Source organism: Micromonospora sp. NPDC048898, assembly GCF_043198035.1.
In the GTDB taxonomy this organism is placed as follows: Bacteria; Actinomycetota; Actinomycetes; order Mycobacteriales; family Micromonosporaceae; genus Micromonospora.
The window spans coordinates 863278-920401 of the sequence record NZ_JBICUF010000001.1; the positions used below are offsets into that span (position 1 = coordinate 863278).

52 protein-coding genes, 1 tRNA gene and 1 other RNA gene (2 of these 54 running past the window's edge) are annotated in these 57124 nt (G+C 71.0%); 23 read left to right on the plus strand and 31 right to left on the minus strand.

Annotation, left to right across the window (positions count from 1 at the left end):
• The 4 genes from ACGFIQ_RS04040 to ACGFIQ_RS04055 all read right to left on the minus strand — a co-directional run.
• On the minus strand, nt 1-18 hold the 5' portion of the coding sequence (locus ACGFIQ_RS04040; protein ID WP_393238829.1) for an SRPBCC family protein. It extends 852 nt beyond the left edge of the window; 18 of the gene's 870 nt are visible here — the first part of the coding sequence; it begins with the start codon at nt 16-18; the stop codon falls past the left edge of the window.
• Nucleotides 11-568, minus strand: coding sequence for a helix-turn-helix domain-containing protein (locus ACGFIQ_RS04045; RefSeq protein ID WP_357071882.1), 558 nt, complete (start codon nt 566-568; stop codon nt 11-13). The genes ACGFIQ_RS04040 and ACGFIQ_RS04045 overlap by 8 nt, the downstream gene beginning before the upstream one ends.
• A gap of 101 nt (nt 569-669) precedes the next feature.
• The gene (locus ACGFIQ_RS04050; RefSeq protein WP_393238831.1) at nt 670-2013 is read right to left on the minus strand and encodes a class I SAM-dependent methyltransferase; all 1344 of its coding nucleotides are present in this window, start codon (nt 2011-2013) and stop codon (nt 670-672) included.
• Complete coding sequence (locus tag ACGFIQ_RS04055) at nt 2010-3410, minus strand: FAD-binding oxidoreductase (RefSeq protein WP_393238834.1); 1401 nt, start codon at nt 3408-3410, stop codon at nt 2010-2012. The genes ACGFIQ_RS04050 and ACGFIQ_RS04055 overlap by 4 nt, the downstream gene beginning before the upstream one ends.
• A 93-nt stretch (nt 3411-3503) precedes the next feature.
• On the opposite strand from ACGFIQ_RS04055, the gene ACGFIQ_RS04060 reads away from it, so the two are divergent.
• Entirely contained in the window at nt 3504-3974 is a 471-nt protein-coding gene (locus tag ACGFIQ_RS04060; protein ID WP_393238837.1) for an aminoacyl-tRNA deacylase, read from the plus strand.
• A 79-nt stretch (nt 3975-4053) separates the two neighbouring features.
• Nucleotides 4054-4761, plus strand: coding sequence for an RICIN domain-containing protein (locus ACGFIQ_RS04065; protein WP_393238840.1), 708 nt, complete (start codon nt 4054-4056; stop codon nt 4759-4761).
• Between the two features lie 19 nt (nt 4762-4780).
• Here the strand turns inward: ACGFIQ_RS04065 and ACGFIQ_RS04070 are convergent, their stop codons facing one another.
• Nucleotides 4781-6085 carry an MFS transporter gene (locus ACGFIQ_RS04070; RefSeq protein WP_393238843.1) on the minus strand — a complete coding sequence of 435 codons (1305 nt, stop codon included), beginning with the start codon at nt 6083-6085 and terminating at the stop codon, nt 4781-4783.
• A gap of 52 nt (nt 6086-6137) precedes the next feature.
• On the opposite strand from ACGFIQ_RS04070, the gene ACGFIQ_RS04075 reads away from it, so the two are divergent.
• The gene (locus tag ACGFIQ_RS04075) at nt 6138-7145 is read left to right on the plus strand and encodes a GlxA family transcriptional regulator (protein WP_393238846.1); all 1008 of its coding nucleotides are present in this window, start codon (nt 6138-6140) and stop codon (nt 7143-7145) included.
• Between the two features lie 124 nt (nt 7146-7269).
• Here ACGFIQ_RS04075 and ACGFIQ_RS04080 read toward each other — a convergent pair whose 3' ends face one another.
• From ACGFIQ_RS04080 to ACGFIQ_RS04105, 6 genes are read right to left on the minus strand one after another with little or no spacing between them, the layout of a single operon-like run.
• Nucleotides 7270-7734, minus strand: a complete 465-nt coding sequence (locus ACGFIQ_RS04080) for a hypothetical protein (protein ID WP_393238849.1) — start codon at nt 7732-7734, stop codon at nt 7270-7272.
• A 28-nt stretch (nt 7735-7762) separates the two neighbouring features.
• Nucleotides 7763-9715, minus strand: coding sequence for a VWA domain-containing protein (locus ACGFIQ_RS04085; protein WP_393238852.1), 1953 nt, complete (start codon nt 9713-9715; stop codon nt 7763-7765).
• Between the two features lie 2 nt (nt 9716-9717).
• Nucleotides 9718-11178: a sigma 54-interacting transcriptional regulator gene (locus ACGFIQ_RS04090; protein ID WP_393238855.1), complete on the minus strand. Its 1461-nt coding sequence runs from the start codon at nt 11176-11178 to the stop codon at nt 9718-9720.
• 49 nt (nt 11179-11227) lie between these two features.
• Nucleotides 11228-11878 carry a response regulator transcription factor gene (locus tag ACGFIQ_RS04095; protein ID WP_393238858.1) on the minus strand — a complete coding sequence of 217 codons (651 nt, stop codon included), beginning with the start codon at nt 11876-11878 and terminating at the stop codon, nt 11228-11230.
• Nucleotides 11875-13119 carry a sensor histidine kinase gene (locus tag ACGFIQ_RS04100; protein WP_393238860.1) on the minus strand — a complete coding sequence of 415 codons (1245 nt, stop codon included), beginning with the start codon at nt 13117-13119 and terminating at the stop codon, nt 11875-11877. Before ACGFIQ_RS04100 ends, ACGFIQ_RS04095 begins: the two co-directional genes overlap by 4 nt.
• Before the next feature lie 55 nt (nt 13120-13174).
• Nucleotides 13175-13672 carry a hemerythrin domain-containing protein gene (locus ACGFIQ_RS04105; protein ID WP_393238863.1) on the minus strand — a complete coding sequence of 166 codons (498 nt, stop codon included), beginning with the start codon at nt 13670-13672 and terminating at the stop codon, nt 13175-13177.
• A gap of 104 nt (nt 13673-13776) precedes the next feature.
• Between ACGFIQ_RS04105 and mgrA the strand changes: the two genes are divergently transcribed.
• Nucleotides 13777-14772, plus strand: coding sequence for an L-glyceraldehyde 3-phosphate reductase (gene mgrA, locus ACGFIQ_RS04110; protein WP_393238866.1), 996 nt, complete (start codon nt 13777-13779; stop codon nt 14770-14772).
• 19 nt (nt 14773-14791) lie between these two features.
• On the opposite strand, the gene ACGFIQ_RS04115 is transcribed toward mgrA, so the two are convergent.
• Nucleotides 14792-15694: a lytic polysaccharide monooxygenase gene (locus tag ACGFIQ_RS04115; RefSeq protein ID WP_393238869.1), complete on the minus strand. Its 903-nt coding sequence runs from the start codon at nt 15692-15694 to the stop codon at nt 14792-14794.
• A 144-nt stretch (nt 15695-15838) separates the two neighbouring features.
• Here ACGFIQ_RS04115 and ACGFIQ_RS04120 point away from each other — a divergent pair, with 144 nt between their 5' ends.
• A complete protein-coding gene (locus ACGFIQ_RS04120) occupies nt 15839-15961 on the plus strand; it encodes a 50S ribosomal protein L36 (protein WP_357071839.1) in 123 nt (40 codons plus the stop codon).
• A gap of 91 nt (nt 15962-16052) precedes the next feature.
• On the opposite strand, the gene ACGFIQ_RS04125 is transcribed toward ACGFIQ_RS04120, so the two are convergent.
• Together ACGFIQ_RS04125 and ACGFIQ_RS04130 are read right to left on the minus strand one after the other, a co-directional pair.
• Nucleotides 16053-17444: a class I adenylate-forming enzyme family protein gene (locus ACGFIQ_RS04125; protein ID WP_393238872.1), complete on the minus strand. Its 1392-nt coding sequence runs from the start codon at nt 17442-17444 to the stop codon at nt 16053-16055.
• Entirely contained in the window at nt 17434-18972 is a 1539-nt protein-coding gene (locus ACGFIQ_RS04130; protein ID WP_393238875.1) for an NAD(P)-binding domain-containing protein, read from the minus strand. The genes ACGFIQ_RS04125 and ACGFIQ_RS04130 overlap by 11 nt, the downstream gene beginning before the upstream one ends.
• A 61-nt stretch (nt 18973-19033) precedes the next feature.
• Here ACGFIQ_RS04130 and ACGFIQ_RS04135 point away from each other — a divergent pair, with 61 nt between their 5' ends.
• The 11 genes from ACGFIQ_RS04135 (at nt 19034) to ACGFIQ_RS04185 (ending at nt 34189) form a co-directional block, all read left to right on the plus strand.
• A complete protein-coding gene (locus tag ACGFIQ_RS04135; protein WP_393238878.1) occupies nt 19034-20548 on the plus strand; it encodes an aromatic amino acid ammonia-lyase in 1515 nt (504 codons plus the stop codon).
• A complete protein-coding gene (locus ACGFIQ_RS04140; protein WP_393238881.1) occupies nt 20538-22103 on the plus strand; it encodes an NAD(P)-binding domain-containing protein in 1566 nt (521 codons plus the stop codon). The genes ACGFIQ_RS04135 and ACGFIQ_RS04140 overlap by 11 nt, the downstream gene beginning before the upstream one ends.
• Before the next feature lies 1 nt (nt 22104).
• Entirely contained in the window at nt 22105-23094 is a 990-nt protein-coding gene (locus ACGFIQ_RS04145) for an alpha-hydroxy acid oxidase (RefSeq protein ID WP_393238884.1), read from the plus strand.
• Entirely contained in the window at nt 23091-24344 is a 1254-nt protein-coding gene (locus ACGFIQ_RS04150; RefSeq protein WP_393238887.1) for a cytochrome P450, read from the plus strand. The genes ACGFIQ_RS04145 and ACGFIQ_RS04150 overlap by 4 nt, the downstream gene beginning before the upstream one ends.
• On the plus strand, nt 24341-25600 hold the full coding sequence (locus ACGFIQ_RS04155; RefSeq protein ID WP_393238890.1) for a cation:proton antiporter: 1260 nt from the start codon (nt 24341-24343) through the stop codon (nt 25598-25600). The genes ACGFIQ_RS04150 and ACGFIQ_RS04155 overlap by 4 nt, the downstream gene beginning before the upstream one ends.
• A gap of 64 nt (nt 25601-25664) precedes the next feature.
• Complete coding sequence (locus tag ACGFIQ_RS04160) at nt 25665-26321, plus strand: response regulator transcription factor (RefSeq protein WP_357071816.1); 657 nt, start codon at nt 25665-25667, stop codon at nt 26319-26321.
• Nucleotides 26318-27529, plus strand: coding sequence for a sensor histidine kinase (locus tag ACGFIQ_RS04165; RefSeq protein ID WP_393238893.1), 1212 nt, complete (start codon nt 26318-26320; stop codon nt 27527-27529). Before ACGFIQ_RS04160 ends, ACGFIQ_RS04165 begins: the two co-directional genes overlap by 4 nt.
• A gap of 202 nt (nt 27530-27731) precedes the next feature.
• Nucleotides 27732-27992, plus strand: coding sequence for a YciI family protein (locus ACGFIQ_RS04170; protein WP_393238896.1), 261 nt, complete (start codon nt 27732-27734; stop codon nt 27990-27992).
• A gap of 635 nt (nt 27993-28627) precedes the next feature.
• On the plus strand, nt 28628-30064 hold the full coding sequence (locus ACGFIQ_RS04175; protein WP_393238899.1) for a serine/threonine protein kinase: 1437 nt from the start codon (nt 28628-28630) through the stop codon (nt 30062-30064).
• Nucleotides 30061-32985, plus strand: a complete 2925-nt coding sequence (locus tag ACGFIQ_RS04180; protein WP_393238902.1) for an AAA domain-containing protein — start codon at nt 30061-30063, stop codon at nt 32983-32985. The genes ACGFIQ_RS04175 and ACGFIQ_RS04180 overlap by 4 nt, the downstream gene beginning before the upstream one ends.
• Nucleotides 32978-34189, plus strand: coding sequence for a hypothetical protein (locus tag ACGFIQ_RS04185; RefSeq protein ID WP_393238905.1), 1212 nt, complete (start codon nt 32978-32980; stop codon nt 34187-34189). The genes ACGFIQ_RS04180 and ACGFIQ_RS04185 overlap by 8 nt, the downstream gene beginning before the upstream one ends.
• 213 nt (nt 34190-34402) lie before the next feature.
• Here ACGFIQ_RS04185 and ACGFIQ_RS04190 read toward each other — a convergent pair whose 3' ends face one another.
• On the minus strand, nt 34403-35170 hold the full coding sequence (locus ACGFIQ_RS04190; RefSeq protein ID WP_357079034.1) for an SDR family oxidoreductase: 768 nt from the start codon (nt 35168-35170) through the stop codon (nt 34403-34405).
• Nucleotides 35171-35247: 77 nt separating this feature from the next.
• On the opposite strand from ACGFIQ_RS04190, the gene ACGFIQ_RS04195 reads away from it, so the two are divergent.
• Nucleotides 35248-35868 carry a TetR/AcrR family transcriptional regulator gene (locus ACGFIQ_RS04195; RefSeq protein WP_393238908.1) on the plus strand — a complete coding sequence of 207 codons (621 nt, stop codon included), beginning with the start codon at nt 35248-35250 and terminating at the stop codon, nt 35866-35868.
• Between the two features lie 135 nt (nt 35869-36003).
• On the opposite strand, the gene ACGFIQ_RS04200 is transcribed toward ACGFIQ_RS04195, so the two are convergent.
• The 3 genes from ACGFIQ_RS04200 to ACGFIQ_RS04210 all read right to left on the minus strand — a co-directional run bounded on the left by ACGFIQ_RS04200 (nt 36004) and on the right by ACGFIQ_RS04210 (nt 37410).
• The gene (locus ACGFIQ_RS04200) at nt 36004-36414 is read right to left on the minus strand and encodes a hypothetical protein (RefSeq protein WP_393238911.1); all 411 of its coding nucleotides are present in this window, start codon (nt 36412-36414) and stop codon (nt 36004-36006) included.
• 243 nt (nt 36415-36657) lie between these two features.
• A tRNA-Ala gene (locus ACGFIQ_RS04205) sits at nt 36658-36730 on the minus strand.
• Between the two features lie 89 nt (nt 36731-36819).
• On the minus strand, nt 36820-37410 hold the full coding sequence (locus tag ACGFIQ_RS04210) for a YqgE/AlgH family protein (protein WP_357071810.1): 591 nt from the start codon (nt 37408-37410) through the stop codon (nt 36820-36822).
• 320 nt (nt 37411-37730) lie between these two features.
• On the opposite strand from ACGFIQ_RS04210, the gene mdlC reads away from it, so the two are divergent.
• The gene (mdlC, locus tag ACGFIQ_RS04215) at nt 37731-39326 is read left to right on the plus strand and encodes a benzoylformate decarboxylase (RefSeq protein ID WP_393238914.1); all 1596 of its coding nucleotides are present in this window, start codon (nt 37731-37733) and stop codon (nt 39324-39326) included.
• Nucleotides 39327-39356: 30 nt separating this feature from the next.
• Here the strand turns inward: mdlC and ACGFIQ_RS04220 are convergent, their stop codons facing one another.
• The 10 genes from ACGFIQ_RS04220 to pruA form a co-directional block, all read right to left on the minus strand.
• Nucleotides 39357-40310 carry a hypothetical protein gene (locus tag ACGFIQ_RS04220; protein WP_393238917.1) on the minus strand — a complete coding sequence of 318 codons (954 nt, stop codon included), beginning with the start codon at nt 40308-40310 and terminating at the stop codon, nt 39357-39359.
• A 46-nt stretch (nt 40311-40356) separates the two neighbouring features.
• Entirely contained in the window at nt 40357-40845 is a 489-nt protein-coding gene (locus tag ACGFIQ_RS04225) for a hypothetical protein (protein WP_393238920.1), read from the minus strand.
• Between the two features lie 143 nt (nt 40846-40988).
• Complete coding sequence (locus ACGFIQ_RS04230) at nt 40989-41663, minus strand: hypothetical protein (RefSeq protein ID WP_393238923.1); 675 nt, start codon at nt 41661-41663, stop codon at nt 40989-40991.
• Between the two features lie 72 nt (nt 41664-41735).
• Nucleotides 41736-42111, minus strand: a transfer-messenger RNA (tmRNA) gene (ssrA, locus tag ACGFIQ_RS04235).
• 104 nt (nt 42112-42215) lie between these two features.
• Nucleotides 42216-42695 (minus strand): SsrA-binding protein SmpB, encoded by a 480-nt coding sequence (gene smpB, locus ACGFIQ_RS04240; protein WP_393238927.1) that lies wholly within the window; start codon nt 42693-42695, stop codon nt 42216-42218.
• Between the two features lie 139 nt (nt 42696-42834).
• On the minus strand, nt 42835-43710 hold the full coding sequence (gene ftsX / locus ACGFIQ_RS04245) for a permease-like cell division protein FtsX (RefSeq protein ID WP_357522981.1): 876 nt from the start codon (nt 43708-43710) through the stop codon (nt 42835-42837).
• Nucleotides 43711-43777: 67 nt separating this feature from the next.
• Entirely contained in the window at nt 43778-44458 is a 681-nt protein-coding gene (ftsE, locus tag ACGFIQ_RS04250) for a cell division ATP-binding protein FtsE (RefSeq protein ID WP_030331491.1), read from the minus strand.
• Nucleotides 44459-44576: 118 nt separating this feature from the next.
• Complete coding sequence (prfB, locus tag ACGFIQ_RS04255) at nt 44577-45698, minus strand: peptide chain release factor 2 (RefSeq protein WP_357071789.1); 1122 nt, start codon at nt 45696-45698, stop codon at nt 44577-44579.
• Nucleotides 45699-45819: 121 nt separating this feature from the next.
• Complete coding sequence (locus tag ACGFIQ_RS04260; protein ID WP_354941392.1) at nt 45820-46335, minus strand: PadR family transcriptional regulator; 516 nt, start codon at nt 46333-46335, stop codon at nt 45820-45822.
• A gap of 177 nt (nt 46336-46512) precedes the next feature.
• On the minus strand, nt 46513-48141 hold the full coding sequence (gene pruA / locus ACGFIQ_RS04265) for an L-glutamate gamma-semialdehyde dehydrogenase (protein ID WP_393238931.1): 1629 nt from the start codon (nt 48139-48141) through the stop codon (nt 46513-46515).
• Between the two features lie 337 nt (nt 48142-48478).
• Here pruA and ACGFIQ_RS04270 point away from each other — a divergent pair, with 337 nt between their 5' ends.
• On the plus strand, nt 48479-49567 hold the full coding sequence (locus tag ACGFIQ_RS04270) for a hypothetical protein (RefSeq protein WP_393238934.1): 1089 nt from the start codon (nt 48479-48481) through the stop codon (nt 49565-49567).
• A gap of 74 nt (nt 49568-49641) precedes the next feature.
• Here the strand turns inward: ACGFIQ_RS04270 and ACGFIQ_RS04275 are convergent, their stop codons facing one another.
• Nucleotides 49642-50151, minus strand: a complete 510-nt coding sequence (locus ACGFIQ_RS04275) for a DUF6912 family protein (protein ID WP_357522984.1) — start codon at nt 50149-50151, stop codon at nt 49642-49644.
• Between the two features lie 215 nt (nt 50152-50366).
• On the opposite strand from ACGFIQ_RS04275, the gene ACGFIQ_RS04280 reads away from it, so the two are divergent.
• Complete coding sequence (locus tag ACGFIQ_RS04280; RefSeq protein ID WP_357071774.1) at nt 50367-50594, plus strand: helix-turn-helix domain-containing protein; 228 nt, start codon at nt 50367-50369, stop codon at nt 50592-50594.
• Nucleotides 50595-50821: 227 nt separating this feature from the next.
• Nucleotides 50822-51418 (plus strand): Rv3235 family protein, encoded by a 597-nt coding sequence (locus tag ACGFIQ_RS04285; protein WP_393238937.1) that lies wholly within the window; start codon nt 50822-50824, stop codon nt 51416-51418.
• 73 nt (nt 51419-51491) lie between these two features.
• Here ACGFIQ_RS04285 and secA read toward each other — a convergent pair whose 3' ends face one another.
• Entirely contained in the window at nt 51492-54419 is a 2928-nt protein-coding gene (secA, locus tag ACGFIQ_RS04290; RefSeq protein ID WP_393238940.1) for a preprotein translocase subunit SecA, read from the minus strand.
• Between the two features lie 177 nt (nt 54420-54596).
• Between secA and ACGFIQ_RS04295 the strand changes: the two genes are divergently transcribed.
• Nucleotides 54597-55739 carry a GNAT family N-acetyltransferase gene (locus ACGFIQ_RS04295; RefSeq protein WP_393238943.1) on the plus strand — a complete coding sequence of 381 codons (1143 nt, stop codon included), beginning with the start codon at nt 54597-54599 and terminating at the stop codon, nt 55737-55739.
• Nucleotides 55736-56848, plus strand: a complete 1113-nt coding sequence (locus ACGFIQ_RS04300) for a GNAT family N-acetyltransferase (RefSeq protein ID WP_393238946.1) — start codon at nt 55736-55738, stop codon at nt 56846-56848. The genes ACGFIQ_RS04295 and ACGFIQ_RS04300 overlap by 4 nt, the downstream gene beginning before the upstream one ends.
• A 59-nt stretch (nt 56849-56907) precedes the next feature.
• Here ACGFIQ_RS04300 and hpf read toward each other — a convergent pair whose 3' ends face one another.
• Nucleotides 56908-57124, minus strand: partial view of a ribosome hibernation-promoting factor, HPF/YfiA family gene (hpf, locus tag ACGFIQ_RS04305; protein WP_357071759.1) — the end only. It continues 425 nt past the right edge of the window; 217 of the gene's 642 nt are visible here — the last part of the coding sequence; its start codon lies beyond the right edge, outside the window — the gene reads right to left on this strand; it ends in the stop codon at nt 56908-56910.

The window sequence follows — 57124 nt, forward strand, 5'->3', positions numbered from 1 at the left end:
CTTCAGTGGTTCAGTCATGGTCGTTCCCTTTCGGATAGCAGGCCACGGCGAGCTTGAAGGCATCTCCCTCGCTGCCGCCGTAGCGGGTGAACAAGTCCTGAAGTGCGGTTTGCAGGTCGTGCAGGAACTGCTGGCGCTGCTCCGCGGGCACCCGGATCGCGCCGGAGACCCCGATCGAGGGCAGCTCGGGCGCCGCCCGGTCCAGGGCGGCGATGTCGGCCTGGACCTCTTCCATCAGGTCGAGCAGGTAGCCGAGGCTCAGCTCGTCGCCGACCCGGCGCAGCCCGATCCGGCCGACGAGCCGGGGGGACAGCCAGTACGACCGGGCGGCCGCCTGGTAGATGCCCTCGGTGATGCCGCGGACCTTGCGTTCGTTGACCAGCTCGACGAGGCCAGCCGCGACGAGCTGCTTGACGTGGTAGTAGACGCGCTGTGGCGTCTGGTCGAGTCGAGCCGCGACCTCGGTGCAGGTGCGCGGTTCGGCCAGTTGCCGCAGCACCTCGACGCGCTGCGGCTTGAGCAGGACTTCGGCCTGCTCGATCTGCTCCAGGTACAGGACGTCTCTCATGGCAAAATCAGTTTGTACGTACAAAATCTGTTTGTCAATCGGTTCGCGAGAAGCCGTGCCGACTTTCCTCGGCACGGCTTCAGGCGACGCTCAGCAGATGGTCAGGGCAACCAGTCGGGCCGCAACGGGTAGCCGTTCACGCCGTCCGGGCCGTTGTGCGTGGCCAGCACCTGGTGCAGCTGGATGCCGTTGCGTTCGAACGCCATCCGGGACCCGGCCATGTACAACCCCCACACCCGGGCCGTGCCCGCACCCACCTCGGAGACGCAGAAGTCCCAGTGCTCCACCAGGTTGCGGCACCAGGCGGCAAGCGTCAGCGCGTAGTGCTGGCGCAGATTCTCCTCGTGGTGCACCTCCAACCCGGCGTCGTGCACCTCGCTGATCAGCCGGCCCGGGCCGGCCAACTCGCCGTCCGGGAAGACGTACCTGTCGATGAACGCGCCGGAGCGGTGCGGCGCCCGATTGTCCGCACGCGTGATGGTGTGGTTGAGCAGCCGACCCCCGGTCCGCAGCCGGGACCGCAACGCCCCGAAGTAGGTCGGGTAGTTGCGCACCCCGATGTGCTCGGTCAGACCGATCGAGGAGATGGCGTCGAACTGCTCCGCCGGCGCGTCCCGGTAGTCCAGGTGCCGCACCTCGGCCAGCCCGGTCAGCCCCTCCCGCTCGATCGCCGCCTGCGCCCACTGCGCCTGCGCCTTCGACAGGGTCACCCCGAGCGCCTTCACGCCGTACTCGCGGGCGGCGTGCCGGACCATGCCGCCCCAACCGCAACCCACGTCCAGCAGCCGCATCCCCTTCTTGAGCGCCAGCTTGCCGGCGACCAGGTCGTACTTCGCAGCCTGGGCCTGCTCCAGCGTGTCGTCCGGAGACCGGTAGACCGCGCAGGTGTACGTCATCGACGGGCCGAGCACCTTCTCGTAGAAGGCGTTGGAGACGTCGTAGTGGTGCGAGATCGCCGTGCTGTCGCGCACCCGCGAGTGCCGCAGCCCGTTCATCACCCGCTTCCACCGCGGCAACGCCTCCTGCGGTGGTGCCGGTGGCGGCATCAGCCGCTCCCAGCCCAGCCCACGGACCAGCGCCAACCCGTCGGCAAGCGACGGTGGGCGCAGGCGCAACTCGTCCTTGAGCACCCGCAACGCCTCGTACGGGTCACCCGGGTGCACCCCCTGCAACGCCAGGTCACCACTGACGTAGGCCCGGGCCATGCCCAGGTCGCCGGGGGCGGTGAGCAGGTAGGACAAACCCCGCTCGGAACGGATCGCCAGGGTGATGCCGGCGTCGGACGGGCCGACGGAACTGCCGTCGTACCCGGTGATCCGCACCGGCAACGGCCCGGCGGTGACCGCGCGGATGACATCCGCCACGGTCGGACCCGTCTGCCGGCCCCCCGCCGGCGGGGTGGCGGGGACGCTCGCCGCCCCCTGATCTCTGTCGGTCAGGCTCATGCTCGTGCTACCGCCTTTTCGTACAGTCCCGTCAGCCGGTGGTCCGGGTCGTAGCGGTCTTTCACCGCCCGCCACGCGTCGCCGCCGTACAGGCGATCGAAGGCGTCCCGGTCGTAGTACGCGTCGGAGTAGAGCGACTTGTGCCCGCCCAACTCCGACACCCTGCGTTCGATCGTGCGGTTGACGTCGCCGTCGGCGGCGCCCGGCGCGATCGGCACGGTCCCCCAGAACCCAATGTTGAGGTAGTCCTGCCCCGGCCGGAGTGGATACAGCGGCCAGGCCCGCGCCGATCCGGCGCCCGCCGGCTCGCGCAGTCGCAGCGGACACAACCACACCGGGGTCATCCCCACCGCGCCGGCGAACCAGCGCAGGAATTCGGCCGCCTGGCCCAGCGGGATCTCCACGTCCTGCACGACCCGCTCCCGGGCCGGCTGCCCACGCAGCCGGTCGATCCGGGCCGCCACGTGATGCCGGTGCTCGAGGCGGACCAGTCGGTGGTAGACGTCGCTGCGCCGGTACCGCGCCGGCCAGAGCCTGCGCACGACCGGGTGCTGCGCACCGAACGCCGCCGAGCACCAGAACCAGTCGGTGTCCCAGCGCCAGAGATAGTCGTACGCGGTGAGCACGTCCCGGGTGCGCTGGCGCAGCGACCGGTAGTAGATCGCCTGACCGGTGTAGTCGCTGGGCGGGTCGGCCGTGTCGGTGAACCTGGCGAACACCAGGTACGCCTCGCCGGGGCTGAACATCACCCCGTCCATCGCGTCGACCGTCTCGCCGGCCCAGGACCGGGTCGCGGTGACCTCGGCGATGGCGTCGGTGAGCGCCTCCAGTCGGGTGAACCGGACGTTGCGCAACGACACGTACCGGCCGATCGGTTGCAGCTCGATGCGCAACCGGGTGGCATAGCCGAGGCTGCCCAGCGAGTTGGGGAACGCGGTGAACAGGTCGGCGTGCTCGCCGTCGGGTCGGACGGTGACGATCTCACCGGAGCCGGTGAGGATGTCCATCTCCCGGACCGACTCGTGCGGCAGGCCGTTGCGGAACGTGGTCGACTCGATCCCGAGGCCCGTCACCGCGCCACCCAGCGTGATGGTGCGCAACTGCGGCACCACGAGCGGCATCAGCCCGTGCGGCAGCGTCGCGTCGACCAGGTCCTCGTAGGTGCACATGCCCTGCACGTCGGCGGTACGCCCGGCCGGGTCGACCGACAGCACGCCGTTCAGGCCACTCACGTCGAGCCCCGGAGCCCGGGGTGCGGACCGGGGGCGGAACAGGTTGGAGGTGCGTTTGGCCAGCCGGACAGGCTCGCCCGTGGGCACTGCGGCGTACGACCGCCGCAACGTGTCCACCGCTTGATCATGGTCAATGGGGTGGTGATCCACACGCTCAGCGCGCATGTGATCACCTTACGCGCGTACTCGCGAAACCGTGGGATGTCGGCCGGGGCAGTTTCCCGTCCGAGCGGGGGCCGGACGGTTACCGTGGCGGGCATGCCATCGCCCGCGATCACCGCCCTGAACGCCGCCGGATTGTCATATCGGCTGGTCAGCCACGGTGCGGTCGGCAGTCTCGCGGAGGCCGCCGCAGCCCGGGGAGTCGCGATCCCCGACGTGGTGAAGACAATCGTGGTCCGCCGCAGTGCCGATGATCACGTGTTCGTCCTCACCCCCGGCGACCGGGTCGTGTCCTGGCCCAAGCTGCGCACCCTGCTCGGGGTGCACCGACTCTCCATGCCGGACGCTGCCGGCGCCCTGGCCGCGACCGGCTACGAGCGCGGCACCATCACCCCGTTCGGCGCGAGCACGGCCTGGCCGGTGATCGCCGACGAACGGCTGCGCGGCCGGGAGATCACGCTGGGCGCCGGGGAACGTGGCCTGGCCATCGCGCTCGACGCCGACGCCGCCATCGCCGCCCTCGACGCCACCGTGGCCGACGTCACCGACCCGCAGCCCACCCGCTGACCGCTGTCCGCGCCGGTCCGGGTTGTCGGCCGACCCACCGATTGGCCGTCGCCGCCGGCCGTGGGTGAGGATGGCGGCTATGTCCGCGCCCGAGGAACGCCGCCCCGACCCCACCGGCGAGGAACGCCGCCCAACCCCTACCGGCACCGTCTACGGCGGCAGCCGACGGGCGGCACGATCCGGTCCACTGGCCGATCCGCTGTTGCGGTTGGCGCTGGCGGTCGGGCTGGTCGGCATAGTCCTCGGGGTGGTCTTCGCCACCGGGCTCCTCGACGGTGACGAGCCGAGCGTGCCGGCGACGGTCGGGGCCTCGTCCTCCGCCGGGGCGCCCACCGCCGCGGCGGGCGAGCCGAGCCCGAGCGCACCCACCGAGCCGCTGACCGGGGCCCGGGTGTTCAAGGCCGACTCGGGCCTCTGCCTGGGGCTCTATGGCGAAGGCCAGCAGGCGAAGGCCCACCTGGCGGTCTGCACCGGCGACCCGGCGCAGGATTGGGTGATCACCCCGGTCGGCCCGGAGGTGTCGACGGTGGCCAACGCCGCGTCCGGGCAGTGTCTCGACGTCGAGGGTGGCAGCCAGGACGACGGCGCGCCGCTGATGCAGTTTCCCTGCCACGGTGGGGCCAACCAGCAGTGGCGGCTGAACTCCACAGGCGCCGGCCCGGTGCTGATGGTCGCGGTGCACAGCGGCAAGTGCGCCCAGGCCGACGACGAGGGCACCCAGGCCGGCGACGACATCCGGCAGCGGCCCTGCGACAGCGGGCCAGCCCAGCAGTGGACCCTGGGCTGACCGCCCGACCCGTGCCGTCTCAGCCCTGGAACCGCCACGCCTTCGGTGCGGTCGCGGCGGCCAGCACGGCCTCCGGAACCCCTTGGCCCGGCCTCCGACGCAGCAGCAGCGACAGCCCGGCGGCGCCGATCGACAGCGCTCCGGCCACGTACCAGGCCACCGCGTAGTCGCCGAGGCGGTCCCGCACCAGCCCCGCAGCTGTCGCGGCGAGGGCCGCGCCGAACTGGTGGGCGGCGAACACCCAACCGAACACCACCGCCCCGGCGCCACCGAAGTACTCCCGGCACAGCGCCACCGTCGGCGGCACGGTGGCCACCCAGTCCAGCCCGTAGAAGACGATGAACACCAGCATGCTCGGCTCGGTGGTGCCGGTGAACAGGCTCGGCAGGACCAGCAGCGACGCCCCCCGCAGCGCGTAGTACATGCCGAGCAGCAACCGGCTGTCCACCCGGTCGGTGAGCCAGCCGGAGGCGATGGTCCCGACGATGTCGAACAGCCCCACCAGGGCGAGCAGCCCCGCGGCCGTGGTCTGGGGCATGCCGTGGTCGTGCGCGGCCGGCACGAAGTGCGTACCGACCAGGCCGTTGGTGGTCGCCCCGCAGATCGCGAACCCGCCGGCCAGCAGCCAGAACGGCCGGGTCCGGGCCGCGGTCGTCAGCGCGCCCAGCGCCCGGCTCGCCGCGCCGCCGGTCGCCGGCGGCGCCGCGACGACCTCGGTCGCCCCGTAGGCGGGCAGGCCGAGATCCGCCGGGTGCTCGCGCAGCAACCACACCACCAGGGGTACGACCGCCAGTGCGGCTCCGGCCACGACGAGCGCGGCGGTACGCCAGCCGTGGTCGCGGACCAGGATGGCGATCAGTGGCAGGAACACCAGTTGGCCGGCCGCCCCACCGGCGGTCAGCACTCCGGTGACGAGGCCCCTGCGGTGCACGAACCAGCGCCCGGTGATGGTGGCCACGAACGCCAGCGCCATCGAGCCGGTGCCCAGCCCGACCAGCACACCCCAGCAGAGCAGCAGTTGCCAGCTGGCGTTCATGAAGACGGTCAGCCCACTGCCGGCGGCGACCAGCAGCAGCGCCACCGAGACCACCCGGCGGATGCCGAACCGGTCCATCAGGGCGGCGGCGAACGGCGCGGTGAGCCCGTAGAGCAGCAGGTTGACCGACACGGCGGCGGAGATGGTGGCCAGCGGCCAGCCGAACTCCTCGTGCAGCGGGTGCAGCAGCACCGACGGGGTGGCGCGGAAGCCGGCCGCGCCGACCAGCGCCACGAAGGCGACGGCGGCGACCAGCCAGGCGGGATGCAGAAGGCGGTTCTTGGTCACGGAACAAGTCTGGGTCCGGTCGCTCACCTCGACGAGTGGCCGGAAAGCCATCATGCGCAATAATCGGGCCATGAGCGCTCGCCCGCACCGGATCGCCGTACTCGCCCTGGACCACGTGGTCGGCCTGGACCTGGGCACCCCGTCCCAGGTCTTCAGCACCGCCCGGGCCGCCGACGACACGCACTTCTACGACGTCCGGGTGTGCACACCGGGCGGCCGGCCGGTCCGCAGCACCGGCGGGTTCCAGGTGCTCCCCGACCATGGTCTGGAGCTGCTCGACACCGCCGACACGGTGATCGTCCCGGGCATCCACGACAGCTCCACGTTGGCCTCGGGCACCGTCGAGCCGGAGGTGATCGAGGCGCTGCGGGCGGCGTACGAGCGAGGTGCCCGAATCATGTCGATCTGCACCGGCGCGTTCGTGCTCGCGGCCGCCGGGCTCCTCGACGGGCGGCGGGCGACCACCCACTGGGCGTACGCCGAGCGGTTCCGCCACCTGCACGGCCAGGTGCACCTCGACCCGGATGTGCTCTTCATCGCCGACGACCGGGTGCTCACCTCGGCCGGAGTCGCCGCCGGCATCGACCTCTGCCTGCACGTCATCCGCCTCGACCACGGCAGCGAGGTGGCCAACCGGGCGGCCCGCCGCTGTGTGATGCCACCGTGGCGCGACGGCGGCCAGGCGCAGTACATCGAGCAGCCGGTGCCGAAGGCGACCGACACCAGCACGGCGGGCGCCCGGGAGTGGGCGCGGCAGCGGCTGCACGAACCGATCGCGCTCCGCGACCTGGCCGAACAGGCGCGGATGAGCGTGCGCACCTTCACCCGGCGCTTCCGCTCGGAGACCGGCCTGAGCCCGGCCCAGTGGCTGCTGCAACAGCGCACCGACCACGCGCGGCTGCTGCTGGAGACGACCGACCTCAGCGTCGACCAGATCGCCCACCGCTCGGGTTTCGGCACCACCGCCGCCCTACGCCAGCAACTCCACCAACGCATCGGCGTAGCGCCCTCGACCTACCGCCGCACCTTCCACCCGCGAAGCGAGCTGATCGGCGGCTGATCCCGCCCGGCACCCTCGCCACGCACCCCAGCCGCGCAGCCCCGCCACCGGGGCGGTCCTGCCGCCGGGGCCCGAAGCCACCGCCCAGGGCACCGCACTTTGAGCGCGATGCCCGACGCCCGCTTCAGGAGCGGAGCAGGTGCAGCTGGGACTGGTGTTTGGGGAGGTGCACCCGCATGTGCAGGTCCAGGGTGCGGGACCAGGGCAGCGGCTCGTCGACGACGAGGTCGAAGCCCTCGCGTAGGTGCGTCGCGACCGGGGTCTCGGCGGCGAGGCCGAGCCTGTCGACCAGCCCGCACAGCCGGCCGCTGGTGCCGTGCAGCAGCGCGGTCAGACCCCGCAGACCACCCTGCTCGGCGGCGAGCGCGTCGAGCTGCGGACGGTGCATGTCCTCCTCCAGCTCGTAGTAGGCGAACGGTGACCCGGCCAGCAGCGCCTCGGTGGCCTGGATCATCAGCTCGTCGTTGGCGACCAGGTGCGCGACGATCTGCTCGGCGCTGAGCTGCCCCTCCGGAGCCGGACCGAACCCGCCTGCGTCGACCTCCGCGAACAGGGCGCCGTAAGCCCGCCGCAATCCCCCGCTCTCCATTCCCCCAGTCAACAGGCCCCGCCGGGACTTAGCGGCGGGATTGGCGGGAGCGGAGGTAGTCGCTCACCACGTACTCGCCGAGGTCGCCGGCTTCCGGGGTGAACATGCGGCCACGGCTGCGGCGGGCCACCGCGTCGACGAAGCGTCGCAGGCCCGGGTCGTCGCCGAGCATGAACAGGTTGAGCGTGGCGCCGTAGCGACTCAGCCGGTCCACCTCGCGGACCGTCACCTCGATCGTCTCCGGCAGCGGTGGCCAGTGGAACAGCGCCTCCCCGTCGTCCGGGTCCAGGTGGGCCGTGGGCTCCCCGTCGGTGACCACCAACACCACGGGTTCGGCGTCCGGGTGCCGGCGCAGGTGCCGCCCCGCCAGCCGCAACGCGTGCTGGAGGTTGGTGCCCTGTTCCCCGTCCGGCTCGACGGCCGCCAACTCCTGCTGGGTGAGCGTCACCGCCTCCCGGCCGAAGCCCACGATCTGTAGGGCGTCCTGTGGGAAGCGCGTCTCCATCAGGTGCGCCAACGCCAGGGCGGTCTGCTTCATCGGCCCCCAACGACCCTGCGAGATCATCGAGTACGACAGGTCGACGCAGAGCACCACCGCGGCCGAGGCCCGCTTCTCGGTCTCCACCACCTCGAAGTCGTCCACCGCGAGCTGCACCGGAACCGTCGGCCCGGCCCGGCTGACCGCCCGGGTCAGCGTCCGGACCACGTCCAGTGGCTGCTCGTCGCCGTACTCCCAGGGCCTGGACGCACCACTGACCTCGCCGGCGGCTCCCGCCGAACGCAGGTCGTGCTGGCCGCGCGGCCCGGCGGTCAGATCGGAGAAGACCCGTCGCAGTGCGGTACCGCCGAGCCGGCGCAGCGCCTTCGGGCTCAGCGTGAGCCCTTCGGCGTCCCGGCTCACCCAGCCCTGCCGGCGCAGCTCCCGCTCCATATCGCGTAGTCGGCGGACGTCGTCGGCGGCGTCCCGCCCCAGCGTGCGGGCCACCGCGTCGACGTCGACGTCGTCCAGGGTCGCCCCCGGATGTTCCTGGTCGAGCTGGTCCAGCAGGTCGTCCAGCTCGCCGATCTCACCCAGCGCGCCGGCCGCGTCGGCGTAGCCCAGTGGTTGTTCACCCCGGACCCGCTCGCCGCGCCCCCAGCGCAGGTCGGGGCGCAGCGCCCGCAGGTTGGCGTCGAGCGCGGACAGCTCACCCGCGAGGCGGTCGCCGAGCGACTGCTGCATCAGACCGGCCAGCTCGGCGCGCTGCCGGTCGGAGAGCGAGTTCATCAACCGCTCACCGGCCGCCGAGCGGCGGGCCAGCACGTCGATCAGCTCGTCGACGGTCTCCGGCTGCTCCGGAAAGAAGTCGCCGTGGCGGCGCATGAACTCGGCGAACGCGTCGGTGGTGTCCTCCGCACGGCCGTGCCGGGCCAGCAGGTCGTTCAGGTCGCTCATCATCTCGGCGAGCCGCTGCTGGGCGGCCGGGTCGGCGGACGCGCGTACCGCGTCGCGCAACCCGGCGAAGCGCTGACCGAGCACGTCGTCACGCAGCTGGTCGAGGATCTGCTGGTACGACCGACGGGCGTCCTCGCTGGCCCACTGGTAGCCGGACAGCTCCTCCACCGCCCGCGCGGTCGAGCGGGGCAGGTTGTCCAGCACCGACTCGGCGAACCGCGCGGCGTCGTCGTCGCGACCGCGCAGCTCGTCCCGCTCGGCGGCGAGGGCCTGGTCGAGCAGTGCCCGAGCCCTGGTCACCGCGCCGTCCAGGTCGCCGCGCCGCAGTGCCTCCCGGCGCAGCCGCCGAGCACGGGCGGCCAGGTCGTCCAGCCCGCCCCGCCCCTGCGGGCCCCGGCGCAGCAGGTCGCGCAGCGCCTCCCGCAGGCTGCCGCCGGCCAGCACCTCGGCGCCGACCGCGTCCACCGCCTCACGCACGTCGTACGGGGGTGCCAGCGGGTCGGGCCCGCCGTTCCACTGCCCGTACCGGAACCGGTTGCCGGCCATGGTCAGCCCCGACCGCCGTAGACGGTGCGCCCCGAGTCGGTGACGTCCTTGCCGAGCCGCCGGGTCAGGTGCAGCCCCTCCAGCACGAACTCGACGGCGGCGGCCGCCTCCTCCGGGGTGGGCGCGTCGCCCAGGTCGAGCCGGTCGAGGACCTTCGCCAGGCCGGGCACGGTGCCGACCTGCCGCAGCAGCTCGGCGGCGCTGACCAGTTCACCGGTCTCGATCGCCGCGCCGTCCTCGACGAGCGCGGTGAAGCCGGACAGGTCCAGCCCGGCCAGGTGGGCGCGGAACGTCTCGGCGGTCGCGGTACGCAGCAGGTGGGCGAGGATCTCGATCTCCCGCCCCTCCTCGCCGCTCTCGAACTCCACCTTGCCGCGCAGCGTGCTGGTCACCGACACCGCGTCGCCGACCCGGGCCACCGCGGCCTCGGGGCGGCCCTGCGGGGTGCCGGCACCGGCGAGCAGGCCGGCGCGGCGCAGCGCGGCACCGGCGACCGTCTCGGCGGCGGCGATGGCGAACCGGGCGGAGACACCGGAGCGCGGGTCCACCGAGGGCGACTCGCGCACCGCGCGGGCGAAGCGGGCCAGCACCTCCAGCACGTGCTCCGGCACGGCGGCGACCAGGTCGGCCTCCTGCCGGATCAACGCCAGCTCCAACTCCAGGTCGACCGGGTAGTGGGTACGGATCTCCGCGCCGAACCGATCCTTGAGCGGGGTGATGATCCGGCCCCGGTTGGTGTAGTCGTCCGGGTTGGCGCTGGCCACCAGGAGCAGGTCCAGCGGCAGCCGCAGCTGGTAGCCGCGAACCTGGATGTCCCGCTCCTCCAACACGTTGAGCAGCGCAACCTGGATGCGTTCGGCCAGGTCGGGCAGCTCGTTGACGGCGAAGATGCCCCGGTTGGTACGCGGCACCAGCCCGAAGTGGATGGTCTCCGGGTCGCCGAGGGTGCGGCCCTGGGCGATCCGGATCGGGTCGACGTCACCGATCAGGTCGCCGACGCTGGTGTCCGGGGTAGCGAGCTTCTCGCCGTAGCGCATCGAGCGGTGCAGCCAGCCGATCGGCAGGTCGTCGCCGGCCTCGGCGGCCTGGGCGCGGGACGCGGGGGTGAGCGGGTGCAGGGGGTGCTCGTTGAGCACCGAGCCGGGGATGACCGGCGTCCACTCGTCGAGCAGTGCGCCGAGCGCGCGGATCAGTCGGGTCTTGCCCTGGCCGCGTTCGCCGAGCAACACCATGTCGTGCCCGGCGAGCAGGGCCCGCTCGACCTCGGGCAGCACGCTGTCGTCGTAACCGACGATGCCGGGGAAACGGGCCTCGCCGGAGCGCATCCGGGCGAGAAGGTTGTCGCGGAGTTCCTGCTTGACGGTGCGGTACTGGTGACCGGCTGCCCGAAGCGCGCCGAGCGTGCCGGGCAGGTCGGCCGGTGGAACCGGGATTACCGGGTTAGACGCAGTCACCAGACCCACGCTAGCTCACATCCGCACGGGTGCCCCGGGCATCAGGGGAGGGGATCGGTCAGCCGGACGGGGTGACGAAGCCGGACTCGTAGGCGGCGATGACCGCCTGGGTGCGGTCGCGGGCGCCCAGCTTGGCCAGCACGTTGCCGACGTGCGTCTTGACGGTCTCCACCCCGACCACCAGATGCGCGGCGATCTCCGGGTTGGACCGGCCGGTGGTCATCAACCGCAGCACCTCGGCCTCCCGTTCGGTGAGCCGGGCGCGGCTCAGCCGGTCGCCGCCCGCCGGCCCGTACGCCCCGACCAGTTGCCGGATCGCGGCCGGGAAGAGCAGCGACTCACCGGCCGCGACCACCCGGACCGCCTCCACCACCTCGGCGGGCCGGGCCCGTTTGAGCAGGAAACCGGAGGCTCCGGCGCGCAACGCCTCGTAGACGTACTCGTCGTTGGCGAACGTGGTGACCACCAGCACCCGGGGCGGGTTGGCGGAGGTGGCCAGCAGATGCCGGGTGGCCTGGATGCCGTCGATGCCGGGCATCCGCACGTCCATCAGCACCACGTCCGGCCGGTGCCGGGCGACAAGCGGTGGCACCTCGGCACCGTCGGCGGCCTCGGCGAGCACCCGCAGGTCGGGTTGGGCGTCGATGATGGCGCGCAGCCCGACCCGGATCAACTCGTCGTCGTCGACGATCAGCACCCCGGTCGTCATGTCGTCTCCTCGTACGGCAGGCGGGCCCGGATCAGCCAGCGGTCGCCGTCCGGCCCCACGGTGATCCGGCCGCCGAGCAGCAGCACCCGCTCCCGCATCCCGTCCAGCCCTCGGCCGGGCCGCCCCAGCTCAGCCCGGTCGGGCTTGCGTACGGCGTTGACCAGCTCCAACTCCAGCGCCCCCGGATGCAGGTCCAGCCGCAGCGTCACCGGCCCGTGGCCGTACCGGGCGGCGTTCGTCAGTCCTTCCTGGACGATCCGGTAGCCCTCGCGGGAGACCGCCGGGGGCAGCCGCGTCGGGTCGCCGACGCGATGCGCGTGCACGGTCAGGCCGGCGGCGCGGGTGTCGGTGACCAGCCGGTCCAGGTCGGCGAGGGTACGCTGCGGCGTCAGTGCCCGGGTCCCGCCGCCGGCGTCCCGGAGCAGCCCGAGCACGTGGTCCAGCTCGTCCATGGCCGTCCGCCCGACGTCTTCGATGGCGGTGAGCGCCCGCCGGACGAATTCCGGGTCGGTGTCGAGGACCTGGCGTGCCGCGCCGGCCTGGAGGGTGGCGACGGTCAGCGCGTGACCGACCGAGTCGTGCAGCTCCCGGGCCAGCCGATTGCGTTCGGCGAGCCGGGTGGCCCGCGCCTCCAGGGCGGCGATCCGTTCCGCCTGCGCGGGGCCGAGCAGCACCGGCGCCATCAGACCGGCGAGCGCGCCGAGCCCCGCGACGGCATAGCCGAGGCCGACGAGCATCGCCACCCCGGTCAGGGTCAGCCAGCCGCTGTCCCGCCCGTCCAGCGGACCGAACCGTTCCCGGCTGGTCAGCTCGGTGCCGATGCCGAACTGCTGGGCGATGAAGGCCAACGCCATCGGCAGGGCACTGACCAGCGCGAGCATCACCAGCGCGCCGACGATGAGGTGGGTGGCGATCCAGAGCGCGCTGCGCAGTCGGGTCTCCCGGTCGCCGCGGTGCCCCAGTGCCGGCTCGGGCAGGTCGACGCCGAGCAACGCCCGTACGGCGGCGATCTCCAGGGCCCGGCTGCCGTCCAGCAGCAGCGGCACCACGGCGATCAGCGCCGCGACGACCAGCAGCGCGTACACGAGTGAGCGGGGGATCTCCGGGGCGGTGAGCATCTGGGCGAAGGTCACCGCGAGCACCCCGTACGGCAGTGCCAGCACCCCGCCGAGCAGCAGGAACACGCCGCGTCGCCAGGTGGTGCCGGCGACCAGCGGGGCCAGTGCCGCGCGGAGGGTCACCCCGTCATTCTGCGGCCGGGATCGGCTGCGGCGACTCCCCCGTGCCGGGGAGATCTCAGCGGTGGTCAGCCACGTACCGCTGTGGGTCCTTGTCGCGGAACGGAAGGTTGCGCCCGTTCTTGTGCTCGCCGTAGAAGGTCAGCCAGCGCTGGCCCAGCTCGGCACGGAGCTCGGTGCTGGCGTGCCGGCGGAAGTCGGGCAGCGCCTCGTCCTCCTCCTCGGCCAGGTGTTCGCTGTTCTCCCGGCGGGCCGTGCCGACCGCCGCCCACCACTGGTCCGAGCCGACCGGGTGCAGCTTCGCCTCCGCGATGGCGTCCCGGATCTTGTTGTGGTCACCGATCGCGTCGGCGGTCTCGTCCTCGCCGTCGTCACCGTGCTTGACCAGGTGCGGGTAGAGGATCGCCTCCTCCGCCTCGGCGTGGATGTCCAGGTGCAGGGCGAGCGCGTCCCAGATGGCGAGCAGCTCCTGCTCGTCGCGGGCGTCGTCGAGGCGGGCGAAGCCGCGCCGGAAGGCGGCGTGGTCGTCCAGGATCAGTGCGGTGATGTCGTCCACGTAGCTCACTTTCCGCGGGGCCGGGGCCGGTCGTCGCGTCGAAACTACCCCGATGTTCGGCTTCCCACGCCCGATCTCGGGCACGTCGGACCGCGGCTAGGCTCATGATCGTGACCTACCTCGCCGCGGATGACCGCTACGACACCATGACCTACCGGCGCAGCGGACGCAGTGGCCTGCGACTGCCCGCCGTCTCCCTCGGGCTGTGGCACAACTTCGGCCCGGACCGCCCGTTCGATCGGCAGCGCGACATCGTCCGGCGTGCCTTCGACCTGGGGGTCACCCACTTCGACCTGGCCAACAACTACGGGCCGCCACCCGGCGCGGCGGAGGAGAACTTCGGTCGACTGCTCGCCACGGACCTGAAGCCGTACCGGGACGAGTTGGTCATCTCCAGCAAGGCCGGCTACCTGATGTGGCCCGGCCCGTACGGTGAGTGGGGCTCGCGCAAGAACCTGATCTCCTCGCTGGACCAGTCGCTGGGCCGGATGGGGCTCGACTACGTCGACATCTTCTACTCGCACCGGTTCGACCCGGAGACCCCGCTCGAGGAGACGATGGGCGCGCTGGACGCGATCGTCCGCTCCGGCAAGGCGCTCTACGTCGGCATCTCCAACTACGACTCGGAGCAGACCGCGCGCGCCGCGGCGATCCTGGGCGAGCTGGGTACGCCGTTGCTGATCAACCAGCCGTCGTACTCGATGCTCAACCGCTGGACCGAGTCCGACGGCCTGCTCGACACGCTGGAGCGGGTCGGCGCGGGGTGCATCGCGTACAGCCCACTGGCCCAGGGGCTGCTGACCGACCGCTACCTGGGTGGCATCCCGGCCGACTCGCGGGTGCGCACGAGTGTCTTCCTCAACGAGAGCGACCTCAGCGACGAGAAGATGACCACCATCCGGGGGCTCGGCGCGGTCGCCGAGCGGCGCGGCCAGTCCCTGGCCCAGCTCGCACTCGCGTGGGCGCTGCGCGACCCGCGGATGACCAGCCTGATCATCGGGGCGAGCAGCGTCGCGCAGTTGGAGACGAACATCGCCGCGTTGGACAACCTCGACTTCACCGCCGAGGAGTTGGCCGAGATCGACGGGCTGCTGGGCTGACCGGCGCGGGCGGGCCGGGTCACCAGATCCGGCGCCGCCCGACGCGGTGGTTGCGCACCTCGCACTGCCGGCCCGGCGGTGCGGTGCCGCCGCGGCGTCGCCGCCCCGCGCCGATCAGCAGCGCCAGGACCAGCACGGTGGCGGCACCGGCCAGCACCGGCCAGCGAGCGCCGAGGTCGGTCACCGACGCCACCGGCACGCCCGGGTCGGCCGCCGCCGCCACCTCCGCCGGGTCGGTGGCGGCCGGCCCACTCGCGGTGGTACGCGGCGCGGCCGCGGCGCTCTTCGCCGCACCGCTCTTCGCCGTGCGGAACACCACGTCCGAGCAGGAGTAGTAGGTGTCCTGGGTGTTCGAGTTCTGCCAGATCGTGTAGATCAGGTGTCGACCCTCGCGCTTCGCCGGCAGCCGCCCCGCCAACTGGTACGCCCCGGCCCGCACCGGCGGGTCGGTGAGTGTCAGAAACGGGCGTGCTTCGAGGTCCGCCCAGGTCAGTGGCGCTGTGGGGTCGTAGCCGGACGTGGTGACGTAGAGCCGGAAGGTGCCCCGGTGCGCGATGGTGCTCCGATACCGGAAGGTGAACTTCGCGCCCGCGCTCAGCTCGGTGGACGGCCAGTCGGTGCGGGGCAGGTCCAACCCCCGGTACGCGGACAACCCACCGCTGCACAGCTCGCCGTCCGGGATCCGCTCCCGGTCCCGCCCGTTGATCGCGGCGACCCGTACGTTGTCCCATTCCCGGACGGCGGCGCCCGCTTCGACAGCGGCCCGGCAGGCGGCGGTGGCCGCGTACCGGCCCTCGGGTCCGCAGGCCGCCGCCCGGCTGATCGGGTCGGTCGGGGCGCCGTGCGCGGCGGCGGGTGTGGCGGCCAGCGGCACGGTCGCGGCAGCGACCAGCACCGTGGCGAGGAGCCGGCGTACGGTCATGAGGTTGACCTCCCGCCCACTGGTACGGCCGGCGGAGGGCAAAGGTTCGACGTCGGCCGTTGGTGACCCCACGCAGGTCGCGGGAATCCCCGGGGTGGACGCGGCGTTTCGATACTCGGAACCGCTGAGACCGAGGAGGCAGACATGAAGGTACGTACCTCGTTGCGTGCACTGAAGCAGAAGCCGGGTTCGGTGGTGGTCCGCCGTCGTGGCCGGGTGGTCGTGGTCAACCGCGCCAACCCGCAGTGGAAGAGCCGCCAGGGCTGACCCCCGCCCTTACCGGACATACAGTCGACAACCGCCCTGACCGGGTCCTCCGGTCAGGGCGGTCGGCATGGACGCCGACGTCCGCCCGTGCTCACACCTCGTCATCGGGCCGTGGAAGTTGGCTCTTGTCCGGTTTGCCGCTGGGCGCGAGCGGGACGCGATCGATGATCGTGACGGTTCGCGGCACCGCGAGATCGTGCACCCGTACGGCCACCAACTTGCGCAACACGTCCGGATCGGGCGTTCTCCCGGCCACCGGCACCACGTAGGCGTGCACGGCCTCGCCGGTCATCTCGTCCGGACGCCCGACGACGTACGCCTCGGCGACGGCGGCATCGGCGGCGAGGGCCCGCTCCACCGGCCCGGCGTGGACCATCTGCGCGTTGACGATGATCACGTCCCGCACCCGCCCGAACAGCCGCAGGTATCCGTCGGCGCCCAACTCCCCCAGGTCACGGGTACGCACCCAGCCGTCCACGAACACCTCGGCCGACTCGTCCGGGTCCTGCCAGTACGAGGATGCCTGCGTGGGTGTGCGGACATAGATCTCCCCGCCGCGAACGGAGACGTCCACGGCCGGACGGCCGACCGTGGCGAGCGTGGCCGCGTCGGTCAGCATCTCGGCGGGCGTCACCATGGAGATCATCGACGTTTCGGTCTGCCCGTAGCCGTGGAAGAGCACCGGGCCGAGCACGTCGAGCGCCTCCGCCAGCCGGCCCGGCGCGAGTGGCGAGCCGGAGACCATGAGCGCCCGCAGGTGCCGCAGGTCCACCGGGTTGGCGCGCTGGTCCCGGATCAGCTGGTGCAGCTTGCCGACGGTGATCACGCTCGCGGTGGCGCGGTGTTCGACGAGGGCAGCCGGGAAGACCGGTCGGGGCGCCACGACGAGGGTGCCGCCCGCCGCGAGGGCGAGGATGCCGTACTCCAGCATCACCTGACTGGCCAGCGAGCCGAAGACCAGGTAGCGCCGCATCCGGGTGGCCAGGTCGGCGATGGCCGGCGGCCATCGGTCCGGGTACGGGACCCAGGCCGCCGACATCGCCGCATAGGTCTGCACCACACCCTTCGGCGTCCCCGTGCTGCCGCTGGTCCAGATGATCCGCGCGGGCTCCTCGGCCCGTCCCGCCGCGACGAGTGGGAGCCCGTCGTCGGGATGCTCGGTGAGCGCGGCCAGTCGAGCCGAGTCGACCACGAGGGATCCGGACAGCTGTGCCGGGCTCAGGTCGGCACGCCACCCGGACACCCGGGCCCCGACGGCGAAGGCGGCGATCGTGGCGGCGAAGGCGGGGGCGGTGACCGGCAGGTCGAGCGTGACGCCCACTCCGGGTCCCGCGCCGGACGAGCGCAGCCCGGCCGCGACGCGCCGGATCAGACCCGCCATTTCCGAAGCGGTCGTGACGGTCGGACCGTCCTCGAAGACCGGCCGGTCCCCGCCGGCAGTCAGGAGGTCGAGGACGGGCTGCGGCCAGACGTCAGCGGGCATCGGCGAGGACGCCCTTGACGAAGACCTCCAGAGGCTGCCGATGCACGGTCGGCAGGTCCCAGGTGTTCTCCAGGTTCTCCGCCAGGTGGTGCTCGGCGACGACCTGCCCGTCGCGCAGCACCCGGACGACGGGGTGGAGATAGCTGGCGTCGTGTGCGGCGGTCGCGTCGTTCTCGGCCGGGCGCGGCACGGTGACGTCGAACGGGTCGACCTGGTCGTGGTCGGGGCCGTACTCCAGGGTGACCAGGAACGCGAACACGTCCGGCTCCGCGTCCCGCAGATAGGCGACCGGCACCTCCTCGCGGTAGCGGGCGGCGTCGCCCTCGACGGTGACGACATCGCCGAGCACCGAGAACTGCTGCCACAGCGCGGAGCTCACGTTGATCCGGGCGATGATCGAATCGGCGATCGCCTCGGGCGTCGGGGGGATCTCCCGGGACGGCCAGGGTTGCCCGTGGTGCCGCTCGCGGAGGATGTGGTGCAGGGCGCGGGTGGCATAGCGGAAGCCGTGGATGAAGCCGTTCGTGGACTTCTTGAAATCACGCTGCTGGCTGAGGGTGCCGGCGAAGTAGAGACCCGGGACGTTCACCGACTCGAAGGCCGGCGTCTGCGCCGGGAACCGATCATTGATGACCAGCTCCGGTCGGGCGGACTCGGCGAAGACGGACGCGTCGAAGCGGAATCCGGTGCAGAGGATGACCCGGTCGTACTCCAGTTCGCGCAGATTCTCGACCGCCCTGGCGTACCGGAAAAGCACCCGGAATCCGCCGCCCTCCCGCTGACTGATCCGCTCCACCGTGCCATCGAGTACGGCGTTCTGTGACTTCAGCTGATAGGTGTCCAGGAAGTTGTTGTTCACCGCGCGCAGGTGCCCGACGTAATGGGTCCGCCAGGCCAGCCTGATCGAGTGCGGCCCGGCGACGTGAATCGTGGCGGCGGTCTCGACGAGCGCGTCCGCGGTCTCGAAGGCCGAGTTGCCCTTACCGATGATCAACACACGCTGGTTGACGAAATCGGCGGGGTCGACGCTGACGGTGTCGTAGCGCTCGGCCAGGTCCGCGCCCTCGATCGGCGGCCGGTAGAGCTCGGAGACGCCGGTGGCGACGACGACTCTGCGTGCCGTCCAACTGCGGTCGCCGGCCTGCACGGTGAACACCTCGTCGGTCTTCGACACCGAGGTCACCCGGGTGTCGTAAACGACGTTCAGACCCCGCGCGAAGTCGGCGAGATAGCGCACGAGATCCTCCGCGGCGGGGAAGTAGCGCGTGCTGTAGTACTTGAAGAGCATCCCCGGATCGTCGGTCAGCAACGAGTTCCAGTCCGACCGTAGATTGAACTCCGGGTCGGTCGACCCGGTCCACACCTTGTTGATCGAGATCAGCTGGCGATGCCGGGGATAGGTCTCGAAGAATGTGCCCGCCCGGGGGCCGCCCTCCAGCACCACGTAGTCGTGACCGTCGCGCTCGAGCAGGGTCGCGAGCTGCAGGCCTGCCGGCCCGGCTCCAATGATCAGGCAATCGTGCGTCATGCGCCGCAATTTACTGAGGCAATTTCAGAGCGCTCTGAGAAATTGCCTCTAGCATCCGCCCATGACGATTAAGGTGGATCTGGCAGCGCCGCTGCGCCTCGCCGACCTGCGCGTCGCGGCAGGCCCGGTCACGGTCGTGCTCGGCGAAGAGGTGCGGGCCCGCGTGGCGACCGCCCGCACGTTCCTCGGCAAGGCACTCGGCGACGACCGGGCGATCTACGGTGCCACCACCGGCTTCGGGGCGCTGGTCGGCTACGCGGGCCGAGCCGACCAGCGCGACCAGGCCGACAACACCCTCGCCCACCTCGGGGCGGGCCAGGGCCCGGACCTCGCCCCGGATGTCGTGCGCGCGACGCTGTTGGTGCGGGCCTGGTCCCTGGCCCAGGGCGCGTCGGGGGTCTCGCCACACGTGATCGACGCGCTCGCGGCCATGCTCGGCACGACGTTCACACCGGCGATGCCCCGATTCGGCTCGGTGGGAGCCAGTGGTGACCTGATCCCGCTCGGCGCCGCCGCCCAGGCGCTGCGCGGTCGCGGGCACGCCTACGTGGACGGCGTCCGGATGCCCGCCGCGGACGCCCTGACGAAGGCCGGCCTGGAGCCGCTGCCGCTCGACGGCCGGGACGCACTCGCGCTTGTCAACGGCACGTCGCTCACCACGGCCGCGCTGGCCCTCGCCCTGGGCCGGGTCCGCACCTCGCACCGCGTGGTGCAGACGCTCACCTGCCTGCTCGCCGACCTGCTCGGCTGCGATCCGCAGTTCCTCGATCCGGCCCTCCTCGCCGCCTACGGTCACCCGGGCACCATCGAGGTCGGCGCCGCGATGCGGGCGGCCTCCGCCGGCCTGCGAGCGTCCGGCACGAGACCGTTGCAGGAGCCCTACAGCATCCGCTGCGCGCCGCAGTTGCTCGGAGCGGCCGAGGACGCCCTGCGCTATGTCGACGGCGTCGTGGCGGCGGACCTCGGTGGGGTGAGCGACAACCCGCTGTTCTTCCCGGCCGACGACAAGGTCGTGCACGGCGGCAACTTCTTCGGCCAACCCGCCGCGTTCGCCGCCGACGTCCTGACCATGGTGATCGCCCAGGTCGGCAACCTCGCCGAGCGCCAACTCGACCTGCTCGTGGATCCCGGAAGAAACGGCGGCCTGCCGCCGATGCTCGCGGCCGGACCGGGTCAGCAACACGGGTTGCAGGGTGTCCAGCTCGCGTCGACAGCGCTCATCGCCGAGATCAGGCGCGACTCCGTGCCGGCAAGCATGCAGAGCATCCCCACCAACCTGCACAACCAGGACGTGATCCCGCTCGGCACGCAGGCCGCACTCCGCGCCCTGGACCAGGCGGAACTGCTGCGCCTGATCACCGGTTCGCTCGGGCTCGGGCTGCGCCAGGCGGTGCACGTCGGGGCGCGCCGGCCCACGGCGGCGGGCTGTGACCGCATCCTCCGGGCCCTGGAGGAGATCGCACCGATCGATCCGGACCGGCCGCTCGACATCGACGTGCGAAGAGCGGCCGACATTCTGGACGAGCTTGAAATCTCTCTGATTTCCCACTCGTACGGTGAGCGCCGTGACGCTTGATTATCTGATCATCGGGGCCGGTCCGGCCGGCCTTCAACTCGCCGCCCTGCTCGAGGCCGAGGGCAAGCGTGACTATCTGGTGTTGGAGGGCGCCGACGGGCCGGGGGCGTTCTTCGCCACCTATCCGCGGCACCGCCAACTCATCTCGATCAACAAACCACACACGGGCACGGACGATCCCGAGCTGAATCTGCGGCTCGACTGGAACTCCCTGCTCACCGACGACCCGGCGCTGCTGTTCACGCAGTACACCGAGCGGTACTTCCCCGACGCCGACGTGATGGTGCGATACCTCGCGGACTTCGCGGCGAAGACCGGCGTCAAGGTCAGTTACGGCAGCCGGGTGACCCGGGTGTCCAAGCACGACGACGTGTTCACCGTCGAGGCTGGTGACCGGCGCTGGGAGGCCCGCGCGGTGATCGTCGCCACCGGCGTGTCGAAGACCTACCAGCCGGACATTCCAGGATTCGAGCTGGCCGAGGGGTACGACGTGATGAGCGTCGAGCCACGTGACTACCTCGACCAGCGGGTGCTGATCATCGGCAAGGGCAACTCCGCCTTCGAGACCGCCGAGAACCTCATGGAAACCACGACGCTGATCCACGTCGCGGGGCCCAGCTCGGTCCGGATGGCGTGGCGCACCCACTACGTCGGGCACCTGCGCGCCGTGAACAACAATTTCCTGGACACCTATCAGCTCAAGTCGGCAAACGCGATCCTCGACGGCACGGTCAAGAGCATCGAGCGCGACGGCACGGGTTTCAAGGTCGCGTTCAGCTTCTCGCGGGCGAACGAGGTCGTGAAGGAACTGCGGTACGACCGGGTGCTGGCGTGTACCGGATTCCGTTTCGACGACTCGATCTTCGACTCCTCGGCCCGGCCACAGCTCACCATCTCCGACCGCTTCCCGGCGCAGACCGAGGCTTGGGAGTCGGTGAACGTTCCGGGGCTGTTCTTCGCCGGGACGATCTCCCAGGCACGCGACTTCAAGAAGTCCACGAGCGGTTTCATCCATGGCTTCCGCTACGCCGTACGCGCACTGCACCGGATCCTCTCCCGCCGGTACGGCGCCACGGCCTGGCCGTCCGACCCGCTCGCCGCCGAGCCGGCGGCCATGACCGCGGCCGTCATCGAGCGGGTCAACCGCACCTCGGCCCTGTGGCAGCAGTTCGGGTTCCTCGGCGACGTGCTCACCGTCGCCGGAGCCGAGGCCCGCTACCACGAGGAGGTGCCGGTGGACTACTTCCGGTCCACCGGCCTGCGCACCGCCGAGCACGACCACGACCAGGCGTTCGTGATCACTCTGGAGTACGGCCCCGACCACGACCAGGTCGACCCGTTCGACATCACCGTGGCCCGGGTGGCCCAGGACGTCGTGGGACAGGCGCACGACGCGGCGTACCTGCACCCGGTCGTGCGTTACTACCGCGACGGCCAACTGGCCGGCACGCACCACCTCGCCGAGAACCTGGAGAACCAGTGGGACCGGCCCGACGTCCACGTCCGGCCGTTGCGCGAGTTCATGAGTCGCTGCCTCGCCGGCGCCGAGGGCTGACATGGACCCGGTTCACCAGGACTTCTTCGAGGGCGGGGCCGGGTGGGAGCGCACCCTGGCCGCCAACGAGCGGGCCTTCGAGCGACGGTGGATCGTGCCCCGGGTGCTGCGGGCGACCGGCGAGCGGGACCTGCGGGTCACCGTGGCCGGCACGTCGCTGGCCGCGCCGGTCCTGGTCGCTCCGACGGCCTTTCATCGGCTCGCGCACCCGGACGGCGAGGCGGCCACCGCGCGCGGGGCCGCGGCGGCCGGCACGGCGATGGTGGTCAGCATGGCCGCCACCCAGCCGGTCGAGGAGATCGCGGCGGCGGGCGGGGCACTGTGGTTCCAGCTGTACCCGCAACCCGACCTCGACTTCACCGAGTACGTGGTCAAGCGCGCCGAGTCGGCCGGCTGCCGGGCGCTCGTGGTGACCGTGGACTCCCCGGTGTTCGGACGGCGCGAGCGTGACAGGCGCAACGGCTTCACGGACCTGCCGCCCGGCTACGCCTGTGAGAACATGCGCGACGCGACCGGCCGGGTGCGCCCGATCGCGATGGACGCGACGGCGGGCTGGGATCGGATCGCGTGGCTGCGCGGCGTCACGGGACTACCGATCCTGCTCAAGGGCATCCTGCATCCCGCCGATGCCCGCCTCGCGGTCGAGCACGGCGCCGCCGGTGTGATCGTGTCCAACCACGGTGGACGACAGCTCGACGGGACGATTCCCACGCTCGACGCGCTGCCCGCGGTCGTGACAGCCGTGGGTGGTCAGATCCCGGTGCTGCTCGACGGGGGTGTGCGCTGCGGCACCGACGTGGTGATCGCGCTGGCGCTCGGGGCCGGGGCGGTGCTGGTGGGGCGTCCGGTGGTGCGGGCGCTCGCGGCGGGCGGGGCGGCGGGCGTACGGGAGGTTCTCGATCGACTCACCACCGAGCTGGACCAGACCCTCGCCCTGGCCGGAGCGCGGCGGCCGGCCGACCTGACGCCCGACCAGGTGGCGATCCGGTGAAGGCAGTGGTCGACCTCCGGGAGTGGATCTTCGAGCGGGTCAACGGGCCCGACGGCGTTCCCGTCCCCGGGCCGCTGGTGGGGCCGGAGGACTTCGAGCGGGTCTACGGCGATCCGGCCGCCGACGGGCGCAGCCGCGGGGCCGGCCTGTCCGACCTCTTCTGGTACTGGCTCGCGCCCGGTCCGCAGATGCACCAGGAACACCTTGAGCCCGGCGAGCGGTACCGGACGGTCGCGCGGACGACCCGACAGGTGCTCGCCTTCGGGCACGCGCGCTCCGACGAGCTGGCGACGGCCGCGACCCGGCGGATCCTCGACGCGCTCCCGGCCGACCGGATCAGCCACGTGCGACTTCGTGACCTGATGATGCCGGTCTGGGCCGAGGTCTCGTACGAGCTGGTGTTCGGCGCATCCTGCCCACGCGACGTCCGCGATCTCATCGTGGCGAACGCGGACGACGTGGTGACCGCCCTGAAGGGGATGGGTCTGCGGCACATGTCCCGGCGGGTTCGTCTGACTCGCTACCTGCTGGACCGGATCGTCGCGGGAACGTGCCCGGTGGTGCTGCCGCCGCCCTTCACCGCCCTGGAGACCGCCTGGTACCTGCAGGGCACGTTCTTCAACACGGCGGTGGTGCAGATGTCGGAGGCCATGGCGCACATCCTGATGTGCTGCAGGTCCGTCACGGACACCTCGGACGAATCGCTCGACCGGATCATCGACGAGACGCTCCGGGTCTACCCGCTCTTCGGCATCGCGCACCGGATCACCTCCGGACCCATCACCGTGGGCGAGCACGTCCTCCCCACCGGATCCGTGCTCCTCTTCAACTATCGGGCCTATCAGCGCACCGGTCCCGCCGCGGACGACACGTTCGACCCGGACCGCTGGCTGTCGTTGCGGCGGCAGGATGCCCATTTCATTCCGTACGGCGTGACCGCCAACCGGGCCTGTCCGGCGCGCGGCTCGGCCCCCGTCCAGCTACGCGCGGCGACCCGGGAGGTGCTGCGGCGCTTCTCGATCAGCTCGTCGGCGGCGCACACCCGCTCGCTGCCGAGTCGCGGGCCCGCGTACCTGACGCCCCGGGGTCTCCCCGGTCCCGGCCGCACCCGACTCACCCTCATGCGGCAGCGCGACCGGATCTTCGACGTGGGGCGCTCGGTCAAGCAGCTGATCTGCGGTACCTGGATGGTCGTCGACGCCCGACGACAGAAGTTGTGCACCCGATTCTTCGAGGAGGCCAGCGCGTGACCCCCAGCGAACTCGCCCCGCGGTTCTTCATCGCGGTCGCGGTCATTCTGCTCTTCTGCAAGCTGGTCTCCTGGCTCCTGGGCAAGGTGGGCCAGCCCCCCGTCGTGAGCGAGATGCTCGCCGGGGTGCTGCTCGGCCCGTCGCTGCTCGGCCTGTTCTGGCCGGGCGCGCAGGCCGCGCTCTTCCCCGCGCCGCTGCTGCCGATCCTGTACGTGGTCGGTCAGGTCGGCCTGGTGCTGTTCATGTTCCAGGCCGGGTACGCCTTCACCTCGCACCGGGTGACCGGGCTCGCGGGCACGGCGGGAGCCGTGTCGCTCGCGGGTGTCACCGCTCCGCTGGTGCTGGGGATCCTGCTGGTCCTGGGCTTGGCGGGCTTCGTCCCGATCCGCGCGGACGGCGTGTCGCTCGGTGTGTCGGCGGCGTTCGTCGGCGTGGCGCTGGCGATCACGGCCTTCCCGATGCTCGCCCGGATCATCACCGAGCGCGGCCAGACCGGCACCCGCCACGGGTTGCTCGCCCTGGCCAGCGGCGCGATCGACGACATGGTCGCGTGGATCATGCTGGCCGCGGTGCTGGCGTTCGCCTCGGGTGCCGCCGGCCCGGCCCTGGTCACCGCCGGTGGCGCGGTGCTGTTCGGAGTGGTGCTGTGGCTGGGTGGGCGGCGGGTGACCGGCTTCGTCATGGGGCTCCCGGGCGATCGCGCGCGGCTGCTCGGCACGGTGGCGCTGCTCTTCCTGGTCGCCTGGTACACCGACGAGATCGGGCTCTACGCCGTCTTCGGCGCCTTCGCGGTCGGCGTGGTGATGCCGCGCTCGGAGCAGACCGACAAGGTGGTCGACACGTTGACGCCGATCGCCGCGACGGTGTTCCTGCCGCTGTTCTTCACCTTCTCCGGGCTGCGCACCGAGTTCGCGTTGCTGGGCAACCTCGCCGTACTGGGCTTCGCCGTGGCGTGCGTGAGCGTGGCGATCGTCGGCAAGTTCGGCGCCTGCTGGGCCGCGGCCCGGATGCGCGGCGAGCCGAACGGCGTCGCGCTGCGCGTCGGCGCCCTCATGAACGCCCGGGGCCTGATGCAGCTGATCGCCCTGAACGTGGGACTGGAGGCGGGCATCGTGAACCCGTCGCTGTTCACGGTGTTGGTGGTGGTCGCGCTCGTCACGACACTCATGACGACGCCGCTGCTCACCTGGATCGAGCGCCGCGAGGCACGCGTTCCCGCTCCTACACCGTCGCTCGTGCCCGCCGGAACCCCCTAGCTTGGTTGTTTGAGGAGACAAGTTTCACAGACAACGATACTTATCTATCTGTCACCATCGCTGTATGACTCGACTCCTGCTCGTCGAGGACGACTCGGAACTACGCGGCATGGTGGCAGAGACACTGACCGGCGAGGGATACGTCGTCGACCAGGCCCCCGACGGCCAGCGCGGCCTGCACCTGGGGCTCACGCGGCCGTACGACGTCATGGTGATCGACCGACGCCTACCCGCCCTCGACGGGCTGGACCTGGTCGTCCGGCTGCGCGCCCGTGCGGTGGTCGCCCGGGCCCTGCTGCTGACCGCGCTCGGCACCGTCGAGGACCGGGTCGCCGGCCTCGACGCGGGCGCCGACGACTACCTGACGAAGCCCTTCGACCTGGACGAGTTGAGTGCCCGCATCCGGGCCCTCTGCCGCCGGACCACCGAGTCCACCGAGGTGCTGCGGCTCGGGTCGGGCCAGCTCGACCTCTCCGTGCGCGACGCCGTCCTACCCGACGGCACCCGGATCGCCCTGTCCGCACGCGAGTTCGAACTGCTGCGGGTCCTCGCGGCCCGGCCGTACACCGTCCACTCCCGCTCCGAGCTACGCAGCCGGGTCTTCGACGAGGCGGGCGCGGCGTCCCTGGTCGACACGTACGTCTACTACCTGCGCCGCAAGCTCGGCCGCTCGGTGATCCGGACCGTGCACGGCCTCGGCTACCGGCTGGGCACCTTGTGAGCTTCGAGGACACCATGCTGCGCCGGGCCAGGGCCCGGGTCAGCCTGCTCGTCGGACTCACCATGACGGCGCTGCTCGCCCTGGGCGCCGCCGTCTCCTATGCCGCACTGCTGCGCTACCAGCACGAACAGATCGAACGAGAGCTCAACTACGGTGCGGTCCACGGCACCATCGCCGGGCCGCCGGGCTGCAGCTGGATCATCCTGTACGACGGCAACCGCACCGACTCGGGCCGGAACCCGCCCCCGCCGGGCTTTCCGCTGCAGTCCGCCATCGACGCGGTGGCCCTCGACCACCAGGTCCGCAGCGACAAGGTCGACCGCAACGGCACGACCTACTACGTCCGCACCCAGCCCCGTGGCACGGGTGTCGTGCAGGCGGTGTTCGACGCGCGCTTCCAGCTCTCCGACCGGCAACACCTGCTCGCCGCGTTCCTCCTCGCGGCGGTGGTCGGCCTCTCCGCGGCGGTGTTCACGGGCATCGTCGTGGGTCGCCGAGCCGTCGCGCCGCTCGCCGAGGCGCTCGGCCGGCAGCGCCGCTTCGTCGCCGACGCCAGCCACGAGCTGCGCACCCCCATCGCCCAGGTCCACACCCGCGCCCAGATCCTGGCCCGGCGCGCCGGCGCCGACCGCGCCGACTACGACCGCCTGATCGAGACCACCCGCCGCCTCGGCGAGATCGTCGACGAACTCCTGCTCTCCGCCCGCCTCGCCGCCACCCCCGCTGACCGGCACCCCTCCGAGCCCGTCAACCTGGCCCTCCTCGCCGCCCAGGCCGTCGACTGCGAGGCCGACCGCGCCGCGGAGCAGGGCGTCCAGCTGCACCTGTCGGTCCCGGAAACTCCGGTCCTCGTCCCCGGCATCGCCTCGGCCCTGCGCCGCATGGTCGGCGAACTGCTCGCCAACGCCCTCACCCACACCCCGACCGGGGGCCGCATCGACGTCGCCCTGCGCACCTCCCGCCGCGGCGCGGACCTGGTGGTCACGGACAGCGGGGCCGGCTTCGACCCCGCCGACGCCGAACACCTCTTCGACCGCTTCCACCGCGGCGCCGGGGCCAAGGACCGGCGCTTCGGTCTGGGCCTGGCCCTCCTGCGCGAGGTGGTGACCAGCCACGGCGGGACGATCTCCACCGACAGCCGGCCCGGCGCCGGAGCGACCTTCACCGTCCGGCTACCGACGATTCCGCCACGGGCCGCCGCGAGCTGACTGCGCGGACAGGCCAGCGCCCGCACTGTCCGAGCCGCAAGATCGCACTGTTTCATGGTTGTGGTGGCCTCCGTTCCGTCCGATGCCACGACAACCAGGATCGAGCGTGATCCCCCCCAGGACGGATGCCCTCGGTGCGCCCGCGCTGGCGCGACGCATCGACTAGGGTGCTCCGGAAGTCCGCCCCGACGAGGAGGAACACGTGTTTGTCTTGGAGCTGTCCTTCGGCGACGAACCCGACCGGCTCGCCGCTCGGCCCGCGCACCGGGAACGCCTCCAGACGCTGCGTCAGGAGGGCCGACTGGCCATGGCCGGGCCGTTCGCCGACGACTCCGGCGCACTCCTGATCTTCGACGTCCCGGACGCCGAGGCGTTCGCCGCGATCGTCGCCGAGGATCCCTATTACCGCACCCCGGGGGTGACGATCGTGAGCCAGCGGGAGTGGTCACCGATCATCCGCTAGGCCCACGGCCAGCCCCGGCCGGGGTCGAATGGGGGTCAAATGATCAAGGGATCGCTCGCCACGATCGGCGAGCAAGCCCTTGATCAGCTACAACAAGGTGGAGCCGAGGGGACTCGAACCCCTGCCCCCCACACTGCCAGAAAGGTGATCCTCGTCACGATCAATGCCAGATCGTGTCGGGACCTGCCACCAAGTGGGGATATGGGATTCGCGGCCATGTCGACTCGTGCCATGCGCTGTCAGCTAATACCGCCGATTCGATCTTGGTCCGTGACACCTTTTGTGACGCCCTAAAGTGTGGGGCCGCCGTGCCGGACGCCTCAGCCATCGATGAAGTCGAGCACCCGCCATCAGGACGACTGCCATCGACGGCGCTGGCACCGGTGCCGCCGCGCTCGAACTGGCGGAAGTCGACCACGACGTGGAGGTGACCGAAGCCCTCAACCAAGCCCTCGACCAGGTGCCGTAGGTGCGGCCGGGCGATTGCCCATGCGCCGTCAGGCGGCGCGGATGGTGGAGCGGATCACCAACCTTCCCAGAGTGAATCGCGAGTGAGTCGCGCGTTGCAATGGGTGACCGTCTTTGGAATGCTCCCTCCGGTCGGCATCTGATGCGACCCCGGGATGTGATCGACGGTGACGCAGGCTGCGTCGGGTGAGCCACCCATCCACTTCTACGCCCACCAGGCGCGTGGCGGCGAGACTGGCGCGCGCGAGGATTTCGAGCAGATGATCTCGCTCCTGGTGACCGCCGTACGCGGTGATGCCAGGCTGGTGTACGCGAATCCAGGGGACTGGGGCATCGACGCGCTGGTCGGCGAGCTCCATGGGCAGGTGACCATCTGGCAAGCCAAGTACTTCATCGGTGGCGTGAGAGGTAGACACTGGGAGCAGATCAAGAAGTCCTTCGGCTCGGCCACGAGGAACGCGGACGAGAAGGGCTACGAGATCGAGGAGTGGGTGCTCTGCGTCCCGTCGAGCCTCGACCCGGCGACCACTCAATGGTGGGATGTCTGGCGAGGCGAGCAGGAGCGGGCCACCGGGATTCGGCTGACGCTGTGGGACGAGACCGCGCTGCGCAACCAGCTGTACAAGCCAGCAGCCGCGCACATCCGGCGAGCTTATTACCACCCTTACCGCGAAGCACTCACCGACGAATCCGACTGGTTGTCGGCGGCGCAGCCCGAACTCGTCGTACCAGAGTCACCAGTCAGGACGGACGTACGGACGCCGTGGCGGGGCGGCGACCAGCGCCGGTTGGGCGGAGTTGACTATCTGCTGCACGAGCCGACCGTCGACCAGATCGCCCTGGACCAATCGTGGGCTTGGCGGGAGGCGACCGCCGACCGGCTGACCGACCTACATCGGGTCCGGCTTCGGCAGGTACAGGTGTTTCGGAAGACGGCAGCGGGCGAGCAGCTCCACGACGAGCTGCGCGGGCAGGGGCGGCTGTTGCAGCGGATCGGTGGCCGGGCGGGCCTGCCGAGGCTGCTGGGAACGATCGACGAGACCGGCGGTACGACGCTGGTCAGCGTCCTGCCGGCCGGGCCGACCTGGCGGCAGCGACTCGGCCCGGCCGCTGCCGGCGCACCGATCGGCCGGTTCAACGCCGCCGTGGCGCTCGGCGCCGCTGTCGAGGTCGCCACCGCCCTTGCCACGTTGCACGACGCCGGGCAGAGCCATCGGGCGCTGAGCCCGGACGGGGTGGTGCTGGCGAACACGCCCCGGCGGGCGGTACTGGTCGACGTGGGTCTGGCTGGATTGACGGCTCGGCCCGGGGAGGGGCCGCCGGGACACCAGGCACCAGAGCAGCATCGACCGGCCACGGTCGGCAGGCCGGCCGACTTCTACCAGCTGGCGGCGCTGCTCTACTGGACGCTGACCGGGCATCCACCGTCGACCTACGGCTCGCCGCCGATCCGGCTGACGCTGCCCGAGCTGCCCGAGGAACTGGACGACCTGCTGGCCGGCTGCCTCGACCCGGATCCGGACAACCGGCCGTCCGACCTCCGTGCGCTGGTGACCGCTTTGCGCGCCGGCCAGCGGCAGTTTTCCTCGGGTGGTGCCCGGTGAGTGCTCTTCCGTTCGTCCTGCGCCACCCGGTGGCCGTCATACCCTCCGACAGGGCTGCCGAGCAGCTCGCCAGGGCTGGCGTGTACGACCCGGCCGTCCTCGTCGACCAGCTGGGCCGACTCGCGATGGCCGGTGCCCTGCCGGCCCGGATGGAGGTCGAACGCGACCGGTTGGTGGTCTACACCCAGCGCTGGAAGGTCGGGTTCTACCTCAGCGGCAGAGAACGTGCCGCGCTCAAGCTCGCGGACGTGTCACCGCTCTCCTTCAAGGATCAGGAACAGCTGCTCAAGGGAGCGCTGCTGCTCGGCTGCAGGCCTGGGTGGTTCGCCTTCCCGCATGTCCGCGACGTCAGCTCCCAGTACCGAATGCCCTGGGCGGAACTCTGCCATGCCTGGGAGCGGCTCGGCTTCACCGGACCCACGGTACCGGCCCTACCGGCGCACCACAGTGGATTCCTCGATCTGCTCACCGAGGTCATCGGAGCGGTCCGGGACATCGAGATCGCCAAGCAGCGGGAGGGTCCGGCGCTGCCGTACCGGCGGGTGGACAGCGCGCGCGAGGAGCGCCGCTCCGCCCGTGGGGTCTACGTCTTCCAGCTGCTGCGCCCCTGCGCGCTGGCCCAGGGTGCGCTGGTCTACGTTACCGATCAGCCGGACCTGCGCGGCCGGGTGCTGCGGGTCCGGGACCGGGAGGTGACGGTCCGCTTCGACGGTGTCGTCGACTTCGCCCGGCTGCCGCGACAGGGTGCCCTCGGGGCGCTGCCCAGCGACCGGGTGCACCGGGCGCGGTTGGCAGCGGTGCAGACCCTGCGGGATCGGGAGTCGACGAACCCGCACCTGCTCACACATCTGGTCGACCGCCGGCTGGCCCCGTACCGGCCGGATGCCACCGCCCAGCCGCGGGCCGCGCTCGACGGCGACCAGCTGCGTGCGTTCCAGAGTGCGCTGGCCGTTCCGGATCTGCTGCTGGTGCTCGGCCCACCTGGTACCGGTAAGACCACCACCATCACCGAGATGGTCGCCGTCAGTGCGGCCCGGCACCAGCGGGTCCTGGTCACCTCGCACACCAACCGGGCGGTCGACAACGTGCTCGAACGCCTGCCGGCGCACGTTCGGGCGGTCCGGGTCGGCAACGAGGACGCCATGACCGCGCACGCCCGGGGCCTGATGGTGGAGGTTCAGGTCGAGACGTTGCGCAGGGAGATCCTGGCGGCCACTGAAGGGAGCACGTCCCGGCTGACGCCGTTCACCGCAGCCGACGACGCCGCCGGCCGGTGGATGGGTTTCCTCACCGCACAGCTCGGTGAGGCTCAGGTGGCCGACACCGAGGTGCAGGTACGTTCGGCCGAGCTGGCGGCCGCGGTGGACCGGGCGGTCCGCCCGCTCGCCGCTCAGCTGGCCACCGCCGAACAGGAGCATCGGGCGACCCGGGCCGAGCTGGAGCAGTTGGGCGAGCGGGAACGTGGTGCCCAGCAGCGGCTGGCCGAGATTCGTCGACGGGCAGCCGGAGGGCCGCTCGCCTTCTTCTTCCGTTGGCAACGTGGGTGGCGTGAGCGGCGCCTCAGCACGCTACGGGAGCAGCTCGCCGTGGCCGCCCGGGACGCTGGTCGGGTCGAGCAGGCGTACGCAGCGATCCGTGCCCGGGTCGACGCGCTCGCCGCCGCCGACCCCGAGGTCAGCAGTCGGGCGGCGGCGCGGGACGCCGCGGCCGAGGCGCGGGACAAGGTCCTGACCGAGGTGGCGCGGGCGGCCGAAATGGTACGGGCGACGCTGCGCCCGGTCGTCCCGGTGTCCGCCGGTACGCCGGTCGACCTGCCCAGGTGGATGGCGCTGCACCAGGAGCTGACCGCCGGCCTGGCCCTGGCCCGGTCCCGGGCCCGGCTGCTCGCCCAGTGGCGAGCCGAGGTCACCGAGGCGGAGCAGGACCTGCACCGGGAACTGGTGCGGTACGCCGACGTGGTCGCCGCCACCTGCATCGGCACCGCCACCACCGCCCTCCTCGCCGGGCTGGACTTCGACCTGGCGATCGTCGACGAGGCGGGCCAGATTTCCACTCCGGACCTGTTGGTTCCACTGGTCCGGGCCCGCCGGGCGGTCCTGGTCGGGGACCATCACCAGTTGCCGCCGTTCCTTGATCACGAGGTGGCGAGCTGGGCCGACAGCCTGCCGAGCGGCACGGCGCCATCGAATGCCGGGCAGATCCGCGATCTCCTCCGGCGCAGCGAGTTCGAGCGGCTCTACCAGGGCGTCGGCGACGCCAACCGAGTGATGCTGACGGTGCAGCGGCGGATGCCGGAGGTGCTGGCGCGGTTCGTCTCGACCTCGTTCTACGGCGGGGTGCTGCGCACCGAGCATCGCGGTGGAGTGCCGGACCCGCTGTTCCGCTCGCCGATGGCGATGATCGACACATCGGATCGGCCGGCACGCGAACGGGCGGAGCGGACCCCGCCCACCGTTGACGCCTTTGAGCAGGGCGGGTACCTCAACGAGCTGGAGGCCCGGCTGATCGTGCGCCTGCTGGCCCGGTACGCCGACCACTACGGCGACTGGGCGGTCATCGTGCCTTTCCGGGCCCAGGTGAAGCTGATCACCGAGCTGTTGACGAACGAGTTGGGTGCGAACGCGGTGGCGGAGAACGTCGGTACCGTCGACTCCTTCCAGGGTGGCGAGCGCGATCTGATCGTCTACGGCTTCACCAGGAGCAACCAGCACGGGAACATCGGTTTCCTGAAGGAACTGCGGCGGCTGAACGTGGCCATCAGCCGGGCTCGCCGACAGATCGTCCTGGTCGGCGACACGACGACCCTCACCGACGCCCGGGATCCCGGCTTCGCCGCCCTGGCGAACTCTCTGGTGGCTCACCTAGGCGGGTTCGGGGACCACCGTCCGTCCCGCGAGATCGAGGAGAAGCTCAATGGTTGAGCGGGTTGGTCAGGCATCCCGGCACCACCGTCCCGGCGACGCTTCGATCATCTATCCGGCGGTCCGGGCCGTCGAGCACGCCACCGCCGTTCCCGGGGTACGTCCGTCCCGGATCTTCTCGGTGTTGTGGCCTCTGTGGCAGGTGGAGACGACCGCGCAGGTCCAGGAGGAGCAGGATTACGAAATGCTGGACCGGTTCCTGGTCCGCGGCCTGCTGGAGGCCGGGTTCACCAGAGTCACCGAGCTTTACGCCTTCTACGGGATACCCCGTTCACTGGTGGACCGGTGCCTGGCGTTCCTGTCCCTGATCGGGCACGTGGTGGTCGCTGATGGGGTCGTCACGCTCACCCCGCTTGGCCTGGACTCCGCTCGCGCCGGAATCCGTTACGTGGCCAAGGAGAGCCGGCAGAAGCTGCTCGTGGAACGGTTCACCAGCCGCCCACTGCCGCGTAGCCACTACGACGGTTCTCTGACCGTGTTGACCATCCCCAGGGTGCCGCCCGAGCAGGGCGGTGACCGGCTGAGGTTCAAGGCGCTCTTCGCGCCGACGGTGTTCCAACCGGAGATCATCGCTCAGCTCGCCCAACGACCGGACCGGCACGAGTTCAATCTACCCAAGCGGATGCGGGACCTGCAGGTGCTCGGTGCGCAGGACGCCTACCTGCCGGCGTACCTGATTGCGTGCGCCGACCAGCGCCTGCTCGCGTACAGCGGGGTGGCCGGCGAGCGGGACACCTTCATCGAGCAGGTCTGCAACCAGCTACCGATGATCGGTCATTTGGTGGCCGCCGAGCGTGCCGAGGATCCACAGGCCATCTGGACCCAGTGGCTCGCAGGCAGCAAGTTGAAGGGAACCCTGCGACAGTTGCCGAACGGGACCTGGCGGGCCACCCTCGCCACCGACAGCTTCGGTGACCCGCCCAGGTTGTCGAGGGCCCAGGTCGGCTCGTACAGGCTGAGCAAGGGCTGTTTCCTGCAACTCTGGAGCAACGACACCGGGTTGCGGCGTAGGGCCGCAATGGAGCGGGTGCTGTCGATGACGAAGTCCCGCGACATGATCGGGGACCGGGCCGACCTCGTCGCGCGTACGGCCTCGTTGGCCGAACGACTCGAGGTACCGGCCCCGACTCTCAACGAGTTGCGGCAACACGCTCATCGACACGGGCTGACCGATACGCTCGCTCGCCTCGACGAACTCGACTGAGGTTCCCTCGAAGGGTGGGGTGGCGGTGTTCAGGTTCGGGCGGCAAATTCGGCCACCTCAACCGAATAGAGAAGAATATCCCAAACGGCAACAGCTCCAGAGGCGCCTGGAACATGCGGCTTGAGGTATTGGCTTTCCTGAGGGCCGTCCGGACGTGCTGGCCAACGAGTCCCCACAGTGCCCGCAGTGCGGCTTTTTCGCATAGGGATGTGTTCACAGGTGTGCGCCGCCGGTGGCGTCGAGATGCTGGCCGGTGACCCAGCGGGCCTCGTCGGAAGCGAGGAAGGCCACCACGTCGGCGATGTCGGCGGGTTGGCCGACTCGGTTGAACGCGGAGAAGGATCCCCAGAAGGCGAGTTGTTCGGGGTTGTCCCGCAGCCATGCGGCGTTGCTGTCGACGTCGACGATGCCGGGGACCACTGAGTTGACCGTGATACCGCGTTCGCCGAGCTGCTTGGCAAGGGTGAAAGTGAGAGTGTTGATGGCGCCCTTGGTCAGCGAGTAGGTGACGATCGCGGGTGCGGCGATGCGGGTGGTGCCGGAGGAGATATTGATGACCCGGCCGTTGTCCCGCAACTGGTTCAGGGCCTGCTGAAGGATAAAGAACGGGGCTTTCACGTTCACGGCGAAGATCTTGTCGAATTCGGCCTCGGTCGTGCGGGCTAGGTCGTTGGAGTTCGCGATGCCGGCGTTGTTGACCACAATGTCGACGCCCGGTTCGGCGCCGGATTCGGTGAGGCCGGCGTTGAAGGCGGACCACAGCGCCTGTGCGTCGCCGGGTACACCCAGTTCAGCGCGGACCGCGAACGCGCGGCCGCCGGATTCGGTGATGGCAGTGATGATGTCGTTCGCGGCTGCCTCGTTGGTGCCGTAGTGGACGGCGACGAGGGCGCCGTCCGCCGCGAGTCGTGTGGCGATTGCCCGACCGATGCCTCGGCTGCCGCCCGTGACCAGAGCAGTCTTGCCGTTGAGCAGTGCCATGATGCCGTGGGACCTTTCTGTAGTGCTCGCTATGTATTGTCTGAGCGTCAGGCTAGCGAGCGCTATAGAATGTGTCAATGGCCAATGATCATCCCCGCCGGCGTGGCCGGCCCCGAGCCTTCGATCGGGACCAGGCCCTGTTGACGGCGCTGCACGAGTTCTGGCAACGGGGCTTCGAGCCGGTGTCGGTGGCCGAACTCACCGCGGCCATGGGCATCACGCCACCCAGCCTCTACGCGGCGTTCGGCGACAAGAAGACTTTGTTCCGCGAGGTGGTCGAGCGCTATCAGCAGACTCACGGCGCGTTCTTCGCGACGGCACTCGCGGCGGAGGAGTCCGTGCGCGACGGCGTCGCCCGCGCGCTACGCGCCGCTGCCGTGGAGTACACCCGGCCCGAGCATCCACCTGGTTGCCTCGTCATCAGCGCGGCCGTCAACTGCACCGCAGCGTCGGCTGACATCACCGAACTGCTGCGCGCCCAACGGGCCGCCAACATCACCGCGCTGCGAAAGCGGATCGAGGCGGATGTCGCCGACGGCCGGCTGCCCGCCGGCACCGACGTCGACCGTCTGGTCGTCCTCGTCGGCGTCATCCTGCAGGGCATGTCCCAGCACGCGCGCGACGGCGCTGGCACGGATGAGCTTCTCGCCGTTGCCGAAGCCGCTATGCTCGCCTGGCCCACCAAGATCGACGCGTAACCGTTGACGGTCGCTTAATACGGCAGCCCGGGATCGTCATGTAGATGCTGATTGATTGATTGGTTGGCTGGGTGCGGCGGTGGTAGTGGCTGGTCCGGGCACGTGCTTGGTGTTGGCGTCGCCAGTGTGACGAGGTCAGCCAGTGGCTGATCGGGTGGACGGTGTTGTGATCAGCTTCGCGAAGAGGCGGCGGATTTCGGGCAGGGTCAACGGGATCGCTCTCTGGTCGGTTGCGGGACGGTCGTCACGTTCGTGGGCGGCGATCACGGTCAGGATGACTTGGGCGAGCATGACGAGGGTGACGTGTCGGTGCCAGGCGTGCCAGCGGCGGACCTGGGGTTCGTCCAGGCTGATGGTCTTGCCGGGCTGGAAGCAGGTCTCGATCGACCATCGGGTCCCGGCCACCCGCACCAGCACTCGCAGCGGGACGGGTTGGGGTGACCAGCGGCGGTAGAACGCCAGCTCGCCGTCGCTGATCCGGCGGCGGATCAGCAGCCAGTGATGGCCGGTGCCGCCGCACGACCTTCGATTGTCTGCACAAGTCATCGGTGATCAACCGGTGGCCGCTTCCATGCCCGCAGGCGCGCCGACCAGCCCGAACCATGAAGGCCGTAGGAGGCACGCTCGGTGCGATGTACGGCACAACGGAGAAGGAGGGGCAACGGGCGGCACGGAGCAGGACGACGTGACACCCGATGTGAGAAAGTGTGAGAAAAACCGGCCGGAGAACGAATCAGCGGCCTAGCCGATGATCGCTCGACTAGGCCGCTGACCTGGTGTTTCACAAGGTGGAGCCGAGGGGACTCGAACCCCTGACCCCCACACTGCCAGTGTGGTGCGCTACCAGCTGCGCCACGGCCCCTTGCTGTCGTCCCGGTCGCCCGGGCACTGGGAAACTATACACAGAACGGCTCGCATGGTCATCTCGCGGGGTCCCCCGCCCGCGCCGGGTCAGTTGAGCGCGACGTCCGGCGGGAAGTGGGCGACCGCAGCCATCATCCCACCCTGGCGGCGCAGCACCATCGGCCACAGATCGTCGGGCCGGTCGACGAAGGCGTCACCGGGCAGCCCGTCCAGCACGAACCAGGAGCCGTCGGCGATCTCCTGCTCCAACTGGCCGCTGCCCCAGCCGGAGTAGCCGGCGAAGACCCGGATGCCACCGATGCTCTCCCGCAGCCGCTCCGGGTCGACCGAGAGGTCGATCGTGCCGACCGCTCCGGAGACCTGGTGGAAGCCCTTGAGCCGGCGCATCGGGTGCCGCATGCGGGCCAGGCAGATGGCCGAGTCGGGCTGCACCGGGCCGCCCTCGAAGAGCACCGCCGGGTGGCGGGCCAGGTCGCTCCAGTCGCCGAGCACCTCGGACACCGGCACCTCGGTGGCCCGGTTGAGCACCACGCCGAGCGCGCCGCCGGGCTCGTGGGCGACCAGCAGCACCACCGTACGGTCGAAGTTCGGATCCTTGAGCGCCGGAGTGGCGACCAGCAGCCGCCCGGTCATCGACTCCATCGCTCGTCCGCCGATCGCCTGACCCTCTCCCTGCATCCCACACACCCGTCAACCGTGAGCCCGCGCCGGGGATCGGTCATCTGCCGGATCCGCCCGGTGCATCGGGATCAGCCGCGCTGTCAACGCCATGCCTGGCACCATAGCCTGCGTCCCGGGTGCTGGCTAAGGGCTGACCGGCAGGTGATCAGACAGTTAAGACCGCAGTTAGTCAGTTCCGATGCCCTGACCAGGCACGGGCCCGGTCCGCCGCATCGGGCCGCCGGAAACACCCGAAAGGTCTGTCGCATCCCGATAGATTCGGCTGATCGGGAGGGACGGCTGCTGTCGTCCCTCCCGCGACACGGAAGCGGGTGGCGATGGCAACGGTCCGGGACTCGACGTACGACGTGCTCCGCACCCTCGGCATGACCACCGTCTTCGGTAACCCCGGCTCGACGGAGGAGCCGTTCCTGGAGAACTTCCCCGCCGACTTCCTCTACGTCCACGCGCTCCAGGAGGCGACGGCGGTCGCGATGGCCGACGGCTACGCACAGGCCAGCGGCACAGCCGCCCACGTCAACCTGCACACCGCCCCGGGCACCGGCAACGGCATGGGCAACCTGGTCACCGCCTGGCACAACAAGACGCCGCTGATCGTCACGGCCGGCCAGCAGACCCGGGAGATGCTGCTGCTCGAACCTCGGCTGGCCAGCCGACGGCCCACCGAGCTCCCCCAGCCGTACGTCAAGTGGGCCTACGAGCCGGCCCGCGCGCAGGACATCCCCGCGGCGGTGCTGCGGGCGTACGCGACGGCGGTGCAGCCACCGGCCGGGCCGGTCTTCCTCTCCCTGCCGATGGACGACTGGGCCCAGCCGGCCGACCCGCTGCCCGCACCGCGAACGGTGGCCACCCGGTTCGCGCCGGACCCGCAACGGCTGGACGAGTTCGCCCGGATCCTGGCTGGCAGCGACAACCCGGTGCTGGTGTACGGGCCGGGGGTGGACCGCTCCGGGAGCTGGCCGAACGCTGTCGCGCTCGCCGAGCGGCTGGCCGCACCGGTCTGGTCTGCCCCGGCACCCGAACGCGCCGTCTTCCCGGAGGACCACCCGCACTTCCGCGGGGTGCTCCCGTACGCGATCGGCCCCCTCGCCGAGGCGCTGCGTGGGCACGACACGGTGCTTGTCGTCGGCGCACCGGTGTTCCGCTACTACCCGTACGTGCCGGGCGAGCACCTGCCGGAGGGCGCCCGGCTGCTGCACGTCACGGACGACCCCGACGAGGCCGCGCGCGCACCCGTCGGGGACAGCCTGCTCGGCGACCCGGGGCTGACCCTGGCCGCGCTGCTGGAGCGGGTGCCGCCGGCCGACCGGCCACCCCCCGCGCCCCGCGCCGCACCGACCCCGCCGGAGATCACCGCCCCGTTGAGCGCCGACGCCCTGTTCGCCGGGCTGGCCGCGCACTGGCCGGCGGACGGCGTGCTGGTGCAGGAGTCACCGTCCAATCTGTCCGCACTGCGCCGGCAGCTGCGGATCACCCGCCCGGCGTCGTACTTCACGATGGCCAGCGGCGGCCTCGGCTACGGCCTGCCGGCCGCGATCGGGGTGGCGCTCGCCGAGCGGGACAGCGGGCGTGGCCGGCCGGTGGTGGCGGTCGTCGGCGACGGTTCGTTCCACTACTCGGTGCAGGCGTTGTGGACCGCCGCGCGCCTCGCACTGCCGGTGGTGGTCGTCGTCCCGGTCAATCAGCAGTACGCGATCCTCAAGGCGTTCGCCGAGCTGAAGGACACCCCCGGGGTGCCCGGCCTGGACCTGCCGGGGTTGGACATCGTCGCCATCGCGGCCGGCTACGGCTGCGCCACCGAGGTCGTCGAGACCCCTGACCAGCTCGGCGCGGCGCTCGCCACCGGGCTGCGTGCCGACCGGCCAACCGTGTTGCCGGTGCCGATCAGCACCGACGTGCCCAGCCTCCTCTGAGGCAAGCCCGTCGGGGTCGGTGCCGCCCGGTCAGCGTGGGGCGATCGACAGGGGGGCGCCGGTGGCGACGTCCAGGACCGGCCGGGCGCCCAGTGGCGCGTCCAGGGTCACGGCGACCGGTGCCAGCTTGAGCACCGCGATGCACTCTCCGGTGGCCCGGGTGACGCGGCCGCCGACCACCACGACGTCCGGCCGTTCCCACACCAGCGGCGTGATGCCGGTGTCGCAGGCGCCGACGCCGAGCTGCACGGTCATCCGGACATCGTCGACCGCCAGGAGGTTCTGGGCGCCCACCAGACCGTCGGCCAGCGGGCGGGCCGGCGCGGAGGGCTGGGGGACGGGCGTGACCGCGCTCGGCGCGACGGCGAGCCGGGCCACCGGGGTGGCCAGTTCCTTGATGGTGAACAGCCAGGCCGGGACCTGCGCCGTGCCCCGGCTCGTGCGGACCGGCACGGCACCGAACGTGACCCCGGTGACGGTGAGCGACAGACAGGCCGTCTGCGTCGCGCTGGTGGCCCATCCGTCCGGCCCTGGCTCGACGGTGGGGCCGCCCGGGCTCGGCAGGCCGGGCCGCTTCGGTTGCCCCGGGCAGGGCAGCGGGTCACCCTGGTCCAGCTGACGGTACGCCTCGGCGGCGCTCACCAGCGGCAGCGTCAGCCGTCCGTCCGGGAATCGGATCTCGCCGCCGACCCGGGTGGGTGGCATCGCGACAGACGCCCGGTACCACCCGGCCCGGTAGGCGGCCTCGGTGTCCGGGGTGAAGCGCGGGTCACCGGTGAGCACGGTGGGCCCCTCCAGCGGGACGTACCCCGTACTCCAGTCGGGGCCCGGTCGCCACGCCTCGGCCACCTCGGCGGCCCGTTTGTCGAACGCCTCGCCGCGGGGCGACGGGCTGCGGGGCCCGACGGCCGGATCTGCCACGGGCGTGGCGCAGCCCGCCGCGAGCAGCAACGGGAGGACGAGAAGCAGGGCCGGTCGACGCATGTACGGTTCGACGCCGCCGCCGATCCACCGGTTCCCGGTCGACTGCTCAGGTCTCGCCGCCCAGGTCCGTCTGGTACGCCTCCCAGAGCAGGTCGGCACCGCGCCGCCGATGCCGGGCCAACCGCCGCAGCAGGTGCCCGGCCCGGTGCCGCAGCTCGTCGGGGTGCACCTCGGGACGCTCGGCGACCCGTTGCACGGCGAGGATCGCGGCGATGATCCCCGCGTGCTCCCGGGTCAGCAACCGCACCCCGTGGGCCAGCCGTGGCGACTGGGTGAGCAACTCCCGGTAGAGGCCCGCGGGGCCCTCGGTGACCCGAACGTGCTCGGCGAACCCGTGCCCCACCGGACGCAGCCGGAGCAGGACCTCTTCCCGCCAGCGCGGCTCGGTGGGGGCCACGGTGACGGCCCGGCCGAACGCGTGGACGTCTCCGGCCAGACCGGCCGGGCGTGGCTCACCGGGCAGCCCGATCGGATGGTGCGGTGCGGCGGACGGCCGGGCGACGAGTGACGACTGCTGGACCGGACCGGTGACCATGGCACCTCCCGCGCGCTGTGCTGCTACCCCATACCGCGATGGTGAGCCTGCCCGGCCCGGCCTGTAAAGGCCCCGGAGAGTGCTCATCTGTCCCGTTGGTCCCAGGGATCCCGCAGGTCCCAGTGGAAACGGACAACCGCCGCTCAGCCGAGCTGGGGGTGCTCCGCCAGGCGGCGCAGTTGACGGGCGACGGCGTGCGCGTCGCCGTCCCGACCGTCGACCGGCCGGCCCGTCGTGATCGCATCGGCAAGCGCGCGCAACTCGGACGGAGGCAGGCTGGCCAGCCCCATGCCCTGCAACGCGACGGTGACTCGCCGACCATCAGAGTGGTCGGTCGCGATGATGGCGCGTGTCCGCCGCCGACCCCCCGGAAAGTCGTCCCCCGACTCGTCGTACGACAGCGCCGCGGCGTCGATCCGGGCGGTGGCGAGGTCGACGCCGCGCGTGCGGAACGCGCCCCGGACCCGTACGTGGCTGCCCTCCAGCCAGGCGGCCGTCCGGAGCACCCGCAGCACGAGGTAGACGCCGAGCAGGACGAACGGCAGGCCGCAGAGCCCGATGAACGGGCTCGGCCCGGCCTGTTCCGCGCCACCGTCCCGTAGCGCGGGTGGCAGCATCCCCGGCGGCAGGTCGCGGGCCTCCTCATAGGAGGAGAACGGGTCACCCGGGCCGGACAGCCGGCCCAGCAACCCGCCGGCGACCAGCGGCAGCACCACGAAAGCCGACGCGACGGCGGTGACGAAGACGCCGACCACCACCGCCCGCGTGCGCTGTGCGGGTGAGGCGCCCACCGACAGGCGCAGCTCCTGGTTCGTCACAGGGGGCAGCGTAGGCGAGCCGCGTACACGACGAAGCGCCCCGGCCGACGGGCCGGGGCGCTTCGCTCGAGGTGGTGGAGGTGCCGGGAATCGAACCCGGGTCCTTCGCCGGTTTGTCAGGGCTTCTCCGAGCGCAGCTCGCTGTGCCTCTACTCGGCCCCACCGCTCACGCGAGCAAGTTGGTGTGACGGGCCCAGTCGCTGATTAATCTCGCCGCACGGACCCCGCGACCGGGTCCGGTTGGCCAGCCTCCTAGCTGATGCCGGCTACTGGGACGAAGGCGTTCCCAGGCCGACAGACTTAGCTACTCGCCTCAGGCGGCGAGAGCGAAGTCAGCGCGTTGGTTCTTGGCGCTTATAAGTTTCCGACGACCGATTCTCGAGACGACGTCGGCTTCCTCGGCTCGCTTCCCCTGTCGCTGCGTACGAAGTCGAAACCAGTCACCCCCTCGACAGGCCACCGATGTGGTGGCACTGACAAGACTAACGCCTGCCGCAACGGCTTTCATCCCGAGCCCCGGGCCGGCGCGCCGACCCGGACAAACAGGATGAACTAGTCGTCCATTCCCTTGCCGCGCCGACCCGACACCCGGGCGATCTCCCGGTCCGCGTCCCGCTTGGCGAGGTCCTGCCGCTTGTCGTACGACTTCTTGCCCTTGGCCAGGGCGATCTCGACCTTGGCAAAGCCGTCGGAGAAGTAGACCTGCAACGGGACGATCGTCAGGCCGCCCTCACGGGTCTTGCCGACGAGCTTGTCGATCTCGACCCGGTTGAGCAGCAGCTTGCGGGTGCGCCGGGGCTCGTGGTTGGTCCAGGTGCCCTGCGTGTACTCCGGGATGTGCATGGCGTGCAGAAACAGCTCGCCGTCCCGCTCCTGGGCGAACGCGTCGACGAGCGACGCCCGCCCCGCCCGCAGCGACTTGACCTCGGTGCCGGTCAGCGCCATGCCTGCCTCGTACGTGTCGAGAATGGCGTAGTCGTGGCGCGCCTTCTTGTTGGAGGCAACCACCTTGCGCCCCTTCTCCCGTGGCATCGGTGCCACCCCCTCTCTCCGCTGCCCGTGGGCCGAGCGCACCCCGGCCGGACAACCGATCATGCTACCCGAACAACAAGGACCCTCCCGCGCCGTTTATTTCCGGCTGCGGGAGGGTCCCCGGGAGACGACGGGACGACTAGACCCGCAGGTAGAAGCGCAGGGTGATCCAGGCGGTGCCCGCGCTGATCAGGCCACCGACGCCGGCCATCAGCGGGAAGACGACAAGGATGTCACCCCAGGAGATCGGCGAGAGCAGACCCTGCAACGCGCTCAACGAGCGGTCGAAGAGCAGGTACTTGGCCGCGACCAGGGCCACCAGACCGAGCAGCGAACCGATCAGGCCGGCCACCACGGCCTCCAGCACGAACGGTGCCTGGATGAACCAGTTGGAGGCGCCGACCAGCTTCATGACCGCCACCTCACGCCGCTTGCTGTACGCGGCGACCTGGATGGTGTTCGCGACAAGCAGCAGGGCGGCGATCGCCATCACGATGGCGGCGGCCAGGGCGATGTTCTGGATCGAGGTGAGGATGTTGAAGATCTTGTCGAGCAGTCGACTCTGGTCGATGATCTCGTCGACACCCGCGGTGTTCTTGTACTGCTCGTAGATGTCCTTGTACTGCTCCGGGTTGTTCAGCTTGAGCCGGAACGACTCGGGCAACTGGTCTGGCTTGACCACGTTCACCAGGTCGGGCGCGTCCTGGTACATGACCTTGAACTTCTTGTACGCCTCGTCCTTGTTGACGTAGATGACATCCTTGACCAGGGGGTCGCTGTCGAGCTTGGCGTTCAGGTCGGTGCGCTCCTGCTCGCTCACCTCCTGCTTCAAGAAGATCGAGACTTCGATGTTCTTGTAGTAGGTGACCTTCATGTCGTCGACCTGGCGGTACATGAGACCGCTGGCGCCGAGCATGGTCAGCGAGACCGCCATCGTGATGATCATCGCGATGGACATGGTCACGTTGCGCCACAGTCCGACCAGTACCTCGGACAGGACGTATTTCACGCGCATCGGGATTTCCTCCGGGTCTCCGGCATGAAGTGTTCGTCGTCAGGCTGCGCAGGGGTGGAGAGCCGGCTCACCCGTAGACGCCGCGGGCCTGGTCACGCACGATACGACCGCTCTCGATCTCGACGACGCGGCGGCGCATCTGGTTGACGATGTTGGAGTCGTGGGTGACCATCACGACGGTCGTGCCGGTGCGGTTGATCCGGTCCAGCAGGCGCATGATCTCGATCGAGGTGTCCGGGTCCAGGTTTCCGGTGGGCTCGTCCGCCAGCAGGATCAGCGGACGGTTCACGAACGCCCGGGCGACGGCGACCCGCTGCTGCTCACCACCGGAGAGCTCGTGCGGGTAGCGGTGCTCCTTGCCACCGAGCCCCACCAGCTCCAGCACCTCCGGCACGACCCGGCGGGCAACCGCCTTGGTCTTGCCGATCACCTCAAGGGCGAACGCCACGTTCTCGTACGCGGTGCGGTTCGGCAGCAGCCGGAAGTCCTGGAAGACACAGCCGATCGAGCGCCGGAAGTGGGGTCGCTTCCAGGAGCGCATCGACGTGACGTCCTTGCCGTTGACGACGACGCGGCCCTTGTTGGGGGCGACCTCGTGCAGCAGCATCTTGATGATTGTGGACTTGCCGGAGCCGGATGGACCGATGAAGAAGACGAACTCGCCCTTCTCGATCGAGACGGACACGTTGTCGAGCGAAGGCCGGGACGCCTTCGGGTACGTCTTCGTCACTTGCTCAAGCTGAATCACGGGTGGTGAGTCTACGCGGTGTAACAACTGAGCCAAGCCCCACGCCCCGCCGATCCGGCACGAGTCGTCGAATCAGGCCTCTACCTGGAGATCGACGAAGCGTTCCGCCCGCGTGTCGTTACGCTCCGTCGCCGGCGAGCTGCCGCTGCTTGCGCCAACGGATCCCCGCCTCGATGAAACCGTCCAGGTCGCCGTCGAACACCGCGCTCGGATTGCCGGTCTCCTGCTCGGTTCGGAGATCCTTCACCATCTGATACGGGTGCAGGACGTAGGAGCGCATCTGGTCGCCCCACGAACCAGCCGCGTTCTCCTTCAGCCCCTCCAGCTTGGCCTGCTCCTCCTGGCGCTTGCGCTCCAGCAGGCGGGCCTGGAGCACCCGCAGCGCGGAGGCCTTGTTCTGCAACTGGGACTTCTCGTTCTGACAGGTGACCACGATGCCGGTCGGAATGTGGGTCAACCGGACCGCCGAGTCGGTGGTGTTGACGCTCTGCCCACCGGGGCCGGAGGAACGATAGACGTCGACGCGTACCTCGTTCTCCGGGATGTCGATGTGGTCGGTCTGCTCGGTGACCGGCAGGACCTCGACGCCCGCGAAGCTGGTCTGCCGGCGGCCCTGGTTGTCGAACGGGCTGATCCGAACCAACCGGTGGGTGCCCGACTCGACGCTGAGCGTGCCGTACGCGTAGGGCACCTTGACCGCGAAGGTGGCCGACTTCAGGCCCGCCTCCTCGGCGTAGGAGGTCTCGTAGACCTCGGTCGGATAGCCGTGCCGCTCCGCCCAGCGCAGGTACATCCGCAGCAGCATCTCGGCGAAGTCGGCGGCGTCCACACCACCGGCGCCGGCGCGGATGGCGACAAGCGCCTCCCGGGAGTCGTACTCGCCGGAGAGCAGGGTGCGGACCTCCATCTCCTGGATGGCCTTGGTCAACCCGGTGATCTCCGACTCGACCTCGGTCAACACGCCCGGGTCGGCCTCGGCCTCGGCCAGCTCCAACAGCACCTGGGCGTCGTCGAGGCCGGACCGCAGGCTGCCCAGCTTGCTGATCTCGCCGTTGACGTACGACAGCTGCGAGGTCACCTGCTGAGCCTTGGCCTGGTCGTCCCACAGGTCGGGGGCGGAAGCCTCCTGCTCAAGGCGGGCCTTGTCCTCGTGGAGTCGGTCGAGGTTGAGGACGGCCTCGATGTTTCGCAGGGTCGCGTCGAGTTCCTTGAGCTGTTCGGCGTAATCGGCAGCGGTCACGACAGGTAAGCGTACTGCGCGAACGAGGATTGAGCTTGCGAGCCCCGCGGTCCCGCGCAAAAGCCGCACCCCGACGCCGCCGGCTGAGCAGCTCGTTCCCGCTGGGCGAACCCGCGGGAGGTCACCCGACCGGAGCGGACTTCAACCAGGACAGGGCCGCCCGGTGGTAGGCGACGGCGAACTCCAGCGCGCTGGCGTCGTACGTCTCCCCATCCCGTTTGGCGTTCTTTACCTGCTCCCGGACCTGGGCGAGGGCCTCGGTGTGGTATTCGTTGGCCGAGGCGTACAGGCCCTTCAGCTGGCTGGCGGAGTGCAGGTTGCCGAAGGCCATCCGCAGCGCGATCGGGTTGCGGATGGTGTCCCGCCCCGGGTTCTCGGCCAGCCAGCGGGAAAATGTCCGTTTCCCAGTTGCCGTGAGCGCATACGGCTGGCTCATCCGCGGCCCGGGCTTCCCGAGCCGCACGAAACCCCGCTCGGCCAGCACCGGCAACTCGCGGTAGACCTGACTGCGCGTCATCGACCAGTACGGCGCCAGACGGCGCTCAGCAGCGGCCATCAACTGACCGCCTGTCATCGGGCCCTCGTGGAGGAGGCCGAGAAGGGCCGCCGCCGTAGGGTTGACTCCGGAATCCGCCATGCCCCCTACGCTGCCACTTTGCGCACCCGGCGTCCAGGATTTGCCGGTTTGCCACCCAACAGGTCTTCCTAAGTGCACTGTCGGCGGCAGACTGTCCGTTGAGGACTATCGATGGATCACGGCCCCGGGCCGACCCGCCGGCGGCACCGCGCGCCGCCGGCGGGTCGTCGCCGCAGGTCAGCCCATGTGGGGGTACGTGTGGTCGGTCGGCGGCACGAAGGTCTCCTTGATCGTCCGCGGGGACACCCAGCGGACCAGGTTGAGCCACGAGCCCGCCTTGTCGTTGGTGCCGCTGGCCCGCGCACCGCCGAACGGCTGCTGCCCGACGACCGCCCCGGTCGGCTTGTCGTTGATGTAGAAGTTGCCCGCCGCGTACCGCATGCGCTCGGCGACCGCGTCGACCACCCGGCGGTCGGTGGCGAACACCGAACCGGTCAGCGCGTACGGGGCGATCGCCTCGGCCTGCGCGACCACGTCGTCGAACCGGGCGTCGTCGAACACGTGCACGCCCAGGATCGGCCCGAAGTACTCGGTGGTGAAGGTCTCGTGGGCCGCGTCGGAGCACTCGAAGAGCGTCGGCCGGACGAAGTAGCCGACCGAGTCGTCCGCGGTGCCACCGGCCAGCACCCGGCAGCTCTCGTCGCCGCCGATCAGCTCCAGCGCGGCGGTGTGCCGGGCGAACGCCTTGTCGTCGATCACCGCGCCGCCGAAGTTGCCGAAGTCGGCCACGTCGCCGTAGGTCAGCGAGTCGGTGGTGGCGGCCAGCCGGTCCCGCAGCCCACCCTCCCAGATCGAACGCGGCACGTACGCCCGCGAGGCCGCCGAACACTTCTGGCCCTGGTATTCGAACGCGCCACGGATCAACGCGGTGTGCAGCGCGTCCACGTCGGCGCTGGTGTGCGCGACGACGAAGTCCTTGCCGCCGGTCTCGCCGACCAGACGCGGGTAGCCCCGGTAGCGGGCGATGTTGTCGCCCACGGTCCGCCACAACTGCTGGAAGACCTTCGTCGAGCCGGTGAAGTGGATGCCGGCCAGGTCCGGATCGGCGAGCACCACGTCGGAGACCTCCTCGCCCCGGCCGGTGACCATGTTGATCACACCGGGCGGGAGGCCGGCGGCCTCGAACAGCCGCATGGTGAAGTGCGCGGCGAACTGCTGCGTCGGGCCCGGCTTCCAGATCACCGTGTTGCCCAGCAGGGCCGGCGCCGACGGCAGGTTGCCCGCGATGGCGGTGAAGTTGAACGGGGTGACCGCGTAGACGAAGCCCTCCAGCGGGCGGTGGTCGAAGCGGTTCCAGACGCCGGGCGAGGACGCCGGCTGCTCCTCGAGCAGGCGACGCGCGAAGTGCACGTTGAACCGGAGGAAGTCGATGAACTCGCACGCCGAGTCGATCTCCGCCTGGATCGCGGTCTTCGACTGGCCCAGCATGGTGGCGGCGTTGAGGGTGTCGCGCCACGGGCCGGCAAGCAGCTCGGCGGCACGCAGGAAGATCGCGGCCCGCTCCTCGAAGGGCAGCGCCCGCCACATCGGAGCGGCGTCCTTGGCCGCCTTGATCGCGGCGTGCGCGTCGTCGTGGGTGGCGTGCGCGGTCACGCCCAGCACGTGCGCGTGCCGGTGCGGCTGCACCACGTCGATCGGGTCACCGGCGGCCATCCGCTGGTCACCGCCGATGGTCATCGGCAGGTCGAGGCGCTCGGCGGCGAGCTCGGTCAGCCGCCGCTGGAGCCGGTCCCGGTCGGGGCTGCCCGGCTCGTAGTTGCGAACCGGCTCGTTGCGCGGCTCGGGAACGGAGAACACGGCATCCATCAAGGCTCCTGGCGATCTCGACAGCAGTGGCGAAACCGGACCCGCGGGCACCGACCGGGCGGCCGGACACCGGACGCCGCGCGGAAGGGCCGAGCAGCGGCGGGACCTCCCGCGATTCTCCCACGAAGGGCAGCACACCCTGGCTCCGCCATCGTCCTGCGCCAAGGACCGGCCCACCCCTCCTCCCCTTACCGACCGAGGTCGATCCGACGACCCGGCCGGGCGTCGGAGGGGCCCCGTCGGGCCGCGGGCGTCCCGGCCGTCCCGGGGCGGCGGAGGGCGCAGCGGGCCCGCGTACCCTGAATGGTCGGTGACCTGCCGCCTCGAAGGGGAGACGATGACCAAGCAGCCCGGCCGCGTCCCGGCCGCGGAGTCGCACGACCCGGCGGCCGACGCGGCAACCTCCGGCAGCCGGCCGCTGCCCGCGCCCGGCGCGGCGGTGCTCGCGCTGCTGGCCCTGGGTTGGTTGACCGCCATGCTCTGGTCCACCCGGGAGGCCATCACCTCGGCGGCGGCCGGGGTCACCGCGATCAGCCTCTCCGCGTTCGCCCTGCCCGGCGTGATCTCGGCCGCGCTGGTGTGCGGTGCGGCCGTCGCGCTGGCCGGTGGCAACCTGCTGGCCCGCCGGTACGGCGACTGGGCCACCCTGCGCTACGCCGGAGCCATCGGCGGCGGGATGCTGGTCGGGCTGGCCGCCGCGGTGGCCATCAACCTCACCTACTTCGACACCTCGACCACCAACGTGATCGCCGGCACCACCGCCGCCGCGGCGATCATCGGTGGTGCCCTGGCCGCCGCGCGGACCGCACCGGCGGTCGGTGCGGTGGTGACCGCCGCACTGGGCACGCTGGTCTTCGTGGTCGCGTTCAGCCAGGCCCGGGACCCGCTGTTCGACCTCTTCGGGGCCGGCGACAGCCAACAGTCGCTTGTCGACGCGGCCAAGTGGGTGTCCCGCACCGAGTCACTGGTCGCCGGGCTGCTCGCCGGGCTGCTCGCCTTCGGTTACCTGACCTGGGCGCGGCGCCGGATGGTGCGCCGCGATCCGGCGACCCCGACGCTGCGCTGGCCGGCGTACCTGCTCGCCGGTGCCGGGCCGGGCCTGCTCCTGCTGCTCGCCGAGGTGATCATCCGGATCGGTGGCCGGTCGCTGCTCGACCTGGCCAGCGCCCTCAGCGAGGCGGACGCGGTGGCACAGACCTCGCTGGGCACCTCGCGGGTGGACAACGGCATCTGGGTGCTCTTCGTGGGGGCGCTCACCGCCCTGATCGCGTTCGGCCGCACGCTCGGCCCGGCCCACACCGACGACGACACACCGGCCGACAGCCCGGACACCGCCGTCGCGGACCGGGTCGACCCGGAGGACGACGAGCCGGACCCCGCCGAGGCGTTCGACACGGACCCGGCCAAGGCCGATCCGGCCCGCTGACGCCGGGCTGACTCCGGCCGGCCGGCGTTTCTGGCGGGCCGGCGTTCGGGCGGGCCGGCGTTCGGGCGGGCGGCTCAGCTGGCCGCGTTCAGCAGCAGGTCCAGCTCTGTCACGTCGTACCACTCCAGTTCGTGGTCCTCCGCGCCGTCGACGGTGAACTGCGCGTCGGGGTCGCCAGCGGCCGCCTCGGCCACCACCTGGACCGCCGCGGCGACCTCCTCGGCGGCGTCCGCGCCGTCCACGTGGAGGGCGGCGACGGCACCCACCGGCACGGCGTCGGCCAACGTCACGGTGCTGGAACCCAACTCACCGTCGCCCCGCCCGAGCGCGCTCGCCGGGAGGTCGACCGAGACGACGACGCGGCGGCGGGGAGCGGTCGGGTCGGCCCGGAGCAGGTGCAGCGAGTCCTGGGCGGCCCGGGTGAACGCGACGTACTCCAACTCCTCCTCGTCGCCCTCGGCGTACCACTCGCGCAACGCCGGGGTCACCGCGTGCGCCTGGTCGGCGGTCAGTCCCTCCGCCCGGAGTCGGGCCACCATGGGTACGGTCGCCGGCACGTACACCCGGACAAGCTCGTTGGTCACCGGTCGTCTCCCCGCGTCGTCCTCCACCGGCGTCCGCCGGCACGGGCGCAGATCATGCCGCACGCCGTGATCGTCATACACCCCGAGTCCGGCCGGTGGAAGTTCCCGCCCGGTGTGTCCCGTACGGTCGACCCGCCGTCGGGGCGACCGGGCGCTGGGCGGGCGGGGCTGTCGGTGGCAAACTGAGCCAAACGACATCAACCTCGGGAGTCCCTGTGGAGCCACGGTTCCTGCTGCTCTCCGACGTCGCCACCGAGCTGAACGTGTCGGACTCGCAGGTCTACCACATGGTGCGCAGTGGCGAACTGCCGGCGATCAAGATCGGTGGACGCGGCCAGTGGCGCGTCGAGCGCGCGCGCCTGGAGGAGTACATAGCGCGCAAGTACTCCGAGACCGCCGAGTGGGTGCAGAGCAACCCGCTCGTCGACCGCGACCCGGAGTAGCAGAGCCCGACCTGACCCGGCCGTCCGCCCCTCGCAGGGCATGATCCACTCGGTTTTCCTGAAGTCGGGGCATCGCGGGCGCTGGGACCCCGCGACATCAAGGAACCCGAGTGGATCATGCGCCTTGTCGGGTGGAGGCTGCCACCGGGCCATTGACCGAAGCCGTTCTGTCGCCCAGAATCAAGGTTGTCGGAGGCAAACGAAGGCAAACGCAGGTTCTGGGGGCCATGATGAGTGGAGCACGACCCGGTCCTTCCCGGCCACCCGTGCGGCTGCGCCCCGTCCCGCCCTTCGATCCGCCGTACGTTGACGAGACCGACGGGTCATACTGGCCGGCGCAGACCGACGGTCAGCTCGCCCTCGACCTGTTCGCCTCCACCCGACCCAGCCCGGTCCGGCCGCCGGAGCGGCGAGCAGCCCTGCGCCCGGTGCCCGGCCGGTCCACCACCACCCACCCGGTCGCGTCGTTGCCACCGTCGACCGCTCCGGAAACCACCCGAGCCGCGCACCGCTTCGTCGGCACCTGCCTGGAGGTGGTCAACGGCTACCGTTCGCCGACCCAGGTGCGGGCGCTGCTCGACCCGGCCCGAGCGGGAGACCTGCTGACCGAACTCGCCCGCGCATCCGGCCGGGCCGGGACATCCCGCCGTCGTACCGGCCGACCACTGGTCCGGCTGCTACGCCTGCGGGTCTGCGAGCCCCGGGAGGCCGCAGTGGAGGCGGCGGCCGTCCTCACCGGCGTGGGCGGTCGGAGCTGGGCGATGGCACTGCGCCTGGAGCATCGCCGGGGCCGCTGGCTCTGCACCGCCCTGCACGTCCTCTGACCACACGTGGGAGACGCCGAACGGGTCCCGGCCTGGACGGCCGGGACCCGTTGGTCAGGTGCTGTCGGGTCGGTCAGTTGCCGCCGTTGGGGGCGCCGTGGCAGCGCTTGTACTTGCGGCCCGAGCCACACGGGCACGGCGCGTTGCGGGACGGGCCGTTGCTCGCCTCCGCCTGGTGGGCTGCCGGCCGGCGGGAGGCGACCGACGGCACCGCCGGGCCGCGAAGACCGGCGGCCGGACGCTGCGGGGCGGACGGGGCGGTCCGGCCCGGTGCCGCCGGAGCGCCCGGTGCCGGGCGGCCCACACCGAGCGCCGGAGCCTGCTGCTCGGCCTGCTCGATGACGGGAGCGCCGGGGCTGGCCTCGCCGTCGATGGTGGGCGCGGAGTATTGCAGGCCCTGCCGTCGCGGCGCCTGGTTGAGACCCTTGGCCCGGATCTCCACCGGCTTGTCGAGCAGCGCGACCTCTTCCGAGCCCGCCTCCGGCTCCGGCTCGGTCACCTGGACGTCGACGTTGTAGAGGAAGCCGACAGTCTCCTCCTTGATGCCCTCCATCATGGTGGCGAACATGTCGAAGCCCTCGCGCTGGTATTCCACCACCGGGTCGCGCTGGGCGTACGCCCGAAGGTTGATGCCCTCCTGGAGGTAGTCCATCTCGTAGAGGTGCTCGCGCCACTTGCGGTCGATGACCTGGAGCAGCACCATCCGCTCGAGCTGACGCACGCCCTCGGTGCCGATCTGCTCCTCACGCCTGTCGTACGCGGCGTTGGCGTCGTCCTTGAGGCGGGCGACGAGGAAGTCGGCGTCCATGCCGGCCCGCGAGCCGCCGGCCTCCTCCTCCAGCTCCTCGACCGTCACGCCGACCGGGTAGAGCTGCTTCAGGCTGGACCAGAGCTGCTCAAGATCCCAGTCTTCGCCGTAGCCCTCGGAGGTGGCGCCCCGCACGTACGCCTCGACGGTGTCGTCGATCATGTTGCGGACCTGGTCGGAGAGGTCCTCACCGTTGAGCACCCGAAGCCGCTCGGCGTAGACGACCTGGCGCTGCTTGTTGAGCACCTCGTCGTACTTCAGCACGTTCTTGCGGATCTCGGCGTTCTGGCCCTCGATCTGGGCCTGCGCGCTCTTGATCTGCCGGGTGACCATCTTCGACTCGATGGGCACGTCCTCCGGGATGTTGAAGCGCTCCATCACCGCCTCGACCGCACCGGCGCGGAACCGCCGCATCAGCTCGTCCTGCAGGGACAGGTAGAAACGGGACTCGCCCGGGTCACCCTGCCGGCCGGCACGACCGCGCAGCTGGTTGTCGATCCGCCGGGACTCGTGCCGCTCGGTGCCCAACACGTAGAGGCCACCGGCGGCCGCGACCTCGTCCGCCTCGGCGTCGCAGGCCTGCTTCCACGTGGGCAGGACCTCCTCCATCGCCTTGGCGTACTCCTCCTCGTTTTCCAGCGGGTCGAGACCGCGCTGGCGCAGGTCGTTCGCGGCGAGGAACTCGGGGTTGCCGCCGAGCAGGATGTCGGTGCCGCGGCCGGCCATGTTGGTGGCCACGGTGACCGCGCCCTTACGCCCGGCCTGGGCGACGATCTCGGCCTCCCGGGCGTGGAACTTGGCGTTCAGCACGTTGTGCGGGATGCCCCGGCGGCGCAGCAACTGGGAGAGGATCTCGGAGTTTTCCACCGAGACGGTGCCGACCAGGACCGGCTGGCCGAGCTGGTGCCGCTCGGCGATGTCCTCGATGACGGCGTTGAACTTGGCCTTCTCCGTCTTGTAGATGACGTCCGGCCGGTCCTCGCGGACCATCGGGCGGTGGGTCGGAATCGTCACGACGCCGACCTTGTAGACCTTGTTGAACTCGCTCGCCTCGGTCTGCGCCGTGCCGGTCATCCCGGACAGCTTCTCGTAGAGGCGGAAGTAGTTTTGCAGGGTGATGGTGGCAAGAGTCTGGTTCTCCTGCTTGATCTCCACCCCCTCCTTGGCCTCGATCGCCTGGTGCATGCCCTCGTTGTAGCGACGGCCGTGCAGGATGCGACCGGTGAACTCGTCGACGATCAGGACCTCACCGTCGCTGACGATGTAGTCCTTGTCGCGCTTGTAGAGCTCCTTGGCCTTGATGGCGTTGTTGAGGTAGCCGACCAGTGGGGTGTTGACCGACTCGTACAGGTTGTCGATGCCGAGCCGGTCCTCGACCTTGGCGACACCCCGCTCGGTCACCGCGATGGTGCGCTTGGAGTGGTCGACCTCGTAGTCGCCCTCGCCGTCGGTGCCGGGCTGGAGACGGGCCACCACGCCGGCGAACTCGCCGTACCAGCGGGCGGAGTGCTCGGCCGGGCCGGAGATGATCAGCGGGGTGCGGGCCTCGTCGATCAGGATGGAGTCGACCTCGTCGACCACGGCGAAGTTGTGGCCGCGCTGCACCAGCTCGTCCTTCGACCAGGCCATGTTGTCGCGCAGGTAGTCGAAGCCGAACTCGTTGTTGGTGCCGTAGGTGATGTCGCACTCGTAGGCGGCCTTGTGCTCGGTGGCCGGCCGGTTGGGCAGCACCACGCCGACGGTCAGCCCGAGGAACTCGTGCACCCGACCCATCCACGCCGCGTCCCGCTGGGCGAGGTAGTCGTTGACCGTGATCACGTGCACGCCCTTGCCGGACAGCGCGTTGAGGTAGACGGCCATGACCGAGGTCAGCGTCTTGCCCTCACCGGTCTTCATCTCGGCGATGTTGCCGAAGTGCAGCGCCGCGCCGCCCATCACCTGGACGTCGTACGGGCGCTGGCCGAGCACCCGGGCGGCCGCCTCGCGGGCCACCGCGAACGCCTCCGGCAGCAGGTCGTCGAGGGTCTCACCGTCGGCGAGCCGCTCCCGGAACTGCTCGGTCATGCCGGCCAGCTCCTCGTCGGTGAGGTTGACGTAGTCGTCCTCGATCGAGGTGACGGCGGCGGCGATGGCCTTGAGCCGGCGCACCATGCGGCCCTCGCCCGCGTTAAGGACCTTTTCCAGAATCGACACGGATCAACGCTCCCCTAGACAGTCTCGAACCATCGTAGGCGCTCCATCGGCGCGATGGTCACTGGTGGCGGTGGTCGACTCCGCCGAACCCGACATACTTCGCGTCCTGCGCACACCCCAAACGTTATCCGGTTACGCCGTCGGCGAACGCTACGGCAGGATGCACGGGTGGAGCCCGTGGAGATCACTGAGGACGGCGTGCTGTTGCGGCCCTGGCGGGACAGCGACGCCGACGCCGTACACAAGGCGTGCCAGGATCCGGACATTCAGCGCTGGACCACCGTGCCGCGCCCGTATCTGCCCGAACACGCCCTCGGCTTCGTCACCGAGATGAGCAGGGCGGCCTGGGCGGAGGGCACCGGGGCGCCGTTCGCGGTCTGCGACCCGGCGACCGGTGAACTGCTCGGCTCGTGCGGGCTGATCTCCATCGACAGGGACGGCACCGGCGAGGTCGGTTACTGGACCGCTCCCTGGGCGCGCGGCCGGGGCGTCATGGTCCGGGCCACCCGGGCGGTGGCCCGCTGGTCCTTCGACACCCTCGGGTTGCGCCGGCTGATCTGGCAGGCCGAGGTGGGCAACCACGCCTCCCGGCTGGTCGCCATCCGGGCCGGTTTCCGGATCGACGGCCGGCTCCGCCTGGCCAACCCGGCGACGCGGTCCGGCGCCGACGGCTGGATCGGCTCGCTGCTGCCCGGCGAGGTGCCCGCGCCCGGGGCGACCGGACCTGCCGGTCACGGCACCCTCGCGGCCCGGCGCGCCGCGGTCTTCGGCCGCCCGCAGCCCACCCTGTTCGCCACCGCCGGGGCCGGTGAGCTGCGCCTGCGACCGATGGAGGAGCACGATCTGGACGCCGTGGTGCGGACCTGCCGGGACCCGGAGAGCATCCGCTGGACGACCGTGCCGGACCCGTACGAGCGATCCGACGCGCAGGGCTACCAGGTCTACGGCCAGGACGCCTGGGCTCGGGGTGAGGCCGCCTGCTTCGTGGTCGCCGACCCGGACGACAGGTACGCCGCCACGATCGACCTGCGGCTCTCCCCCACCGACGCCCTGCTGGCCGACGTCGGCTTCATGACCGCCCCGGCGGCCCGTGGCCGGGGCTACCTGCCGGCCGCGCTCGTCGCGCTCAGCACCTGGGGGTTCGCCACGCTGGGCCTGGCCCGGATCGAGTGGAAGGCGAACGTGGGCAACACCGCCTCGCGCCGGGTGGCGGAGAAGGCGGGCTTCACGTTCGAGGGGACCGCCCGCGGCGGGGTGCAGCACCGGGGCGAGCGGGTCGACGCCTGGGTCGCCGCGTTGCTCGCCGAGGACCTCACATGACGCTCCGGCAGGTCGTGGAGGCGCACGGGGTGCGGCTGCGTCCCTTCCGGGCCGAGGACGCCGCCGACGTGGTCGACGGCTGCGCGGACCCGCTGACCCAACGGTTCGTCCCGAACCTGCCCACGCCGTACACCCGGACCGACGCCCGGTGGTGGATCGACGTCGGCGCCCCGGCGGCCTGGACCGGCGGCGGCGCGGCGTACGCCGTCGCGGACCCGGCCACCGACCGGCTGCTCGGCGCGGTGGGGCTGAACAACCCGGTGCCCGCGCGCGGCCAGGCCGAGATCGGCTACTGGCTGCAGCCGGCGGCGCGTGGGCGCGGACTGGCCGCCGCGGCCACCCGCACCCTGAGCGAGCACGCGTTCGCCACCGGAACCGCCCGGCTGGAGCTGCTCACCGAGCCGGAGAACGGCCCGAGCCAGCGGGTCGCGCTGGCCGCCGGTTTCCGCTACGAGGGTTCGCGCCGGTCGGCCGGGACGGGCCCGGACGGGGGTCGGCACGACCTGCTGGCCTGGGTACGCCTCGTCGAAGACCCGCCCCGACCGACCATCCGACTGCTGCCCGACCTGCCCGGCGGGGTGCTCACCGACCAGGTGGTGACGCTGCGCCGGCTCGCGCCGGACGACGCCGACCTGATGTACCGGCTGCACAGCCGACCCGAGGTGGTGGCGAACCAGGCGCCACCCGTGCCGCCGACGCGGGAGGCGATCGAGCGACGCTGTCGTCTCGCGGAGAGCGGCTGGCTGACCGGAGACATCGCCCGACTCCTGATCACGGATACGGCCAGCGGGGTGCCGGTCGGCAGTTGCGGGTTGTCGTACACCGACGTGGCCGCCGGCGAGGCGTCGGTCGGCTACGCCCTGCTGCCCGACTGGCGCGGCCGGGGGTACGCGACCCGGGCGGTCCGGCTGCTGGTGGACTGGGCGTTCGGGCCGGTTGGTGTCGCTCGACTGACCGCCGGCACGGTGCCGGACAACACCGCGTCGCACCGCGTGTTGGAGCGGGTCGGGTTCCGGCGCGAGGCCCTGCAGCGCGGGCGGCTGCCCGGCCTGGCCGGTGCCCGCCTGGACGACCTGACCTTCGCGCTGCTGCCGGCCGACCCGCGCTGACGGACCACGGAGTTGTGGCAGGCGTTCCCCTGCCACAACTCCTGGTCGACGTGGTTCGGTTACCGGTCGGTGGCGAGGGAGATGATGCCGTAGTCGTACGCGTGGCGGCGGTAGACGACGCTCGGGCGGCCGGACTCCTTGTCCTGGAACAGGTAGAAGTCGTGGCCGACAAGTTCCATCTCGAACAGCGCGTCGTCGATCGTCATCGGCTCCGCCGGGTGCACCTTCTCCCGGGCGATGTGCCAGGGCTGGTCGTCGTGCTCCTCCTCGACCCGC

Coding starts and splice junctions, on each gene's coding strand:
- ACGFIQ_RS04260 (WP_354941392.1), bottom strand. CDS start 46,335: ATGGCGGATTCCGGAGTCAACCCTACGGCGGCGGCCCTTCTCGGCCTC.
- ACGFIQ_RS04065 (WP_393238840.1), top strand. CDS start 4,054: ATGTCCGCGCCCGAGGAACGCCGCCCCGACCCCACCGGCGAGGAACGC.
- ACGFIQ_RS04285 (WP_393238937.1), top strand. CDS start 50,822: ATGATGAGTGGAGCACGACCCGGTCCTTCCCGGCCACCCGTGCGGCTG.
- ACGFIQ_RS04055 (WP_393238834.1), bottom strand. CDS start 3,410: ATGCGCGCTGAGCGTGTGGATCACCACCCCATTGACCATGATCAAGCG.
- ACGFIQ_RS04145 (WP_393238884.1), top strand. CDS start 22,105: ATGGACCCGGTTCACCAGGACTTCTTCGAGGGCGGGGCCGGGTGGGAG.
- ACGFIQ_RS04115 (WP_393238869.1), bottom strand. CDS start 15,694: ATGACCGTACGCCGGCTCCTCGCCACGGTGCTGGTCGCTGCCGCGACC.
- ACGFIQ_RS04225 (WP_393238920.1), bottom strand. CDS start 40,845: ATGGTCACCGGTCCGGTCCAGCAGTCGTCACTCGTCGCCCGGCCGTCC.
- ACGFIQ_RS04130 (WP_393238875.1), bottom strand. CDS start 18,972: ATGACGCACGATTGCCTGATCATTGGAGCCGGGCCGGCAGGCCTGCAG.
- ACGFIQ_RS04270 (WP_393238934.1), top strand. CDS start 48,479: ATGACCAAGCAGCCCGGCCGCGTCCCGGCCGCGGAGTCGCACGACCCG.
- ACGFIQ_RS04185 (WP_393238905.1), top strand. CDS start 32,978: ATGGTTGAGCGGGTTGGTCAGGCATCCCGGCACCACCGTCCCGGCGAC.
- ACGFIQ_RS04300 (WP_393238946.1), top strand. CDS start 55,736: ATGACGCTCCGGCAGGTCGTGGAGGCGCACGGGGTGCGGCTGCGTCCC.
- ACGFIQ_RS04045 (WP_357071882.1), bottom strand. CDS start 568: ATGAGAGACGTCCTGTACCTGGAGCAGATCGAGCAGGCCGAAGTCCTG.
- ACGFIQ_RS04060 (WP_393238837.1), top strand. CDS start 3,504: ATGCCATCGCCCGCGATCACCGCCCTGAACGCCGCCGGATTGTCATAT.
- ACGFIQ_RS04085 (WP_393238852.1), bottom strand. CDS start 9,715: ATGGCCGGCAACCGGTTCCGGTACGGGCAGTGGAACGGCGGGCCCGAC.
- ACGFIQ_RS04075 (WP_393238846.1), top strand. CDS start 6,138: ATGCGCAATAATCGGGCCATGAGCGCTCGCCCGCACCGGATCGCCGTA.
- ACGFIQ_RS04190 (WP_357079034.1), bottom strand. CDS start 35,170: ATGGCACTGCTCAACGGCAAGACTGCTCTGGTCACGGGCGGCAGCCGA.
- ftsX (WP_357522981.1), bottom strand. CDS start 43,710: ATGCGCGTGAAATACGTCCTGTCCGAGGTACTGGTCGGACTGTGGCGC.
- ACGFIQ_RS04050 (WP_393238831.1), bottom strand. CDS start 2,013: ATGAGCCTGACCGACAGAGATCAGGGGGCGGCGAGCGTCCCCGCCACC.
- smpB (WP_393238927.1), bottom strand. CDS start 42,695: ATGCCACGGGAGAAGGGGCGCAAGGTGGTTGCCTCCAACAAGAAGGCG.
- ACGFIQ_RS04095 (WP_393238858.1), bottom strand. CDS start 11,878: ATGACGACCGGGGTGCTGATCGTCGACGACGACGAGTTGATCCGGGTC.
- ACGFIQ_RS04080 (WP_393238849.1), bottom strand. CDS start 7,734: ATGGAGAGCGGGGGATTGCGGCGGGCTTACGGCGCCCTGTTCGCGGAG.
- ACGFIQ_RS04120 (WP_357071839.1), top strand. CDS start 15,839: ATGAAGGTACGTACCTCGTTGCGTGCACTGAAGCAGAAGCCGGGTTCG.
- ACGFIQ_RS04200 (WP_393238911.1), bottom strand. CDS start 36,414: ATGACTTGTGCAGACAATCGAAGGTCGTGCGGCGGCACCGGCCATCAC.
- ACGFIQ_RS04125 (WP_393238872.1), bottom strand. CDS start 17,444: ATGCCCGCTGACGTCTGGCCGCAGCCCGTCCTCGACCTCCTGACTGCC.
- ACGFIQ_RS04195 (WP_393238908.1), top strand. CDS start 35,248: ATGGCCAATGATCATCCCCGCCGGCGTGGCCGGCCCCGAGCCTTCGAT.
- pruA (WP_393238931.1), bottom strand. CDS start 48,141: ATGGATGCCGTGTTCTCCGTTCCCGAGCCGCGCAACGAGCCGGTTCGC.
- ACGFIQ_RS04220 (WP_393238917.1), bottom strand. CDS start 40,310: ATGCGTCGACCGGCCCTGCTTCTCGTCCTCCCGTTGCTGCTCGCGGCG.
- ACGFIQ_RS04135 (WP_393238878.1), top strand. CDS start 19,034: ATGACGATTAAGGTGGATCTGGCAGCGCCGCTGCGCCTCGCCGACCTG.
- ACGFIQ_RS04160 (WP_357071816.1), top strand. CDS start 25,665: ATGACTCGACTCCTGCTCGTCGAGGACGACTCGGAACTACGCGGCATG.
- mgrA (WP_393238866.1), top strand. CDS start 13,777: ATGATCGTGACCTACCTCGCCGCGGATGACCGCTACGACACCATGACC.
- ACGFIQ_RS04210 (WP_357071810.1), bottom strand. CDS start 37,410: ATGCAGGGAGAGGGTCAGGCGATCGGCGGACGAGCGATGGAGTCGATG.
- mdlC (WP_393238914.1), top strand. CDS start 37,731: ATGGCAACGGTCCGGGACTCGACGTACGACGTGCTCCGCACCCTCGGC.